50 protein-coding genes, 1 rRNA gene and 2 riboswitches (1 of these 53 running past the window's edge) are annotated in these 57,671 nt (G+C 37.7%); of the genes, 36 read left to right on the forward strand and 15 right to left on the reverse strand.

The features are described from left to right. Positions 1-87: 87 nt before the first annotated feature. The 13 genes from rrf to purD all read left to right on the forward strand — a co-directional run bounded on the left by rrf (position 88) and on the right by purD (position 13,666). Positions 88-203: ribosomal RNA gene (rrf, locus tag PLX19_RS11490) — 5S ribosomal RNA — on the forward strand. Between the two features lie 254 nt (positions 204-457). After that, positions 458-559, forward strand: a riboswitch (purine riboswitch). Positions 560-669: 110 nt separating this feature from the next. Beyond that, entirely contained in the window at positions 670-1,155 is a 486-nt protein-coding gene (purE, locus tag PLX19_RS11495) for a 5-(carboxyamino)imidazole ribonucleotide mutase (protein WP_272188737.1), read from the forward strand. Next, positions 1,152-2,303, forward strand: coding sequence for a 5-(carboxyamino)imidazole ribonucleotide synthase (gene purK / locus PLX19_RS11500; RefSeq protein ID WP_272188738.1), 1,152 nt, complete (start codon positions 1,152-1,154; stop codon positions 2,301-2,303). Before purE ends, purK begins: the two co-directional genes overlap by 4 nt. Continuing rightward, positions 2,300-3,601 (forward strand): adenylosuccinate lyase, encoded by a 1,302-nt coding sequence (purB, locus tag PLX19_RS11505; protein WP_272188740.1) that lies wholly within the window; start codon positions 2,300-2,302, stop codon positions 3,599-3,601. Before purK ends, purB begins: the two co-directional genes overlap by 4 nt. A gap of 89 nt (positions 3,602-3,690) precedes the next feature. Further along, on the forward strand, positions 3,691-4,410 hold the full coding sequence (gene purC / locus PLX19_RS11510) for a phosphoribosylaminoimidazolesuccinocarboxamide synthase (protein ID WP_272188742.1): 720 nt from the start codon (positions 3,691-3,693) through the stop codon (positions 4,408-4,410). Further along, positions 4,403-4,657 carry a phosphoribosylformylglycinamidine synthase subunit PurS gene (gene purS / locus PLX19_RS11515; RefSeq protein WP_098309204.1) on the forward strand — a complete coding sequence of 85 codons (255 nt, stop codon included), beginning with the start codon at positions 4,403-4,405 and terminating at the stop codon, positions 4,655-4,657. Before purC ends, purS begins: the two co-directional genes overlap by 8 nt. Beyond that, positions 4,654-5,337, forward strand: coding sequence for a phosphoribosylformylglycinamidine synthase subunit PurQ (purQ, locus tag PLX19_RS11520; protein WP_272188743.1), 684 nt, complete (start codon positions 4,654-4,656; stop codon positions 5,335-5,337). The genes purS and purQ overlap by 4 nt, the downstream gene beginning before the upstream one ends. Beyond that, entirely contained in the window at positions 5,321-7,540 is a 2,220-nt protein-coding gene (gene purL, locus PLX19_RS11525) for a phosphoribosylformylglycinamidine synthase subunit PurL (RefSeq protein WP_272188744.1), read from the forward strand. Before purQ ends, purL begins: the two co-directional genes overlap by 17 nt. After that, positions 7,525-8,940 carry an amidophosphoribosyltransferase gene (purF, locus tag PLX19_RS11530; RefSeq protein WP_272188745.1) on the forward strand — a complete coding sequence of 472 codons (1,416 nt, stop codon included), beginning with the start codon at positions 7,525-7,527 and terminating at the stop codon, positions 8,938-8,940. The genes purL and purF overlap by 16 nt, the downstream gene beginning before the upstream one ends. A 116-nt stretch (positions 8,941-9,056) precedes the next feature. Beyond that, positions 9,057-10,097, forward strand: coding sequence for a phosphoribosylformylglycinamidine cyclo-ligase (gene purM / locus PLX19_RS11535; RefSeq protein ID WP_272188746.1), 1,041 nt, complete (start codon positions 9,057-9,059; stop codon positions 10,095-10,097). Continuing rightward, on the forward strand, positions 10,094-10,672 hold the full coding sequence (gene purN, locus PLX19_RS11540) for a phosphoribosylglycinamide formyltransferase (RefSeq protein WP_272188747.1): 579 nt from the start codon (positions 10,094-10,096) through the stop codon (positions 10,670-10,672). The genes purM and purN overlap by 4 nt, the downstream gene beginning before the upstream one ends. Before the next feature lie 36 nt (positions 10,673-10,708). Further along, positions 10,709-12,244: a bifunctional phosphoribosylaminoimidazolecarboxamide formyltransferase/IMP cyclohydrolase gene (gene purH, locus PLX19_RS11545; protein WP_272188748.1), complete on the forward strand. Its 1,536-nt coding sequence runs from the start codon at positions 10,709-10,711 to the stop codon at positions 12,242-12,244. Positions 12,245-12,403: 159 nt separating this feature from the next. Continuing rightward, positions 12,404-13,666 (forward strand): phosphoribosylamine--glycine ligase, encoded by a 1,263-nt coding sequence (purD, locus tag PLX19_RS11550; protein WP_272188749.1) that lies wholly within the window; start codon positions 12,404-12,406, stop codon positions 13,664-13,666. A 220-nt stretch (positions 13,667-13,886) separates the two neighbouring features. Here purD and PLX19_RS11555 read toward each other — a convergent pair whose 3' ends face one another. From PLX19_RS11555 to PLX19_RS11565, 3 genes are all read right to left on the reverse strand, one after another. Beyond that, positions 13,887-14,045 (reverse strand): toxin-antitoxin system HicB family antitoxin, encoded by a 159-nt coding sequence (locus PLX19_RS11555; RefSeq protein WP_098916934.1) that lies wholly within the window; start codon positions 14,043-14,045, stop codon positions 13,887-13,889. 15 nt (positions 14,046-14,060) lie between these two features. Then, positions 14,061-14,906: an SPFH domain-containing protein gene (locus PLX19_RS11560; RefSeq protein ID WP_272188750.1), complete on the reverse strand. Its 846-nt coding sequence runs from the start codon at positions 14,904-14,906 to the stop codon at positions 14,061-14,063. 197 nt (positions 14,907-15,103) lie between these two features. Beyond that, on the reverse strand, positions 15,104-15,487 hold the full coding sequence (locus PLX19_RS11565) for a YgaP family membrane protein (RefSeq protein WP_272188751.1): 384 nt from the start codon (positions 15,485-15,487) through the stop codon (positions 15,104-15,106). Positions 15,488-15,682: 195 nt separating this feature from the next. Between PLX19_RS11565 and PLX19_RS11570 the strand changes: the two genes are divergently transcribed. The 6 genes from PLX19_RS11570 to pruA all read left to right on the forward strand — a co-directional run bounded on the left by PLX19_RS11570 (position 15,683) and on the right by pruA (position 24,590). Then, entirely contained in the window at positions 15,683-16,372 is a 690-nt protein-coding gene (locus tag PLX19_RS11570; protein WP_272188752.1) for a heptaprenylglyceryl phosphate synthase, read from the forward strand. Continuing rightward, a complete protein-coding gene (pcrA, locus tag PLX19_RS11575) occupies positions 16,373-18,613 on the forward strand; it encodes a DNA helicase PcrA (protein WP_272188753.1) in 2,241 nt (746 codons plus the stop codon). 15 nt (positions 18,614-18,628) lie between these two features. Further along, complete coding sequence (gene ligA, locus PLX19_RS11580) at positions 18,629-20,638, forward strand: NAD-dependent DNA ligase LigA (protein ID WP_272188754.1); 2,010 nt, start codon at positions 18,629-18,631, stop codon at positions 20,636-20,638. A 16-nt stretch (positions 20,639-20,654) separates the two neighbouring features. Next, a complete protein-coding gene (locus tag PLX19_RS11585) occupies positions 20,655-21,830 on the forward strand; it encodes a CamS family sex pheromone protein (RefSeq protein WP_272188755.1) in 1,176 nt (391 codons plus the stop codon). A 281-nt stretch (positions 21,831-22,111) separates the two neighbouring features. Continuing rightward, positions 22,112-22,882, forward strand: a complete 771-nt coding sequence (locus tag PLX19_RS11590) for a TSUP family transporter (protein ID WP_272188756.1) — start codon at positions 22,112-22,114, stop codon at positions 22,880-22,882. A gap of 160 nt (positions 22,883-23,042) precedes the next feature. Then, complete coding sequence (gene pruA, locus PLX19_RS11595) at positions 23,043-24,590, forward strand: L-glutamate gamma-semialdehyde dehydrogenase (RefSeq protein ID WP_272188757.1); 1,548 nt, start codon at positions 23,043-23,045, stop codon at positions 24,588-24,590. Between the two features lie 40 nt (positions 24,591-24,630). Here the strand turns inward: pruA and PLX19_RS26190 are convergent, their stop codons facing one another. The 6 genes from PLX19_RS26190 to PLX19_RS11620 form a co-directional block, all read right to left on the reverse strand. Then, on the reverse strand, positions 24,631-24,933 hold the full coding sequence (locus PLX19_RS26190) for a PH domain-containing protein (protein ID WP_442869044.1): 303 nt from the start codon (positions 24,931-24,933) through the stop codon (positions 24,631-24,633). Between the two features lie 362 nt (positions 24,934-25,295). After that, positions 25,296-25,859, reverse strand: a complete 564-nt coding sequence (locus tag PLX19_RS11600; protein WP_272188758.1) for a cysteine hydrolase family protein — start codon at positions 25,857-25,859, stop codon at positions 25,296-25,298. Between the two features lie 129 nt (positions 25,860-25,988). Then, entirely contained in the window at positions 25,989-26,474 is a 486-nt protein-coding gene (locus PLX19_RS11605; RefSeq protein ID WP_272188759.1) for an HXXEE domain-containing protein, read from the reverse strand. 178 nt (positions 26,475-26,652) lie between these two features. Continuing rightward, complete coding sequence (locus PLX19_RS11610) at positions 26,653-26,847, reverse strand: DUF3926 domain-containing protein (protein ID WP_272188760.1); 195 nt, start codon at positions 26,845-26,847, stop codon at positions 26,653-26,655. Next, positions 26,840-28,021, reverse strand: coding sequence for an ArsA family ATPase (locus tag PLX19_RS11615; protein ID WP_272188761.1), 1,182 nt, complete (start codon positions 28,019-28,021; stop codon positions 26,840-26,842). Before PLX19_RS11615 ends, PLX19_RS11610 begins: the two co-directional genes overlap by 8 nt. A 76-nt stretch (positions 28,022-28,097) precedes the next feature. Then, the gene (locus tag PLX19_RS11620; protein WP_272188763.1) at positions 28,098-28,580 is read right to left on the reverse strand and encodes a MarR family winged helix-turn-helix transcriptional regulator; all 483 of its coding nucleotides are present in this window, start codon (positions 28,578-28,580) and stop codon (positions 28,098-28,100) included. Positions 28,581-28,812: 232 nt separating this feature from the next. On the opposite strand from PLX19_RS11620, the gene PLX19_RS11625 reads away from it, so the two are divergent. From PLX19_RS11625 to PLX19_RS11660, 8 genes are all read left to right on the forward strand, one after another. After that, positions 28,813-29,064, forward strand: a complete 252-nt coding sequence (locus PLX19_RS11625) for a YiaA/YiaB family inner membrane protein (protein ID WP_272188764.1) — start codon at positions 28,813-28,815, stop codon at positions 29,062-29,064. A 161-nt stretch (positions 29,065-29,225) separates the two neighbouring features. Further along, positions 29,226-29,516, forward strand: a complete 291-nt coding sequence (gene gatC, locus PLX19_RS11630; RefSeq protein ID WP_020062440.1) for an Asp-tRNA(Asn)/Glu-tRNA(Gln) amidotransferase subunit GatC — start codon at positions 29,226-29,228, stop codon at positions 29,514-29,516. Positions 29,517-29,531: 15 nt separating this feature from the next. After that, entirely contained in the window at positions 29,532-30,989 is a 1,458-nt protein-coding gene (gene gatA, locus PLX19_RS11635; protein WP_272188766.1) for an Asp-tRNA(Asn)/Glu-tRNA(Gln) amidotransferase subunit GatA, read from the forward strand. 14 nt (positions 30,990-31,003) lie between these two features. After that, positions 31,004-32,434 carry an Asp-tRNA(Asn)/Glu-tRNA(Gln) amidotransferase subunit GatB gene (gene gatB, locus PLX19_RS11640; RefSeq protein WP_272188767.1) on the forward strand — a complete coding sequence of 477 codons (1,431 nt, stop codon included), beginning with the start codon at positions 31,004-31,006 and terminating at the stop codon, positions 32,432-32,434. Positions 32,435-32,941: 507 nt separating this feature from the next. Then, complete coding sequence (locus PLX19_RS11645) at positions 32,942-33,844, forward strand: diacylglycerol kinase (protein ID WP_272188768.1); 903 nt, start codon at positions 32,942-32,944, stop codon at positions 33,842-33,844. A gap of 340 nt (positions 33,845-34,184) precedes the next feature. Continuing rightward, the gene (gene gabT / locus PLX19_RS11650; RefSeq protein ID WP_272188769.1) at positions 34,185-35,546 is read left to right on the forward strand and encodes a 4-aminobutyrate--2-oxoglutarate transaminase; all 1,362 of its coding nucleotides are present in this window, start codon (positions 34,185-34,187) and stop codon (positions 35,544-35,546) included. Between the two features lie 305 nt (positions 35,547-35,851). Next, positions 35,852-37,228, forward strand: a complete 1,377-nt coding sequence (locus PLX19_RS11655; RefSeq protein ID WP_272188770.1) for a sigma-54 interaction domain-containing protein — start codon at positions 35,852-35,854, stop codon at positions 37,226-37,228. A gap of 156 nt (positions 37,229-37,384) precedes the next feature. Continuing rightward, complete coding sequence (locus PLX19_RS11660; protein ID WP_442869048.1) at positions 37,385-38,788, forward strand: NAD-dependent succinate-semialdehyde dehydrogenase; 1,404 nt, start codon at positions 37,385-37,387, stop codon at positions 38,786-38,788. Positions 38,789-38,833: 45 nt separating this feature from the next. On the opposite strand, the gene PLX19_RS11665 is transcribed toward PLX19_RS11660, so the two are convergent. The 4 genes from PLX19_RS11665 to PLX19_RS11680 form a co-directional block, all read right to left on the reverse strand. Then, complete coding sequence (locus tag PLX19_RS11665; protein ID WP_272188772.1) at positions 38,834-40,063, reverse strand: aminopeptidase; 1,230 nt, start codon at positions 40,061-40,063, stop codon at positions 38,834-38,836. A 95-nt stretch (positions 40,064-40,158) separates the two neighbouring features. Then, positions 40,159-41,250, reverse strand: a complete 1,092-nt coding sequence (locus PLX19_RS11670) for a polysaccharide deacetylase family protein (protein ID WP_272188773.1) — start codon at positions 41,248-41,250, stop codon at positions 40,159-40,161. A gap of 127 nt (positions 41,251-41,377) precedes the next feature. Further along, positions 41,378-42,496: a polysaccharide deacetylase family protein gene (locus tag PLX19_RS11675; protein ID WP_272189012.1), complete on the reverse strand. Its 1,119-nt coding sequence runs from the start codon at positions 42,494-42,496 to the stop codon at positions 41,378-41,380. A 504-nt stretch (positions 42,497-43,000) separates the two neighbouring features. After that, a complete protein-coding gene (locus tag PLX19_RS11680) occupies positions 43,001-44,197 on the reverse strand; it encodes a NupC/NupG family nucleoside CNT transporter (protein ID WP_272188774.1) in 1,197 nt (398 codons plus the stop codon). Positions 44,198-44,372: 175 nt separating this feature from the next. After that, positions 44,373-44,474, reverse strand: a riboswitch (purine riboswitch). A 121-nt stretch (positions 44,475-44,595) separates the two neighbouring features. Here PLX19_RS11680 and rlmD point away from each other — a divergent pair. The 8 genes from rlmD (at position 44,596) to PLX19_RS11720 (ending at position 55,876) form a co-directional block, all read left to right on the forward strand. After that, entirely contained in the window at positions 44,596-45,972 is a 1,377-nt protein-coding gene (rlmD, locus tag PLX19_RS11685) for a 23S rRNA (uracil(1939)-C(5))-methyltransferase RlmD (RefSeq protein WP_272188776.1), read from the forward strand. A 126-nt stretch (positions 45,973-46,098) separates the two neighbouring features. Continuing rightward, entirely contained in the window at positions 46,099-47,061 is a 963-nt protein-coding gene (locus PLX19_RS11690) for a tRNA dihydrouridine synthase (RefSeq protein WP_272189013.1), read from the forward strand. A 403-nt stretch (positions 47,062-47,464) separates the two neighbouring features. Further along, on the forward strand, positions 47,465-47,977 hold the full coding sequence (locus tag PLX19_RS11695; RefSeq protein WP_272188777.1) for a DUF1456 family protein: 513 nt from the start codon (positions 47,465-47,467) through the stop codon (positions 47,975-47,977). Between the two features lie 149 nt (positions 47,978-48,126). Then, the gene (locus PLX19_RS11700) at positions 48,127-48,834 is read left to right on the forward strand and encodes a M48 family metallopeptidase (RefSeq protein WP_272188778.1); all 708 of its coding nucleotides are present in this window, start codon (positions 48,127-48,129) and stop codon (positions 48,832-48,834) included. 414 nt (positions 48,835-49,248) lie between these two features. After that, entirely contained in the window at positions 49,249-50,793 is a 1,545-nt protein-coding gene (locus PLX19_RS11705; RefSeq protein ID WP_272188779.1) for a DHA2 family efflux MFS transporter permease subunit, read from the forward strand. A gap of 134 nt (positions 50,794-50,927) precedes the next feature. After that, positions 50,928-51,797, forward strand: coding sequence for an HD domain-containing protein (locus PLX19_RS11710; protein ID WP_272188780.1), 870 nt, complete (start codon positions 50,928-50,930; stop codon positions 51,795-51,797). Between the two features lie 677 nt (positions 51,798-52,474). After that, entirely contained in the window at positions 52,475-53,581 is a 1,107-nt protein-coding gene (locus PLX19_RS11715; RefSeq protein ID WP_272188781.1) for a M20 peptidase aminoacylase family protein, read from the forward strand. Between the two features lie 1,686 nt (positions 53,582-55,267). Beyond that, positions 55,268-55,876, forward strand: a complete 609-nt coding sequence (locus PLX19_RS11720; RefSeq protein ID WP_272188782.1) for an SAM-dependent methyltransferase — start codon at positions 55,268-55,270, stop codon at positions 55,874-55,876. 270 nt (positions 55,877-56,146) lie between these two features. Here PLX19_RS11720 and PLX19_RS11725 read toward each other — a convergent pair whose 3' ends face one another. Both PLX19_RS11725 and PLX19_RS11730 read right to left on the reverse strand, forming a co-directional pair. Continuing rightward, positions 56,147-56,611 (reverse strand): phage tail protein, encoded by a 465-nt coding sequence (locus tag PLX19_RS11725; protein ID WP_272188783.1) that lies wholly within the window; start codon positions 56,609-56,611, stop codon positions 56,147-56,149. Between the two features lie 22 nt (positions 56,612-56,633). Beyond that, entirely contained in the window at positions 56,634-57,113 is a 480-nt protein-coding gene (locus PLX19_RS11730) for a GyrI-like domain-containing protein (protein ID WP_272188784.1), read from the reverse strand. Between the two features lie 109 nt (positions 57,114-57,222). Here PLX19_RS11730 and PLX19_RS11735 point away from each other — a divergent pair, with 109 nt between their 5' ends. Beyond that, on the forward strand, positions 57,223-57,671 hold the start of the coding sequence (locus PLX19_RS11735) for a helix-turn-helix transcriptional regulator (protein ID WP_272188785.1). The gene runs 514 nt beyond the window's last position; only the first 449 of its 963 coding nucleotides appear in the window; its start codon is at positions 57,223-57,225; the stop codon falls past the right edge of the window.

The raw sequence follows: 57,671 nt of genomic DNA on the forward strand, positions 1-57,671 counted from the left end.
GAGCTGACGAATACTAATAGATCGAGGACTTAACCATATAATATGAAGCAAATGTTATCTAGTTTTGAAGGAATATACCTTCATAAGTCTGGTAATGATGGCAGAGAGGTCACACCCGTTCCCATACCGAACACGGAAGTTAAGCTCTCTAGCGCCGATGGTAGTTGGGACTTTGTCCCTGTGAGAGTAGGACGTTGCCAGGCAAAAACCTAAGTCGTTTTGACTTAGGTTTTTTTGTGTTTCTAAGTTGTTTTTGAATGTAACCCTTCCTATTTATATAGTGAATGGTTATACTGCATATATTCTCGCATTTCCTCTTTAATTCCCGTCCTTTTTTGCATATTTTTTCGGTTCTTCTTTTTATTATAAGTAAAACACGAACGTTATAATGTGATGGGGAAAAAACATTCGATTATTTGTTGACATGTTTTAAGAACACCTGTTAATATAATCTTAGAAACAATATTATATCGTACCTCATATAATCGCGGGGATATGGCCTGCAAGTCTCTACCTAACGACCGTTAATCGTTGGACTATGAGGGAAAGTCACTCGGTATTTTTCTATTCACATGAGATACTTATGCCTGAGTAGAGCACTTTCTCTCATAGTAAAAGGGGAAATGTTCTATATCAGGCTTTTTTTATTTGAATCGGGGGGATTCTAATATGAAACCACTAGTTGGGATCATTATGGGAAGCACGTCAGACTGGGAAACAATGAAGTATGCTTGTGAAATATTAGAAGAATTAAATATTCCGTATGAGAAGAAAGTTGTATCGGCTCATCGGACTCCAGATTATATGTTTGAATATGCAGAAACAGCTCGTGAACGTGGGTTAAAAGTTATTATTGCTGGAGCAGGTGGAGCCGCTCATTTACCAGGAATGGTTGCTGCAAAAACAAATATTCCTGTCATCGGTGTTCCTGTTCAGTCGAAAGCGTTAAACGGTTTAGATTCGTTACTATCTATTGTTCAAATGCCAGGAGGTGTACCAGTTGCGACTGTCGCGATTGGAAAAGCCGGGGCGACTAATGCAGGTTTACTTGCCGCACAAATGTTAGGATCGTCTCATGATGATATATACGATGCATTAGAACTAAGACGAGAAGCAATTGAAAAAAATGTGCGAGAAGGTAGTGAGCTGCAGTGATAAAAACGATCTTACCTGGACAAATGATTGGTATTATTGGCGGAGGACAGCTTGGCAGAATGATGGCGATTGCTGCAAAAGAAATGGGATATAAAATTGCAGTATTAGATCCAGCAAAGTCTTCATCGTGTGCACAAGTTGCCGACATTGAAATTGTGGCACCGTACGATGATTTGAAAGCGATTCATTATTTAGCAGAGATAAGCGATGTTGTAACATATGAATTTGAGAATATTGATTATAACTGCCTACAGTGGCTTGAAAAGCATGCGTATTTACCGCAAGGCAGTCAGTTATTATATACAACGCAAAACCGTTATACAGAAAAAAATGCAATTGTGAAAGCGGGTTTACCAGTAGCGCCTTACAGACTCGTTCAGAAGCAAGAAGACCTTTTAGAGGCAGTTGCTGAATTTTCCTTTCCCTGCGTGTTGAAGACAACAACAGGAGGATATGATGGGAAAGGGCAAGTTGTCCTAAAAAGTGAAGCTGATGTTGCGAAAGCGATGGAACTTGTTAATCAAGCTGAATGCATTTTAGAGAAGTGGGTTTTATTTGAAAAAGAAATTTCCGTCATTGTTACACGTAGTGTAAATGGTGAAACGAAAGTATTCCCAGTAGCCGAAAATATTCATGTGAATAATATTTTACACGAATCAATCGTTCCGGCTCGTATTCCACATGCGTTATCACAACAAGGTATTCAATATGCAGAAAGATTAGCGGATGAGTTAAAACTGGTGGGAACACTAGCGGTAGAGATGTTTGCTACAGCAAATGGTGACATTTATATCAATGAGTTAGCACCAAGACCGCACAATTCTGGGCACTATACAATTGATGCTTGTGAAATCAGTCAATTCGGACAACATATCCGAGCAATCTGTAATTTACCTCTTGGAGAAACAATTTTGCTAAAACCAGTTGTCATGGTAAACATTTTAGGCGAACATATAGAAGGAGTCCTAAAGCAAGTGAATAGATTAACCGGGTGTTACTTGCATTTATATGGAAAAGAAGAAGCAAAAACGCAGCGTAAAATGGGGCATCTAAATATTTTAAACGAAAATATTGAAGACGCTCTAGAAAAAGCGCAAAGTTTGCATATTTGGGACCATCAAGAACAACTGTTGGAGGGAAAAAGATGATTAGTCGTTATACACGCCCTGAGATGGGTGCGATTTGGACGGAAGAAAACAAATTTAAAGCATGGTTAGAAGTTGAAATCTTAGCTTGTGAAGCATGGGCTGAGCTTGGCGATATTCCGAAAGAAGATGTGAAAAAGCTTCGTGAAAATGCATCTTTCGATATTGATCGTATTTATGAAATTGAACAAGAAACGCGTCATGATGTTGTAGCATTTACGCGTGCAGTATCTGAAACACCCACACTCGGTGAAGAACGTAAATGGGTACATTACGGCTTAACATCTACAGACGTAGTAGATACGGCTTTATCTTATATCTTAAAACAAGCAAATGAAATTCTACTAAACGACTTAGAAAATTTCATTATTATTTTAGCTAACAAAGCAAAAGAACATAAATACACAATTATGATGGGAAGAACGCACGGTGTTCATGCAGAACCAACAACATTTGGTTTAAAACTTGGTCTTTGGTATGAAGAAATGAAACGTAACTTAGAACGTTTTAAACAAGCAGCTGATACAGTTCGCGTTGGTAAATTGTCTGGTGCAGTTGGTACATTCGCGAACATTAATCCATTCGTAGAAAAATATGTTTGTGAAAACTTAGGGTTAGAAGCAGCGCCGATTTCAACACAAACATTGCAACGTGATCGTCATGCACATTACATGTCAACACTTGCATTAATCGCAACATCTATTGAGAAAATGGCAGTTGAGATTCGCGGCCTGCAAAAGAGTGAAACACGTGAAGTGGAAGAGTCTTTTGCGAAAGGACAAAAAGGTTCTTCTGCAATGCCACATAAACGAAATCCAATTGGTTCTGAAAATATGACTGGTTTAGCTCGTGTTATCCGTGGTTATATGATGACATCTTACGAGAATGTTCCATTATGGCATGAACGTGATATTTCACATTCATCTGCGGAACGTATTATTTTACCAGATGCAACGATTGCATTAAATTACATGTTAAATCGCTTTGGTAATATCGTGAAAAACTTAACGGTATTCCCAGAAAACATGAAACGCAATATGACACGAACATATGGTTTAATTTATTCTCAGCGCGTAATGCTTACGTTAATCGACAAAGGTATGGTACGTGAAGAAGCTTATGATATCGTACAGCCTAAAGCGATGGAAGCGTGGGAAACACAAGTACAGTTTAAAGAGCTTGTAGAAGCTGACGAGCGTATTACAAGCAAATTAACACAAGAAGAAATCAATGAATGTTTCAACTATGAACATCACCTGCAACATGTTGATACAATTTTTGAACGTCTTGGCTTAAACTGATAATTTTATATGGCACAGAATCATTTCATTCTGTGCCATTCTTTATAAACATACTATTCACATTTTTCAAACTACAGGGGGCTTGCGAAATGCAAAAGCTAGAATTGCTGTATGAAGGTAAAGCAAAAAGAATTTATCGTACAGATTCAGCAGATATGGTTTGGGTAGAGTATAAAGATAGTGCTACTGCTTTCAATGGGGAAAAGAAAGCGACGATTACAGGAAAAGGTCGTCTGAACAATGAGATTACAACTCTTTTATTCAGAAAGTTACAAGAAGTGGGAATTAAAACACACTTTGTTGAGAAAATATCAGAAACAGAGCAAATTGTAAAAAAAGTAAGCATTATTCCATTAGAAGTTGTCACAAGAAATGTGATTGCGGGTAGTCTTTCAAAACGACTAGGTATGGAAGAAGGTACTGTACTTACAACACCAATCGTCGAATTTTACTACAAAGATGATGATTTAGGAGATCCTCTTGTAATAGATGATCATATTCGTGTACTAAACGTTGCAACACCAGAGCAAGTAAGTATATTACGAGAAAAAGCTCTACAAATCAATCAAGTATTGATTGAGTATTTCGCAAGCTGTCGTGTAAGGTTAATAGATTTTAAATTAGAGTTCGGTGTAACAGAAGAGGGAGAAATTTTATTAGCGGACGAGATTTCACCAGATACATGTCGTTTATGGGATGAAACGAGCAATGAAAAATTTGATAAAGATGTATTTCGCCGCGATCTTGGTAATTTAACAGATGCTTATGAAGAGATTTTAAAACGATTAGGGGGAGCTTCACATGTATAAAGTAAAGGTATATGTCACGTTAAGAGAAAGTGTATTAGATCCACAAGGAACAGCAGTAAAAGGAGCACTTCATAGTCTTTCCTTTACAGAAGTACAAGATGTTCGTATTGGTAAATATATGGAACTAACAATTGATAAATCAGTTACAGATATTGATGCAATGGTAAAAGAAATGTGCGAAAAATTATTAACGAATGTAGTGATTGAAGATTATCGCTATGAAGTTGAGGAGGTTGTCGCGCAGTGAAATTTGCCGTAATCGTTTTTCCAGGTTCGAATTGTGACGTAGATATGTTTCATGCAATTAAAGATGAGCTTGGCCAAGATGTAGACTACGTTTGGCATAGTGAAGAAAACTTAGATCAGTACGATGCAATTTTACTACCAGGTGGTTTCTCTTACGGAGATTACCTTCGCTGCGGAGCAATTTCCCGCTTTGCAAATGCAATGAAAGGTGTACAAAAAGCAGCTGAAGCAGGAAAACCAATCTTAGGTGTATGTAACGGATTTCAAATTTTAGTAGAGTCTGGACTGTTACCAGGCGCATTAATTCGCAATAAAAACTTAAAGTTCATGTGCCGTACTGTTCAGCTTCGTGTTGAAAATAATACAACAATGTTTACATCACAATATGAGAAAGATGAAATGATCGATATTCCGATCGCTCATGGTGAAGGAAACTACTACTGTGATGAAACAACATTGAAACAGTTAGAAGAAAATAATCAAATTGTCTTCCGTTATGTAGACAATCCAAACGGAAGCGTTTCAGATATTGCAGGGATTGTAAATGAGCAAGGAAATGTACTTGGTATGATGCCGCATCCAGAGCGTGCTGTTGATGATTTACTTGGAGGAGCGGATGGTCTAAAAGTATTTCAATCTATTTTGAAACATTGGAGGGAAACATATGTCGTTACTGCTTGAACCAAATCCAACTCAAATTAAAGAACAACGCATTTATGCGGAAATGGGATTAACAGACGAAGAGTTTGCCATGGTTGAAAAGATTTTAGGCCGCTTGCCAAACTATACAGAAACAGGATTGTTCTCTGTTATGTGGTCAGAGCATTGTAGCTATAAAAATTCAAAGCCAGTTCTTCGTAAGTTTCCAACGACTGGTGAACGTGTACTGCAAGGTCCTGGTGAAGGCGCTGGAATCGTAGATATCGGTGATAATCAAGCGGTAGTATTTAAGATGGAAAGTCATAACCATCCATCTGCAATTGAACCGTATCAAGGTGCAGCGACAGGGGTTGGCGGTATTATCCGTGATGTGTTTTCTATGGGAGCACGTCCAATTGCTATGTTAAATTCACTTCGCTTCGGTGAGCTACAATCACCGCGCGTAAAATATTTATTTGAAGAAGTTGTAGCGGGTATTGCAGGATACGGTAACTGCATCGGTATTCCAACTGTTGGCGGAGAAGTACAGTTCGACCCATGCTATGAAGGAAATCCGCTTGTAAACGCAATGTGCGTTGGATTAATTAACCATGAAGATATTAAAAAAGGGCAAGCACACGGTGCTGGTAATACAGTCATGTATGTTGGAGCAGCAACAGGTCGCGACGGTATTCACGGTGCAACATTTGCGTCAGAAGAGCTATCTGAGGATTCCGATGCAAAACGCCCAGCGGTGCAAGTAGGCGATCCATTTATGGAGAAGCTTTTAATTGAAGCATGCTTAGAATTAATCAAATCTGATGCACTTGTCGGCATTCAAGATATGGGAGCGGCAGGATTAACATCATCTTCTGCAGAGATGGCAAGTAAAGCAGGTATGGGTATTGAAATGTATTTAGATGATGTACCGCAGCGTGAAACAGGCATGACACCGTACGAGATGATGCTTTCAGAATCACAAGAACGTATGTTAATCGTCGTGAAAAAAGGTAGAGAACAAGAGATTGTAGAGCTATTTGAAAAATATGGCCTTGCAGCAGTAGTAATGGGAAAAGTAACAGAAGATAAAATGCTTCGTTTATTCCATAAAGGGGAAATGGTTGCGGAAGTGCCAGCTGATGCATTAGCAGAGGAAGCACCAGTTTATCATAAGCCTTCAAAAGAGGCTGCGTATTTTGCAGAGTTCCAACAAATGAAGATGGAAACACCAAAAGTGGAAAATTATAAAGAAACATTACTATCTTTATTGCAACAACCAACGATTGCAAGTAAAGAGTGGGTATATGATCAATACGATTACCAAGTACGTACAAGTACAGTTGTTACACCAGGGTCTGACGCAGCGGTTATTCGTGTTCGCGGAACAAATAAAGCATTAGCGATGACAACGGATTGTAACTCTCGCTACATTTATTTAGACCCAGAAGTAGGCGGGAAAATTGCTGTAGCAGAAGCAGCTCGTAATATTGTATGTTCTGGCGGTGAGCCGCTTGCAATTACAGATTGCTTAAACTTTGGTAACCCTGAAAAGCCAGAAATCTTTTGGCAAATTGAGAAGTCAGTAGATGGAATGAGTGAAGCATGCCGTACGTTAAATACTCCTGTTATTGGTGGAAACGTATCAATGTACAATGAACGCAGTGGGGAAGCAGTATACCCAACACCAACTGTTGGTATGGTTGGACTTGTGCATGATGTAAAGCATGTAACAACGCAAGAGTTCAAGCAAGCTGGTGACCTCGTTTATGTAATCGGTGAAACGAAAGCAGAGTTTGGTGGTAGTGAATTGCAAAAGATGGTGCACGGGGAGATTTTCGGTCAGGCACCAAGCATCGATTTAGAAGTAGAAGAAAAACGTCAACAGCAATTATTAGTAGCGATTCAAGAGGGACTTGTACAATCAGCGCATGACGTTGCAGAAGGCGGATTAGCAGTTGCTTTCGCAGAAAGTGCAATGGGGGCAAACGGATTAGGTGCAGACGTGAAGTTGGCTGGAGAAGCGACAGCAATGTTATTTGCAGAATCACAATCTCGCTTTGTTGTTACAGTAACACGCGAGCAAAAAGAAGCGTTTGAAAATATGGTAGACGCACTTTGTGTTGGGGAAGTAACAAATACAAATCAATTAATAATTCGTAATGAAGAAAAAGAAGTGTTGCTTACAGCGGATGTTGATGAAATGAGAACGGCTTGGAAAGGGGCTATTCCATGCTTAATGAAATAAAGGGGCTAAATGAAGAATGCGGCGTTTTCGGAATTTGGGGGCATGAAAATGCAGCACAAGTTGCGTATTATGGGTTGCATAGCTTGCAGCACCGTGGTCAAGAAGGCGCTGGCATTGTTGTAAATAATGGGGAGAAAATCACTGGTCATAGAGGGCTTGGTTTAATATCAGAAGTGTTTTCACGCGGTGAGTTAGATGGTTTAAACGGAAAATCAGCGATTGGGCACGTTCGTTATGCAACAGCAGGCGGCGCAGAAGTTGCGAATGTTCAACCACTGTTATTTCGTTTTTCAGACCATAGTATGGCACTAGCTCATAACGGTAATTTAATTAATGCTAAAATGCTTCGCCGTGAATTAGAGGCAGAGGGAAGTATTTTTCAAACAAGTTCGGATACAGAAGTATTACTTCATCTAATTAAACGCAATACAAAAGGTACATTAATTGAAAGTGTAAAAGATGCATTAAACAAAGTAAAAGGTGCTTTTGCCTATTTATTATTAACAGGAAACGAAATGATTGTTGCATTAGATCCAAATGGATTCCGCCCGCTTTCGATTGGAAAGATGGGAGATGCATACGTTGTAGCATCTGAAACATGTGCCTTTGATGTAGTTGGGGCAACATACATTCGGGATGTAGAGCCTGGAGAATTACTTATCATAAATGATGAAGGAATTCATGCAGATCGTTTTACAAATGATGTAGAACATGCCATTTGCAGCATGGAGTACATTTACTTTGCGCGTCCTGATTCAAACATTGCTGGTGTTAACGTTCATGCAGCACGTAAAAATATGGGGAAATTGTTAGCAAAGGAAGCTCCGGTTGAAGCAGATGTTGTAACTGGTGTACCTGATTCTAGTATTTCAGCGGCAATCGGCTATGCAGAAGCAACGGGAATTCCTTATGAGTTAGGGTTAATTAAAAATCGTTATGTTGGACGTACGTTTATTCAACCTTCTCAAGAACTGCGTGAACAAGGGGTAAAAATGAAACTTTCAGCAGTACGCGGTGTTGTTGAAGGAAAACGTGTCGTTATGATTGATGACTCTATTGTGCGTGGTACAACAAGCAAGCGAATTGTTCGTATGCTGCGCGAGGCTGGGGCAACAGAAGTGCATGTAAGAATTGCTTCGCCGCCTCTTAAGTATCCGTGCTTTTATGGAATTGACATTCAAACAAGAAAAGAATTAATTGCAGCAAATCACTCAATAGAAGAAATCCGTGAAATCATTGGAGCAGACTCTTTAACATTTTTAAGTGAAGAGAGCTTAATTGATGCAATTGGCCGCCCGTATGAAGGGAAATATGGCGGTTTATGTATGGCTTACTTTAATGGGGATTATCCGACGGCTCTTTATGATTATGAGCAAGAGCTTTTAGCAAGTATGAAATAAAGCACAAGATAGCAGCTTCTACTATGTGCTGTGTAGAAGCTCGCTTTTTCTTACAGTTACTGCCCAGTAGGCGGGAGAAATTCTTTCAGTATAAAAAGACGAGGTGTATAGAAACGATGGCGAATGCATATAAGCAAGCAGGAGTAGATATTGAAGCTGGATATGAATCGGTATCTCGCATGAAAAAACACGTGCAAACAACGATGAGAAAAGAAGTGCTAGGCGGGTTAGGTGGTTTTGGAGGAATGTTTGATCTTTCAAAATTTGCATTAGAAGAGCCAGTATTAGTATCTGGAACAGATGGTGTAGGAACAAAATTAATGCTCGCTTTCATGATGGACAAACATGACACAATCGGCATCGATGCAGTTGCAATGTGTGTAAATGACATTGTTGTGCAAGGGGCAGAGCCGCTCTTTTTCCTTGATTATATTGCTTGCGGTAAGGCAGAACCTAGTAAAATTGAAAACATCGTCAAAGGAATTGCAGAAGGATGCCGTCAAGCTGGTTGTTCATTAATCGGCGGGGAAACAGCTGAAATGCCGGGGATGTATTCTGAGGAAGAATACGATTTAGCTGGTTTTACAGTTGGTATTGTTGATAAAAAGAAGATTGTTACAGGACAATCTATTGAAGAGAATCAAGTATTAATCGGACTTGCTTCTAGCGGAATTCATAGTAATGGCTATTCTCTTGTCCGTAAAGTATTACTAGAGGATGGACAGCTTTCACTTGACCGTATTTATGGTCGTTTAGAACTACCACTTGGTGAAGAATTATTAACGCCAACAAAAATTTATGTCAAACCTATTTTAGAACTATTGAAGAAATATAACGTAACTGGTATGGCTCACATTACTGGCGGTGGATTTATTGAAAATATTCCACGTATGTTGCCAGAAGGTATTGGAGCACAAATTGAACTGGGTTCTTGGACAGTTCATCCAATTTTTGAGTTACTGCAAGAAGTTGGTCAATTAAAGAAAGAAGAAATGTTCAATATTTTTAACATGGGTATTGGTATGGTAGTAGCAGTCAAAGAAGAAGATGCAGAAGGTGCTATGAAACTTCTAGAAGAACACGGGGAAACAGCTCGTATCATCGGACGCACTGTGAAAGGTTCAGGTGTTACTTTCGCTGGAGGAGCAGTACTATGAGCCGTTTAGCAATTTTTGCTTCAGGAAGCGGTTCTAATTTCCAGGCGCTTGTGGATGCAGTAGAAGCTGGAGGGTTAGATGCGCAGCTTAGTTTGCTTGTATGCGATCAGCCAGGCGCACGTGTTATAGAGCGCGCAAATCATCATCATGTTTCTTGCTTTTCCTTTTCAGCGAAAGCGTATGAATCAAAGGAAGCATTCGAACAAGAAATAGTAAAGAAATTGCAAGAATACGAGATTGATTGGATTATTTTAGCGGGGTATATGCGCTTAATTGGTCCGACATTGCTAACTGCTTATGAAGGGAGAATCGTTAATATTCATCCTTCACTATTGCCAAGCTTTCCTGGAAAAGATGCAGTTGGACAAGCAATTGAATATGGTGTGAAAGTAACAGGTGTTACAATTCATTACGTTGATGCAGGGATGGACACTGGGCCAATTATCACACAAGAAGCAGTAACAGTTTCTGAACATGATACACGGGAAAGTTTACAAAAGAAAATTCAACTTGTCGAACATAGATTGTACGTGGATACGGTGAAATCTTTATTACATTCTGAAGTAAGGTCATAAGAGCAGCAATTTAATACAACTAGGGGTGGAGAATAAATGAAAAAGCGTGCATTAGTAAGTGTTTCAAATAAAGCTGGAGTTGTAGAATTTGTAAAAGGATTACTTGAGCAAGGTATTGAGGTTATTTCAACAGGTGGAACGAAAAAATTACTGGAGGAAAACGGCTTACAAGTAATTGGTATTTCTGAAGTAACAGGTTTTCCAGAGATTATGGACGGTCGAGTGAAAACATTACATCCAAACATTCATGGTGGACTTCTTGCTGTACGTGATAACGAAACGCATATGGAGCAAATGAATGAGCTTGGCATTCAGCCGATTGACTTTGTTGTTGTAAACTTATATCCATTTAAAGAAACAATTGCAAAGCCAGATGTAACATTTGTTGATGCAATTGAAAATATTGATATAGGTGGACCAACAATGATTCGTTCTGCTGCGAAAAACCACGAGTTTGTAACGGTTATTGTAGATCCAACAGACTACGATGTTGTATTAGGAGAACTAAAAGGAAGCGGAGACGTTTCAAAAGAAACAAAACGTAAATTAGCAGCAAAAGTATTCCGTCATACAGCAGCATATGATGCATTAATCTCAACCTATTTAACAGAACAAACAGGAGAAGAAAGCCCTGAAACGTTAACTGTTACATTTGAGAAAAAACAAGATTTACGTTACGGCGAAAACCCGCATCAAAAAGCAGCGTTTTATAAAGCACCATTTGCAGCAACTTCTTCTGTTGCTTATGCAGAGCAATTACATGGTAAAGAACTATCTTATAATAACATCAATGACGCAGATGCAGCTCTTAGCATCGTGAAAGAATTTACAGAGCCAGCAGTTGTTGCTGTAAAACATATGAATCCGTGCGGTGTTGGCGTTGGGGCTGATATTCATGAAGCATATACACGTGCTTACGAAGCAGATTCAGTATCAATTTTTGGCGGCATTATTGCAGCAAACCGTGAAATTGACAAAGCAACGGCAGAAAAACTGCATGAAATTTTCTTGGAAATCATTATCGCACCTTCTTTCTCAGAAGAAGCTTTAGAAGTGCTACAAAGTAAGAAAAACTTACGTTTGCTAACTGTTGATATTGCTAAAGTTAGGGCAGCTAGTAAGAAGTTAACTTCTATCCAAGGCGGTTTGCTTGTACAAGAAGAGGACACATTAGCGCTAGAAGATGCGACAATCACAATTCCGACAAAACGTGAACCAACAGAGCAAGAATGGAACGATTTGAAATTAGCTTGGAAAGTTGTAAAACACGTAAAATCTAATGCGATTGTTTTAGCGAAAGATAACATGACAATCGGTGTTGGTGCAGGTCAAATGAACCGCGTTGGCTCAGCAAAAATTGCCATTAAACAAGCGGGTGAGAAAGCACAAGGAAGCGCACTTGCATCTGATGCATATTTCCCAATGCCAGATACAGTAGAAGAAGCGGCTAAAGCCGGCATTACAGCAATTATTCAACCAGGCGGATCCATTCGTGATGAAGATTCCATTCAAAAAGCAGACGAGTACGGCATTGCAATGGTATTCACTGGCGTACGTCATTTCAAACATTAATTTAGAGACGAAGGAGATGACCAAAAATCCACTTTTGGGTCATCTTCTTCTACTTTTGAATATGATCCAGCTTGCGTGTCGAAGCGTCGATAAATGCACCATTTTCGCCGATATATCGCGAAGAGGCTGGATTTTAACTTGAATAATGGAGGATGAAATATGAATGTTTTAGTAATTGGCCGTGGTGGACGTGAGCATGCGTTAGCGTGGAAGTTTGCAGGATCAAAGCAAGTAGAGACTGTATATGTGGCACCAGGAAATGAAGGGATGAAAGATGTCGCAACGCCTGTAGCGATTGATGAAAATAATTTTGACGCACTTATTGCTTTCGCAAAAGAAAATAACGTTGATTTAACATTTGTTGGACCGGAAATTCCTCTTATGAACGGGATTGTTGATCGCTTTGAAGAAGCAGGTCTTCGTGTTTTTGGTCCGAACAAAGCAGCAGCTGTTATTGAAGGAAGTAAAGCTTTTACGAAAGAGCTTATGAAAAAATATGATATTCCAACAGCTGCATATGAGACGTTCACAAACTATGAAGAAGCGGTAGCATACATTGAAGACGTTGGCGCACCAATCGTTATTAAAGCAGATGGATTAGCAGCTGGTAAAGGTGTAACAGTTGCTATGACGTTAGAAGAAGCATTGCAAGCTGTAAAAGAAATGCTGCAAGATGTGAAGTTTGGAGAGGCTAGCAAAAAGGTTGTAATTGAAGAGTTTTTAGATGGACAAGAGTTTTCGCTTATGGCATTTGTCAACGGAACAACTGTATACCCAATGGTCATTGCGCAAGATCATAAACGTGCTTTTGACGGTGATAAAGGACCGAATACAGGTGGGATGGGTGCCTATTCTCCGGTACCGCAAATTCCGCAGTCAGCAGTAGAACAAGCAATTGAAACCATCTTATATCCGACAGCTGCGGCAATGATACAAGAAGGACGTTCTTTTACAGGGATTTTATACGCAGGGCTTATTTTAACAAGTGAAGGTCCGAAAGTAATTGAATTCAATGCGCGCTTTGGCGACCCAGAAACAGAAGTAATCTTACCTCGTTTAGAAAGTGATTTAGTGGATGTATGTAACCATGTATTAGATGGGGAAGAGCTTTCTTTAGAGTGGTCTGAAGAAGCAGTAATTGGTGTTGTACTAGCTTCTAAAGGATATCCAGAAAGCTATGAAAAAGGCACGGTAATTAAAGGTATAGAAACATTAGAAGATGTAATTGTATTTCACTCAGGAACAGATATGAAAGACGGGGAATTTGTAACGAACGGTGGCCGTGTGTTGTTTGTTGCTTGTAGAGAAAAAGACTTACAAACAGCGAAAGATAAAGTGTATAAAGAAATAGCAAAAATTGAAAGCGACGGTTTATTTTATCGTAATGATATTGGGTACCGGGCGATTGGCCAGACTCTTTAGATGTTGGCAATGATAGAAGACCTCAAAGTGAAAATACATTTCGCTTTGAGGTCTTATTTTAATTTTGCAAAAAGAAAGACAAGGATGGCAACTATAAAATTGTTTCTGATGAAAAATTACAAGAAGCATTGCTTGCAAACTCAAAATTAATAGATAAAATGTTTGGCAATAAATAATTGTGATACCTCTAAAAGGAAAAAGAGTCCTACTCATTAAAAAGTTAGGACTCTTTTTTTATCTTACCTTTTTGCTTTGCCATCTCGCGAAGTAAATATTCAATGTGAGCATTTACACTTCGAAATTCGTCGTTTGCCCATTTTTCAATAACTGCGTACAATTCGGGATCGATTCGTAATGGGAAGCTTTTCTTTTTTGCCATGATTACCTACAACCTTTAGTAGAGACTTCCTGTATTAATAACTGGTTGCGCCCCTTTATCGGAAACAATAGCAACTAGTAAGTTATTGACCATGTTTGCTTTTCTTTCGTCATCTAACTCAAGTATACCTTCTTCATCTAGCTTTTGAATCGAGTCTTTCGCCATTTGTACGGCACCTTCGACAATTTCTTTTCTTGCAGCTAATACTGCTTTCGCTTGTTGACGTTGGAGCATTGCATGGGCAATTTCAGTTGCGTAAGCTAAGTGTGTTAAACGAGTTTCAATTACTTCCACTCCTGCAATTTCTAAACGTGCTTCTAATTCGCGTTTTAATTCTTCGGAAATTTCTTCTGCGTTTCCGCGCAGTGTAATACTATTTTCATCTTGGAAATTATCATATGCATATTTCGTTGCCACGTGGCGAATTGCTGTTTCACTTTGAATTTCCACAAAAGCATCATAATGCTCAACACCGAAAATTGCTTTTGCTGAGTCGACAACTTTATAAACAACAACAGCTGCAATTTCAATTGGATTCCCCTCGACGTCGTTTACTTTTAATTTTTTACTATTAAAGTTTTCAACACGTAGTGAAACGGTTTGACGAAATGCAAATGGAACTGTTAAAAACAGGCCATTTTCACGAATGGTTCCTAAATAGTTACCGAAAAATGTAATCACTTTTGCTTGGTTTGGCTGTACCATGCCAATGCCACTTGCTAGGATTGCTGCTAATAAAAAAGAGGGAATACCAATAGCGAATAGTTCATTAATAAAACTTAATAAACCAACTCCAATTAAAATTAAAACTGCAAGCAGTCCTAAAAATCCATTTACATGAAATACTTGTTTTTCTTTCATGATCTCGCCTCCTTTTGATATAAAAATGATATCACTTTTATATCAAAGGTGACAATAGGTTTTGTGGTAATTTTTAGAAAAAATAAAAAAATAACAAATAGAACATTAGTTCTTGTTTGTGGTAAAATAAAAAAAACTTAGCCACCCACTGCAGCAGCTAAGTTTCTTTGAGAGCATCTTGCATGTTGACAAATGATTCAAAGCGGTTTGGACAGAAGAGCCTTTTCAAGTTCAGACTCAATTTCTTTATCAGAAGCATCATAACTTCCATGGCTTGTCTTCTCGTCTTTATGAGAAGTAGGATGTGCTTCTTGTTTATTAGACTGTCCATTCTTCATAAAATCCATGCCTGGCATTTTTAAATCGGGAATGTTCATATATTTACTAAATTTGCATGCTTCGACAATAGGACAGAAACGAATGATGCCTTCTGCGATTCTCATTGCCCCGACCCAAAGCATAATTTTTGACCAAGTACACCATGGTTTTCTTACAAGCTTTGCAGTGCTGCAACTAAGCAATACAAGACCAAGTGTAATACGAATAAGGGCATTTATTGTGCCGATGTTTTGCTTGACCAAGACATTCACTCCTTTTCAGCAGCTTTGAAATAGGTTTATCCATTTCAAGAGTTATTGTTCCTTGTGTGCTTTTCCCATATACAATCCAACATTTGACGTAGAAAAAGATGTTGTACGGAACGTGTGTCAGTACCTTATTTTTTGTTATAATGAAAGAATGTGTAAAGATGATTAGAGAAAAGGAAGGGTGTTTTCATGTACGATATTTCACAGTGGAAACATGTATTTAAACTTGATCCCAATAAGGAGTTAAGTGATGAACATTTAGAGCTTATTTGTGAATCAGGAACGGACGCTATTACTGTGGGCGGAAGCGATGGAATTACAATTGATAATGTATTGCACATGCTCGTAAGCATTCGTAGATATGCGGTTCCTTGTGTATTAGAAGTTTCAACGTTGGATTCGATTACACCAGGATTCGATTTTTATTACATCCCGAGTGTATTAAATAGTCAGAAGGTAGAATGGGTAACAGGCCTTCATCATGCGGCATTGAAAGAATATGGAGATATTATGAACTGGGATGAAATTTTCATGCAAGGATATTGTGTGTTAAATCCAGAAGCGAAAGTAGCAAAGTTAACGGAAGCAAATTGTGAATTATCAGAAGACGATGTGATTGCATATGCGCGTATGGCGGATAAACTTCTTCACTTACCAATTTTCTATTTAGAATACAGTGGTACGTATGGGGATGTAGAGCTTGTAAGAAAAGTGAAAGCTGAGCTGCAGAGTGCAACATTATACTACGGCGGCGGAATTGCAAATGCAGATCAAGCGAAGGAAATGGCACAATATGCGGATACAGTTGTCGTTGGAAATTTAGTTTATGAAGATATAAAGAAAGCTTTAGCAACAGTAAAAGCTGTAAAAGGAGAGTAGGTGACCGAATATATGAGTATAACAGAAAAATTATTAACAGGATTAAATCCGCAGCAACAAAAAGCTGTACAAGCAACGTCTGGGCCATTGTTACTTATGGCGGGAGCAGGTAGTGGTAAGACGCGTGTGTTAACGCACCGCATTGCTTATTTACTTGGCGAAAAAGGTGTTGCACCGTGGAATATACTTGCAATTACGTTTACAAATAAAGCGGCACGTGAAATGCGTGAGCGTATTGATAAACTTATTGGTCCTGAAGCGGAGGATATTTGGATTTCAACATTCCACTCTATGTGTGTCCGCATTTTACGACGAGATATTGATCGCATTGGTATTAATCGTAACTTTACGATTTTAGATGCAAGTGATCAATTAACAGTTGTGAAAAAAATTATGAAAGAGCGCAACGTTGATCCGAAGAAGTTTGAACCGCGTTCTATTCTTGCGGGAATTAGCAATGCGAAAAATGAATTGTTATCTCCAGAAAAATATGCGAAAAAAATCTCAATTGCAGATCCATATGAAAAGCTGACGAGCGATGTATATACAGAATACCAAAAGCGTCTTCTTAAAAATAATGCACTTGATTTTGATGATTTAATTATGACGACTATTCAATTATTTGAACGGATACCAGAAGTACTGGAGTTTTATCAGCGTAAATTCCAATATATTCACGTTGATGAGTATCAAGATACGAACCGTGCTCAGTATATTCTTGTTAATCAATTGGCAGCGCGTTTTAAAAACCTTTGTGTAGTTGGTGACTCAGATCAATCGATTTATCGTTGGCGCGGAGCTGATATTTCGAATATCTTGTCATTTGAAAAAGATTATGACAATGCACAGGTTATTTTATTAGAACAAAACTACCGTTCAACAAAAAGTATTTTACATGCGGCGAATGCGGTTATTGAAAATAATACAAATCGTAAACCGAAGAAGTTATGGACGGATAATCAAGTAGGAAGTAAAATTTCGTATTACCGCGCTGCAACTGAAAAAGATGAAGCATATTTTGTTGCGAAAAAGATTCGTGATGAAATTCAAATGGGAAATCGAAAGTATACAGATTTTGCAGTACTATATCGTACGAATGCTCAGTCCCGTATGGTTGAGGAGATTTTCTTAAAATCAAATATTCCATACAAAATTGTTGGCGGTATTAAATTCTATGATCGTAAAGAAATTAAAGATATGTTGGCGTATTTGCGTTTAATTGCAAACCCAGACGATGAAATTAGCTTTGCACGTATTATTAATGTGCCAAAACGTGGTGTCGGAGCAACATCTATTGATAAGATTATTAATTATGGCGTGCAAAATGGTCTTTCATTGACAGCTGTATTAGACGAAATTGAGCATGTCGGTGTAAGTGCAAAAATTGCAAAGACAGTAGCGGATTTTGCAAAGCAGCTTCATAATTGGGTAAACATGCAAGAGTATTTATCGGTAACAGAACTTGTAGAAGAAGTGTTAGAAAAAACAGGTTACCGTGATGCGCTGAAGAATGAACGTACGTTAGAATCAGAGGGACGTTTAGAAAACTTAGACGAATTTTTATCTGTTACACAAACGTTTGAATCACAGAGTGAAGATAAGAGTCTTGTTGCGTTCTTAACTGATTTAGCACTTGTTGCTGATATTGATCGTGTAGATGAAGATCCGACTGCTGGTGAAGAAGTCATTTTAATGACAATGCACTCTGCAAAAGGATTAGAATTCCCGGTTGTCTTCATTTTAGGATTAGAAGAAGGGATTTTCCCGCATACTCGTTCTTTAATGGAAGAAGATGAAATGCAAGAAGAACGCCGCTTAGCATACGTTGGAATTACACGTGCCGAAGAAGAACTGTACGTAACGAATGCCCAAATGCGAACGATATTTGGTAGAACGAGCATGAATAAAGAATCACGTTTCATCTCGGAAATTCCTGAGGATCTTATTGAAGCACTTCATGAAGTAAAACCAAAGCGTGAAACTTTTGGTGCGAAGTCTAAACCTACAACTACAACGACAGTTCGTTCCCGTTCAGCCGTTGTTCGTCCAGCTGTGAAAACAACAGGCGGTGAGCAAATTGGTTGGTCAGTTGGTGATAAAGCATCACATCAAAAATGGGGGATTGGCACGGTTGTGAGTGTGAAAGGCGAAGGAGATGGGAAAGAGTTAGACATCGCGTTCCCAAGTCCAATTGGCATTAAACGATTAATGGCTAAATTTGCGCCAGTGACGAAAGTGTAAGAAAGGAGTGAGGTCATGTCGAAAGAAGCAGCACAAAAGCGTATTGAAGAGCTTCGTGACATTTTAAATAGACTTAATTATGAGTATCACGTGCTAGATCAGCCATCTGTATCAGATGCAGAGTATGATCGTCATATGCAAGAGTTAATCAAATTAGAAACAGAACATCCAGAATTTTTTACAGAAGACTCTCCAACCGTTCGTGTTGGCGGAGAGATTCTTGATATTTTTGAGAAAGTAACACATAAATCCCCGATGTTAAGTTTAGGAAATGCTTTTAATGAAGGTGATTTGCGTGATTTTGATCGCAAGGTACGTCAAGGAATTGACGATCAAAATGTAAGATATGTGTGCGAATTAAAAATTGACGGACTGGCGGTTTCCCTTCATTATGAAAAAGGACGCTTCGTTCAAGGAGCAACTCGTGGTGATGGTATAACGGGTGAGGATATTACGCAAAATTTAAAAACGATTAAAGCGATTCCGCTGCGTTTAACAGAAGAAATGACGCTAGAAGCGCGCGGAGAAGCGTACATGCCGAAACGTTCATTTGTGAAATTAAATGAAGAAAAAGAACAGAATGGAGAAGCGGTCTTTGCGAACCCACGAAATGCAGCTGCGGGTTCATTGCGTCAATTAGATCCAAAAATTGCAGCAAAGCGCAATTTATCTTTATTCGTATATGGGCTTACGAATTTAGAAGGAAAGACGATTGCGTCGCATAGTGAATCGTTAAACCTTTTAGGAGAGCTTGGATTTAAAACGAACCCGAATCGCCGAGTTTGCGAAACAATTGATGAGGTCATTCATTACGTGCAAGAGTGGCAAGAAAAACGTCCGCATCTTGATTATGAAATTGATGGTATCGTTATTAAAGTAGACGATATATCCCTTCAAGAAAGCTTAGGAACAACAGCGAAAAGTCCAAGATGGGCTATTGCATATAAATTCCCAGCTGAAGAAGTTGTTACAAAACTGACGGGTATTGAACTAAGCGTTGGACGTACAGGTGTTGTAACCCCAACTGCTGAGTTAGAGCCAGTACGCGTGGCAGGAACGATTGTTCGCCGTGCTTCCTTACACAACGAAGATTTAATTCGTGAAAAAGATATTCGTATTGGCGACTATGTTGTTGTAAAGAAGGCTGGGGACATCATTCCTGAAGTTGTAAATGTTATTGTAGACCGCCGCACAGGTGAAGAAGAAGAGTTTCGTATGCCAACGCATTGCCCGGCATGTGAGAGTGAACTTGTTCGTTTGGAAGAAGAAGTTGCGCTTCGCTGTATCAATCCAGCATGCCCGGCACAAATTCGAGAAGGATTAATTCACTTTGTATCACGTAATGCGATGAATATTGACGGACTAGGCGAACGGGTCATTACGCAGTTATTTGATGCGGATTATATTCGTACATTTGCAGATCTTTATACATTAACGAAAGAACAGTTATTACAACTAGAACGTTTTGGAGAAAAATCTGCTTCAAATCTAGTACAAGCGATTGAAGCTTCCAAAGATAATTCATTAGAACGATTACTGTTCGGTCTTGGGGTTCGCCATGTTGGAGCAAAAGCCGCTCGTACATTAGCGGAACATTATGAAACGATGGATAACATCGTGAATGCTACAGAAGAAGAGCTGACAACTATTAATGAAATTGGCGAAAAAATGGCGCAATCGATCGTTACGTATTTTGATAATGAAGATGTACAAGAGCTATTACAACAATTTAAGTCATATGGTGTGAATATGACTTATAAAGGGATAAAACGAGCAGAATTAGAAAACATTGAATCTTATTTTGCAGGAAAAACAGTTGTGTTAACAGGAAAACTAGAAGTGATGGGACGAAGTGAAGCGAAAAAGAAAATTGAAGCGCTTGGCGGGAAAGTCACAGGCAGTGTAAGCAAAAGTACAGACTTAGTCGTTGCAGGAGAAGCCGCGGGGTCTAAGTTAGCGCAAGCACAAAAACATAACGTTGAGATTTGGGATGAAGCGAGGTTCTTACAAGAGCTCAATAATTAAGAGGTGCAAAGTTACCATGAAAAAAGTGATATTAGCAGCGTTAAGCCTTGGATTACTTCTTAGTGGATGTAGTATAGGGCCAAAAAAAGAAGAAAAAATCGTAGAAAAAGGGAATTCGAAAGAGAAATCAATTATTTCGAAATACTCGATTTCAGATGATTATTATAAAACGGCACTTCCTTTTGAAAAAGGATCGGCGCGAGGATTAGCTGTGAAAGGATTAAATAGCCGTTTAGATGTTGATGAATTTGAAACAGGATTAATGCGCATTGCGAAAGAATCATACGATACGAAAGATTATATATTTCAAGGTGGAAAGTATTTAGATAAGGATACGATACAAGCATTAATCGAGAGAAAACGTACACCCGAGAAGCAAAGTGAGTTAGAAAAAGCGTTGAAGAAAAAATTGCCGAACGGTTTAAATCCAGAGCTACCACCAGGAGAACCGGAAACACTGGAAGCGAGAAATCAAAAGAGTCCAATGTATTTATCGCAAATTTTAGAACAGGATTACTTAAAAATAAAAGGTGAGAACCAAGCAGAGATAGGCGGAGTTGTTATCGGCCTTGCGATGAATTCAGTTCATTATTATACAGAGCAACACGGTTATCCGCGTGAACAAAAAATTGATGATAAAACATTACTAGAACAAGGGCAAAAAATGGCGCAAGAAATCTTACCACTTCTGCGCCAAAAAGATGACTTGAAAAATGTTCCGATTACGTTTGCGATTTACAGACAGGAAGCAAAATCTTCACTTGTACCAGGCTCCTTTTTATCATATACAACAGTTGATAAAGGCAGCGATAAAGTAGACGATTGGAAAGCCTTAGACGAGAAATATTATTTATTCCCTTCTAATGAAGCAGAAACGAATTATCGTGATGATGCAACAAGTGTAAAGAACTTCAATGCAAAATTAGCGCAGTATTTTACAGGTGATTATACTGCAGTTGTAGGCAGAGGATTCTATAAAGATGGTCAATTAAAAGAATTGAAGCTTGAGATTCCAGTTCAGTTTAATGGAAAGGCAGAGGTCATTGGATTTACACAATATGTAGCCGGGGCTGTTACCGATTTCCCTAATTATATTAAAGTGCAAGTTACAATTAAATCTGTAGACCGTCCAGAAGCAATTATTATTCGTGACGTAAAACAAGATAAGCCGTTTGTTCAAATGTTAGATTAAGAAAAGTCGTTCCTTTTATGAGGAACGACTTTTTTGTATATAAATTCATTTTGATTTTTAAGCATATAAGTCACTGCTATTTTAGAATGAAAAGTGACATGAAATTGCTTTTTCTCTTTGTTTTCGTATTGCCCGTGGCAGGAAAAGGACCTAACTGATTCTATGCATGGCCAGATGCTCTCGCCCCCTAAACTTCGTGTTTTAATTTATATTTATATAGTAGAAATTTTGCTATAATTTTTAATGTTGTTAATAAAGAAGGGGATCGAGGGAAAGTACAGATGGAAGATTTAAGTTTGCAAGTCATTATACTACTTATTGCTTTCGGTTTTTTAGCATCATTTATTGATTCTATTGTTGGAGGAGGAGGTTTAATTTCACTTCCGGCACTTATGTTTGTAGGGTTACCTCCAGCTTCGGCAATCGCAACAAATAAATTGGCGGCAACAATGGGTTCGTTTACGAGTACAATGTATTTTATTCGTTCTAAAAAAGTAGATTTTCGCATTGTAGGGAAACTTATTCCGTTCACAATTGTTGGGGCAGTTGCAGGTGCATTTGTTGTAAAATTCATTCCACCGGATGTGTTGCGTCCTATGGTATTAGTTTTACTTGTATTAATTGCTATTTATATTATTGTAAAAAAAGATTGGGGTAGTGTATCTACTTATAAAAAAATGACGAAGGGAAAAACATTTTTATTTTATCTAGTCATTTTGATTATTGGATTTTATGATGGTTTCTTCGGACCAGGTACAGGCTCCTTTTTAATTTTTGCATTTTTATTAATCGGTTTGGATTTTATCCGCGCGGCTGCTGCTGGTCGAATTTTAAATTTTGTTAGCAATATTGTATCGCTGATTACATTTTTATTTTTAGGAGCGATTCAATTTAAATATGGTTTAATTATGGGTGTATCAATGGTCGCAGGTGCATATTTTGGTTCGAGATTTGCTGTTAAAAAGGGTGTAGGATATGTACGAATTTTATTCTTGGCAGTAACAATTTTATTAATTGGTAAGAATTTTTGGGAATACATTCATATTTCATAACATGGTGCATATGCATCATGTTGTTTTTTTATTTATTATATTTGAAAAATTATTTAATTTTAAAAATATAAGTCTAAGAATATTTGAACAAATCTAAATTATCGTGTAGAATAATATTGTATTTAATGTAAACGTTTTTTTCTAAGGGGAGGCTAAAATAATGGTAGTAGCATACAAACATGAGCCATTTACAGATTTTACAGTAGAGGCAAATAAAGTTGCGTTTGAAGAAGGTTTAAAGAAAGTAGAATCTTATCTTGGACAAGACTATCCATTAATTATTGGGGGAGAAAAGATCACTACAGACGAGAAAATCGTTTCTGTAAATCCTGCAAATAAAGAAGAAGTCGTTGGCCGCGTTTCAAAAGCAAGTCGTGAATTAGCAGAGAAAGCAATGCAAGTAGCGGATGAAACATTCCAAACTTGGAGAAAAACAAAACCAGAAATGCGTGCAGATATTTTATTCCGCGCAGCTGCAATCGTTCGCCGCAGAAAACATGAGTTTTCCGCAATTCTTGTAAAAGAAGCAGGTAAGCCATGGAATGAGGCAGATGCTGATACAGCAGAAGCAATTGACTTCATGGAGTATTATGGTCGTCAAATGTTGAAATTAAAAGATGGCATTCCGGTAGAAAGCCGTCCAATTGAATATAATCGTTTTTCTTACATTCCATTAGGAGTAGGTGTTATCATTTCTCCTTGGAACTTCCCGTTTGCTATTATGGCAGGGATGACAACAGCTGCATTAGTGTCTGGTAACACTGTATTATTAAAACCAGCTAGTACGACACCTGTAGTGGCAGCGAAGTTTATGGAAGTATTAGAAGAAGCTGGCTTACCAGCAGGCGTAGTAAACTTCATTCCTGGTAGCGGTTCTGAAGTTGGTGACTACTTAGTAGATCATCCTCGTACACGCTTCATTAGCTTCACTGGATCACGCGATGTTGGTATTCGTATTTACGAACGCGCAGCAAAGGTAAATCCAGGACAAATTTGGTTAAAACGCGTTATCGCTGAAATGGGCGGTAAAGATACAATCGTTGTTGATAAAGAAGCAGATCTTGAATTAGCAGCAAAATCTATCGTTGCATCTGCATTTGGATTCTCAGGACAAAAATGTTCTGCATGTTCTCGCGCAGTAATCCATGAGGATGTATACGATCACGTATTAAACCGTGCAATTGAATTAACAAATGAATTAACAGTAGGAAACCCAGCTGAAAAAGGCATAAACATGGGACCTGTTAACGACCAAGCTGCATTTGATAAAGTAATGAGCTACGTTGCGATTGGTAAAGAAGAAGGTAAACTTGTAGCAGGTGGCGAAGGTGATGATTCTCAAGGGTGGTTCATCAAACCAACAATCATTGCTGACGTTGCAGAAGATGCTCGTCTTATGAAAGAAGAAATCTTCGGACCGGTTGTAGCATTCTGCAAAGCAAAAGACTTTGATCATGCACTTGCAATTGCGAACAATACAGAATACGGTTTAACAGGAGCTGTTGTTTCTAATAACCGTGAACATATTGAAAAGGCACGTGAAGACTTCCACGTTGGTAACTTATACTTCAACCGTGGATGTACTGGAGCAATCGTAGGTTACCAACCATTTGGTGGCTTTAACATGTCTGGTACAGACTCTAAAGCAGGTGGCCCTGACTATTTAGCACTTCACATGCAAGCAAAAACTACTTCTGAAACTTTATAAGAAGTATAGGAAAGACCTTCTCGTAACCGAGAAGGTCTTTTTATATATTAAACAGAATGAGTTTGATGGAGCATTGGCACTTCTCTTGCATTGTTTTCATAAATAAATCGGGGTCTTTTGGTGACGATATAAGAGCAATATCATAATTGCTATAAGTAATTTCTAAGCGTTTAAACGTCCAGGCAGGTGCGGAAAGTAAGTTGTAGGTGTATCTGATGCTAGTTATTTCATGGAGTGGAATCATAGTTTTGGTGAAACCAAATACAGCAACAAGATGTGTACTTGTAATCTCGTGATAAGAATGAAATAGTGCCCATAGAAGCATACCGATAATAGATACCATGTATTATAATAGCCCTGCATCAACTTGGTCTGTGAAGAACAGGAGAAATAGTATGGGGCATAATGCAATAATGAGTAGAGACAGCAATGGGTTACGTTGAATGGAAAATTTCACGAGTTATACCTTCTTTGTTATCGGTTTACCTTATTTTGGATATTTATACTTAATTTAAGTGGAAAACGCACAAAATGACTAGAAAATTTTACCCGTTCGTCATATTTCTTTGTATAAATTTTATAAATTTCCTGTATAATACAATTGAAGGAAAATCTATGATTAGACAAGAAGACACCGCTTTCAGTTTGCTCGCTGAAGGCGGTGTTTTTTATATACTTTAAGAAAAATAGAAACAATTTCTTTCGTTAAGCTTGAAGTGATTGCTCGCGTTGTAAAAATTCCGCTTCGCTTATTACCTCAGCATATACGCCGTTTAAAGCAGCTAGAATGGTATTGTGAATGTATACAGCCGGAATAGAAACGTTTTTAAAGACTAAATCTTTCGTTGCACACGCATCATGTATCAATGTGCATGTAAAGCCAAGGTCAAAGGCGGCACGTACTGTAGCATCAATACACATATGAGTCATCATGCCGCATATAACGACGTGTTCAATTTGTAAATTTTGTAATTCTTCTAATAGCGGCGTTTCACGAAAACTATTAGGAAAATGCTTCAGTATGACCGTTTCATGCTGAAAAGGACGAACACTTTCATGAATATGTACGCCTTCTGTATTCGGAAGAAAAAACGTTGCATTTTCCTGCATGGAAACATGTTGAATATGAAAAATAGGCTGATTTGTTTTACGGAAATGTTGAAGTATGCGCGTTGCATATTCGCTTGCTTCATCGGCGTTTCGCAGTTCCATCTTTCCATTTGGAAAATAATCATTTTGGATATCAACGAGTAAAAGAGCAGTTTTCATTTCAGTTACAGCCCCCCAGTTTTCAATTTTATATTCATTTAATTATTCCATAACTTTAGAGGGTTTTCCTTTTCACAAAGTGTGAGATAAAGAAATTTACATGAAATTAAAATTGAATTGTTTTAGTTTTTAATAAATCTGTTTAGAAATGGATTTTCCTATTTTGAATAAAATGGGGATTAAACTCGCTAACACTCCTGCTACTATAAGTGTGGACAAAAATAACTCGTTAAAAGTTAGTTCGTTATTTTTAAAAAATTGATAAAGAATAAAGCTATTAATAGGGATATTCAATAACATGCCAGTTAAAAGGCCTGGTGCATATCTTTTTAACACGATACTTGCGAGTAAATGAGGAAAAATAGCGTTAATAATCATTGAACTAATGAAGCCAATAAGAATATATTTAGCCAGACTTGAATTTGGAGAAAATAGATAATAAAAAGTTGAAAGGTAAGCTAAAGAAGTAATAACAATAACTGCAAAATAAAATTCGTTTTTCCCTACAGGTTTGTGGAATTTTGAGGCGTGATTTGACCACTCTGGTAACCATACTGCTTCTTCTAAATTATGTAATGTAATAGCAAATAAAAATAAAATAACCAATTCTCCCAATGAAAACCCCTCCTCTGTCCAATTTAGTTCTATTAAATAATTAGTGTGTATTGCGACGCTAATGCAGTATTTTTTCAAAAATCTACCCTACACATGGAAGTCTTAATTTTGCATGAGATTAAAACTAAGAAATTTAAGTGGAGGAGACCAGGATTTTCCCTGGTCTTTTCCTATATCATTATTCAATTGTCACACGTTTTAAAGAAGTTTCTGCAGGCTGCTTCGGTTCCTTTACATAAGAAGTGAGTTCTTCCTGAAATATATTTAATACCCCTTTTGCGCGCTGCTGAAGCGGGGCAGGTAATTCATTTATCATATATGCTCCAATCTCAATTTTCGTTCGAATCATTTTGCGTAGTAAGTCTTCACGCATGAACAATACCTCCAAATCGAATGTTGAGGACATCACCTTCAAATTTTGCACCTTGAATGGATAAATGCGTCAATGTTTTTGGTAATGTAATGTTTCGTTTTACGGAACCGGCGCGAATAATCAATTCGTCACCTTTTTGATTTAAAGAGAGTTCACTTTTATCAGAGAATGGGATGGATAGCACAAAGATATATTCATCCCCGTTTTTCGTGACATACTGCGTTCGGCCGTTGAATTTTACCGCAGTCGGATCTGGATCATGTTTAAATAAAGCATCGCCGACACGCTCTAACATAGATAAGCCGACTACTTCTTGTTCAAACATAGGTGCTTCGTAAATAGGGAGAGGCTGAAAACTATCTTGAATTAATGCTTTATATTTCTTTTGCGCATCTTTCCATGCTTGAAAATATGAATCTGTTACAGTATCAGGGATGACGCGATTAATCATGATGGCATCAACATTGTAGTCATATAAATTTAAATATGTGAAGCTGCGCTGTGCTTCTTTAATCACCATTTTTTCTGGATTTACAACAACGCGAATACTCGTTACTTCTCGGTTGGATAAAATCTCTCTCATTTCACCGAGTTGTTCGAGAGTATTTGTTAATTCTTCCATGGTATCGTCGGTAGGAAGGGGGAACCCGATAAGTGGCTGTGCAACGGGCCGTACGACTTTTAATACTTTACGTTTAATTGGAAATAGTTTTTCCATCCACCAGCCGAGCATATCAGGAAAGCTTAACATTGCTAATGTTTCGCCAGTTGGAGCACAATCAATAATGATGACATCGTATGTTTTTTGTTTATAGTAATCTAAAACGCGCAGTAAACTAATTAAATCTTCCATACCTGGGAACATCGTAAGTTCCTCTGTAGTAATATCGTCAGCTGCTTTTGATGTAAATAGCAATGTAATATATTTTTGCAGTTTCCCCCAGCCTTTTTCCATTTCATAGATTGTATTAATTTCTTGCGCCCATAGGTTTTCACAAATTTCTTGAGGCTCTGATGAAAGTTTCATACCAAAGGAATCTCCTAAGCTATGTGCAGGGTCTGTGCTCATGACTAACGTTTTTAATCCTTGCTTTGCGCTTTGCATTGCTGTTGCTGCTGAAATACTTGTTTTTCCCACGCCGCCTTTACCAGTGTATAAAATAATTCTCATCATTCATATCCCCTTTGTTTCGATAGTCGAATATTACGAGAGCCGAAATAAATTTTTGAATAAAAACCCGCAGAGGGGTCTATTCAATCGGAATGTTTTTCATCTTAGGTGAAGTAAGCTTTTCTTCTGGTTTTGGTTGTGATGTAGCGATATGATTCATGATTTTTTGGAAGATCTGTAGTAAAAATGCTTTTTCTTCTTCTGATAGCGCCTCTGTTACAAGGTTAAAGTAATAAGCAGCATTTTGTTTTACTTCTTCTACAAGCTCTATACCAGTTTCCGTTAAACGAATCAATACAATGCGACGATCACTTTCATTTCGGTAGCGCTCAATATATCCTTTTTTTACGAGACGATTGACTACACCTGTTGTTGTACTCATTGGAATATCGAGAAGTTCCGCAATTTTACTCATTGTAATGTCTGTATTTCGCTCCATCCAAAGCAAGCAAAATACTTCTGTTTTTGAAAGTGATAAATCAAGGCTTACCCATTCCTCTGGATAGAAAAGCTTCTTGGCGTTATCAAGCAGTAAGTCTAAAAAATGTTCGTATTGCAGCAATTATTTCCACTCCCGTATATTTCGAGGTTCGTAATATATTTCTCATTCTATGTTCAATTGTAATAAATGTCAATTGTTTTTAAATTTTCAGACTAAATTCATTTTATTCTTTATAAAGAATTATATATATGCTAGAGTAATACAAAAGATAGGGTATTTTACATATTATTTCATAATATGGATAATAATGAACTATCTAATGGTGAATTGGGCAATGATAAGGGGGATAATAATGAGAAGGAGAAATACTCAAGCGTTCACATTTTTAGCATGGACATCTTTTGTTTGTGCGCTTTCTGGTATGTTAATTGGTATTTATACATTAGAAGAACCACTTAGTGTAAAAGGCTATTATTTACTTGGTACATTATTTTTAACGATGTCTAGTTTTGTGCTGCAAAAAACAATTCGTGATAATGAAGAAGATAATGCAAACAACATCCATACTGAACCAATTTCTAAAAAAGAAACAATTGAGAAGTAAGATGGAATTTTATATAGCAAATTGATAAGGAAGGCGAAAGCCTTTCTTTTTTTGTCTAAAAATGAGTGAAGTGTGCTGTGTTTACTTGCTTGAACTACTGAAAATTTGGTATCATCAATAGTATTGTAGATTGTACGATATATTATGGAGGTGGCCTAGCCGTGTCAAGAATTTCCGTTGAGAATGTAAAGCACGTTGCCCATTTAGCGCGTCTTGCAATTACAGATCAAGAAGCAGAAAAATTTCAAAAACAACTCGATGCAATTGTTACATTTGCTGAGCAGTTAAATGAATTAGATACAACAAACGTAAAACCAACAACTCACGTACTAGATATGAAGAATATTATGCGTGAAGATGTACCTGAAAAAGGTTTACCAGTTGAAGAAGTATTAAAAAATGCACCGGATCACAAAGAGAATCAAATCCGTGTTCCAGCAGTATTAGAATAGAGGAGGGGAATTTCGATGTCATTATTTGATCATTCTGTATCAGAGTTACACAAAAAATTACATAGCAAAGAAATTTCCGTTACGGATTTAGTAGAGGAATCTTACAAACGTATTGCGGATGTTGAAGATAAAGTACAAGCTTTTCTTACATTAGATGAAGAAAGTGCACGTGCAAAAGCGAAAGAATTAGATGCGAAGTTAGGCGCTGAAGATAACGGTTTACTATTTGGTATGCCAATTGGTGTGAAAGATAACATCGTAACAAAAGGTCTTCGTACAACATGTGCGAGCAAAATATTAGCAAATTTTGACCCGATTTATGATGCAACAGTTGTGCAAAAGCTAAACGCTGCTGACACAATTACAATCGGTAAATTAAACATGGACGAGTTTGCAATGGGTTCTTCTAACGAAAACTCTGGTTTTTATGCAACAAAGAATCCATGGAATTTAGATTATGTTCCAGGCGGATCTAGTGGTGGTTCTGCGGCAGCAGTAGCGGCAGGAGAAGTATTATTCTCTTTAGGTTCTGATACAGGTGGTTCTATCCGTCAACCAGCTGCATATTGCGGCGTTGTTGGTTTAAAACCAACATATGGTCGTGTATCTCGCTTCGGTTTAGTTGCGTTTGCATCTTCTCTTGACCAAATCGGACCGATTACGCGTACAGTAGAAGACAACGCATACTTACTACAAGCTATTTCTGGTGTGGACCGTATGGATACAACTTCTGCAAACATTGAAGTTGGGAATTACTTAGCTGGTTTAACAGGCGACGTAAAAGGCTTACGCATTGCTGTACCAAAAGAATACTTAGGTGAAGGTGTTGGCGAAGAAGCTCGTGAATCCGTACTAGCTGCTTTAAAAGTGTTAGAAGGCATGGGCGCTACTTGGGAAGAAGTTTCGCTTCCACACTCTAAATATGCATTAGCAACATATTACTTAATCTCTTCTTCTGAAGCGTCTGCAAACCTTTCACGATTTGATGGCGTACGTTACGGCGTTCGTTCTGATAATGTGAATAATTTAATAGACCTTTATAAGAATACACGTAGCGAAGGCTTCGGGGATGAAGTAAAACGTCGTATTATGCTTGGTACATTTGCACTTAGCTCTGGTTACTATGATGCATATTACAAAAAAGCACAACAAGTACGTACATTAATTAAAAATGATTTTGAAAATGTATTTGCAAACTATGATGTTATTATTGGACCAACAACGCCAACTCCAGCGTTTAAAGTGGGCGAAAAAGTTGATGATCCAATGACAATGTATGCAAATGATATTTTAACAATTCCAGTAAACTTAGCAGGTGTTCCAGCAATTTCTGTTCCATGTGGATTCGGTGCAAACAACATGCCACTTGGACTACAAATTATCGGTAAACACTTTGATGAAGCAACAATTTATCGCGTTGCACATGCGTTCGAGCAAGCAACAGACTATCATACAAAAAAAGCAAGTCTGTAAGGAGGCGAGCATAGATGAATTTTGAAACAATTATCGGTTTAGAGGTTCACGTTGAGTTAAAAACGAATTCGAAAATTTTCTCTGCGAGTCCAACAGAATTTGGAGCTGATCCAAATACACAAACAAGTGTAATTGACTTAGGATATCCTGGGGTGCTTCCAACTCTAAATAAAGAGGCAGTTAACTTTGCAATGAAAGCTGCAATGGCATTAAACTGTGAAATCGCAACAGAAACAAAGTTTGACCGTAAAAACTATTTCTATCCAGATAACCCGAAAGCATACCAAATTTCTCAATATGATAAACCAATTGGGGAAAATGGTTGGATTGAAATTGAAGTAGGCGGTAAAAAGAAACGTATCGGTATTACACGCCTTCATTTAGAAGAAGATGCAGGTAAATCAACGCATACAAGCGAAGGCTACTCACTAGTAGATTACAACCGTCAAGGTATGCCATTAATCGAGATCGTATCTGAGCCAGATATGCGTACACCAGAAGAAGCGTATGCATACTTAGAAAAGTTAAAATCAATCATTCAATATACAGGCGTATCTGATTGTAAGATGGAAGAGGGTTCCCTTCGTTGTGATGCGAACATTTCCCTTCGTCCAGTTGGACAAGAGAAATTCGGTACAAAAGCGGAATTGAAAAACTTAAACTCTTTCACTTATGTACAAAAAGGTCTTGAGTTTGAACAAGTGCGTCAAGAAAAAGAGCTATTATCGGGTGGTATCATTCAACAAGAAACACGCCGCTATGATGAAGCAACGAAGAAAACAATCTTAATGCGTGTAAAAGAAGGATCTGACGATTACCGTTACTTCCCAGAGCCAGACTTAGTAGAGCTTTACATCGATGATGAGTGGAAAGAGCGCGTTCGTGCTTCTATTCCTGAGCTTCCAGATGCTCGTAAAGTACGTTATGTTGAGGAGCTTGGCTTGCCAGCTTATGATGCACACGTATTAACGTTAACGAAAGAGATGTCTGATTTCTTCGAAGCAACAGTTGCAGATGGTGCAGACGCGAAATTAACATCAAACTGGTTAATGGGTGAAGTATTAGCATACTTAAACAAACAACAAAAAGAATTACAAGACGTAGCACTAACACCAGCTGGTTTATCTAAAATGATTCAATTAATTGAAAAAGGTACAATTTCGTCTAAAATTGCGAAAAAAGTATTTAACGAGTTAATTGAAAACGGTGGAGACCCAGAAGAAATCGTAAAAGCAAAAGGTCTTGTTCAAATTTCTGACGAAGGAGCTCTTCGTAAGGTTGTAACAGAAATTCTTGATAATAATGAACAATCTATTGAAGATTTCAAAAACGGTAAAGACCGTGCAATTGGCTTCTTAGTTGGTCAAATTATGAAAGCGACAAAAGGACAAGCAAACCCGCCGCTTGTTAACAAAATCTTACTTGAAGAGATTAACAAACGATAATAAAAAAAAGCGGAGCCGACTGTTTAGCCCTGACGGATAAGGTTCTTTCGCCCAGAAAGTGTTTTTTACTTTCTCGTGCGGAAGGTTCTTAGACGCAAAGGGCTAGGAGGCAGAGCTGGACATAAAGAAAAGCGGAGCTAGACAGTAACAACAACGATTAATCAGAAAAGCACCCATACATGGGTGTTTTTCTGGGTTAATCAAACGTTTGTTTAAATGGTATTTCGTTTAAACAAACGTTTGATTAACTGACAAATATAAACAAAAAGCTGTCATGTTAAGTATGGTAAGGTAGTTGCAAAAAGCTTGTAATAATGATAAATCTAAATTTAGAGAGAATTTTTTCAGCATATGAAATAAATAGTTCCTTAATGTGAAAAATGAAGTTATAGGGCTTCGTGAGAGTGAAAAATGGAAGGAGGGTATGCATAGGAATGCTAAGTAAGTGCTTAGCGGCTATTCCTTTCCCTTTTTTGATGAATGAGGGTTTTCCTGTGCTAATGTTATATGAAACGAGCAAGAATTATTTATAATCCAACTTCTGGTCGTGAGTTGTTTAAGAAGAACTTACCGGAAGTACTGCAAAAATTAGAACAAGCAGGATATGAGACATCATGTCATGCGACGACAGGTCCTGGAGATGCTACTGTGGCAGCGAGGCAAGCGGCAGAGCGTAAATTTGATGTTGTGATTGCAGCAGGTGGCGACGGTACATTAAATGAAGTTGTGAATGGGTTAGTTGGAAATGAACATCGTCCAAAGTTCGGAATTATTCCAGTTGGCACAACAAATGACTTTGCTAGGGCGATTGGTGTACCTCGTTCAATTGAAGAAGCTGTTGATATCATTTGTGCTGGTCAAACAGTACCTCTCGATCTTGGAAGAGCAAATGATACATATTTTATTAATATTGCAGGCGGTGGCCGCATAACGGAATTAACATATGAAGTACCAAGTAAGTTAAAAACAGTACTTGGACAACTTGCGTATTATTTAAAAGGTATTGAAATGTTACCATCCTTACATCCAACATATGTAGAAATTGAATATGATGGAAAAATATTACGAGAAGAAATTACAATGTTTTTGATTACAAATACACGATCAGTCGGCGGCTTTGAAAAAGTAGCGCCGTATGCTTCTATTAATGATGGTTTGTTTGATTTGTTAATATTAAAAAAAGGATCGATTGCGGACTTAATTAAAGCAGCGACACAAGCGCAGCGCGGTGAGCATATCAATAATCCAAAAGTGTTATATACACAAGCAAACCGAATTAAAGTACATTCAACAGAAAAACTAATGATTAATTTAGATGGTGAATACGGCGGCGATGCACCGATGGAGTTTGAAAATGTGTATCATTGTTTGGAATTATTTATTCCAAAGCAAGAAGAAACTACCTTGTAAGAGGTAGTTTTTTTGTGAAGAAAGGAAAATGAATACAAACTGAAAAACCGATATAAAAAATCTTTCTTTTTTGGGGGAGGCGAGAGCAACTGGCCATGCGTAGAAGCGGTCAGTGCCTTTTTTAAAACAAAGAAAGAAAGCGAGAGCAGATCATGTTGTGTTTTGCATAGCAGCTTATATAGAGAAACCTTTTAGATAAGTCATTATAGACTTGAAATAAGTCTTTGATGACTTATTTTTTGTGTCGAAACGTACGGAAACATAAGAGAATCGTGCATTTATAAGTTGGCACAAATTTTGCATTATAAAAGGAAAATGACTAAAAGAGGTGGAGAATATTATGAAAACAAATTTTGCAAAAGTAAATGAAAATATTCCGGGTTCAAAAGCAGCTTCTTTATTTGAACGCCGTCAAAATATTGTACCAAGAGGAGTAAGCAATGGAATTCAAACATTTGTACAGTCGGCTCAAGGAGCACTTGTGACAGATGTGGATGGAAATCAATTTATCGACTTTGCGGGAGCAATCGGTACAATTAACGTCGGACATTGTCATCCGACCGTTACAGAAGCTCTTCATAAGCAAATCGATCAATATATCCATACAGGTTTTAACGTAATGATGTATGAGTCATATATTGAATTAGCAGAAAAGCTAGCTGCGCTTGCACCAGGTGACTTTGATAAGCAAGTTTTGTTTTTAAATAGCGGAGCTGAAGCGGTTGAGAATGCAGTGAAAATTGCTCGTAAGTATACGAAACGAACAGGGATTATTGCTTTTACAAAAGGGTTTCACGGCCGTACATTAATGACAATGACAATGACAAGTAAAGTAAAGCCATATAAAAACGGATTTGGTCCATTTGCACCAGAAGTATATAAAGCTCCATTTCCTTACGAATACCGTCGTCCAGCGGGCTTAACAGAAGAACAATATGAAGATTTCATTATTGAAGAGTTTAAGAATTTCTTAATCACAGAAGTTGCACCAGAAAGTATTGCTGCTGTTGTGATGGAGCCTGTACAAGGAGAAGGGGGCTTTATTGTTCCGGGTAAAAAGTTTGTGAAAGAAGTACACCGCTTATGTGCTGAACATGGCATTTTGTTCGTTGCTGACGAAATTCAAACAGGATTTGGCCGTACAGGGAAATATTTTGCGATTGACCATTACGATGTCGTACCAGATTTAATTACGGTATCGAAATCGCTAGGAGCAGGCGTGCCAATTAGCGGTGTAATTGGCCGAAAAGAAGTAATGAATGAGGCCACGCCGGGTGAATTAGGCGGAACATATGCAGGAAGTCCATTAGGATGCAGTGCTGCATTAGCTGTTCTTGAAGTAATGGAGAAGGAAAATTTAAATGCAAGAGCTGTGCATATTGGAAAAGTAGTGATGAATCGTTTTGATCAAATGGCTAAAAAATATGAATGCATTGGTGATGTTCGCGGATTAGGAGCGATGTGTGCCTTTGAATTAGTGAAAGACAAAATAACGAAAGAACCGAATAAAGAACTAGCTGCCAAAATTATTGCAGAAACAAATAAGAGAGGCTTGTTACTATTAACGGCAGGTACGTACGGAAATGTCGTTCGCGTGTTAATGCCACTTGTAATTACGGATGAGCAACTTGAAGAAGGGCTTATGATTTTAGAAGAGTCGCTTCAATCTTGTTATGGAAAAGTAGATAAAGCGCACGTGTAAAAACCTCTTTCTTTTAGGTGGGCGAGAGCGACTGGCCGTGCAAGGAGCGTCTGCCACTAAAACAAAAGGAGGAAGCAAGTAGCAGTCTTATTGTGTTCTGCGAGGCCGCGCTTGAAGCTGTATTAAATATATATTTTAAAAACTTGTTTGCCACTGTTCCCATGCTCCCTGTTATATAATGATAAGAAAGCATTATATAAATTGGACGTGTTTGCATATTATGCCTATTAAAAGATAAACTCTGCGGTATTTCAAAACAGGGTTATGAAACTTTTAAAATATTTAAACCTCAGGGAGTGACTGGGATGGTGGCGGAAAAGGAACGAGCGTTTATGGATTTAAAAGATGTATTTGAATACGCTTTTGATGAAATTTTTGTAACAGATGAGAAAGGGATTGTCGTTCGTGTAAACAGCATGTGTGAAAGACATTACCAGTTACCGGCGGAACAATTAATAGGTAAGAGTGTAAAAGAGCTGCAGAAGGAAGGGATTTTTTATCCATCGGCAACTCTTGAAGTGATTGAAAAACAGAAGCCGATTGAACTTGTGCAAACAACAAAATCGGGAGAGTATTTACATGTTCGGACGCGACCAGTTTTTGATGATCAAGGCAATTTACGAAGGGTCATTAGCTACTCACGTGATTTAACAGAGCTCTATCAATTGCGCCAACAGGTAGAGACAATGACTGATCAATTAAAAACGTATAAAAAAGAATTACGAGAAACATATGAACATGAAGGGCTTATTTTCAAAAGTGCAGCGATGGAGAGAATAGTTGGAACAATAAAAAAGGTATCTGTAGTCGATAGTACAGTTCTAGTTTTAGGAGAGACCGGAGTTGGGAAAAGTCGATTAGTACGCCATTTACATGAACTGAGCCACAGGAAAAACGAAATGCTTTATGAAATCAATTGTGCAGCTCTGCCAACAAATTTAATTGAATCTGAACTATTTGGATATGCAGGTGGTTCTTTTACGGGTGCGCATCGTGAAGGGAAAAAAGGGATTTTAGAATTGGCTCATAAAGGAACGCTCTTTTTAGATGAAATTGGAGAAATGCCTCTTGAAATTCAGGCGAAACTTTTACAAGTATTACAGGAAAAAACGTTTCGTTCAGTAGGGGGCAGAGAATTAAAAAAAGTAGATATTCGCATTGTAGCTGCAACGAATAGAAATTTGCAAGAGATGGTGAAGCAGGGAACGTTTCGAAAGGATTTATACTATCGTCTTAACGTTATCCCCATTCATATTCCTCCTTTACGTGAGAGGCAGGAAGACATTTTACCACTCGTTTCTTATTACTTGCAGCATTTTAACGAGAAGTATGGCCGCAATGTGACATTATCCCCGCATGTGTTGCATGCATTTTTAGAATATCCGTGGGAAGGAAACAACCGCGAAATAGAAAATGTAATGGAACGTGTTGTCATTACCGCGGACGAGCTTGTTACAATGGACGATTTACCGTTATCTATGCAAAAGTCGACGATTGAGCAATCGGGAAAAAGTTTGTATGAAATGTTAGAAGAAGTAGAGCGCAGTATTATTTTAAAGACTTATAAAGTGCACGGATCAAGCTATAAAGTGGCGGAAGCACTAAAGATTAGTCAGTCTGCGGCAACGAGGAAAATTAAAAAGTTTATTGAAGAGGAAGGGACTTCAATAAATACAAATTGATAAAGTCGCCTTTTTTAGAAGGGCGAGAGCGGGTTATGTAGTGTTCTGCATGATCGCGAGCATCTCATTTTTTATGTTACATAAAAAGGTATATCATAGTAAATATAAAGGAGGACGAACAAGTTGGATAAAAAAGCAATATTAGATAAGAAAGCGATGTACATAAATGGTGAGTGGATTCATTTGCATGAGCAAATTGAAATTAACAATCCTGCTACGCAAGAAGTGTTTGCTACTGTTCCGAAGGGCGGAGTAACGGAGGCGAAGCAAGCGGTGGATGCGGCACATGATGCATTTAAGACTTGGTCGAAGTTAACAGCAGCAGAGCGTGCGAATAAATTGAAAAAGTGGTTTACATTAATTGATGAGCATAAAGAAGAAATCGCCTCTATTATGACAAAGGAACAAGGAAAACCGTTTGCGGAAGCGCTTGGTGAAGTAAATTATGCAAATAGTTTTGTAGAATGGTATGCGGAAGAAGGAAAGCGTATATATGGCGAAATGATTCCTGCTTCTCACCCGAATAAACGAATCCTTGTATCGAAACAACCTGTTGGTGTCATAGCAGCAATTACGCCGTGGAACTTCCCGGCAGCCATGATTACAAGAAAAGTAGCACCTGCATTAGCAGCTGGTTGTACGGCAGTTGTGAAACCAGCAAGTCAAACGCCATTAACAGCGTTAAAACTAGCTGAGCTGGCGCATGAAGCAGACATTCCAAAAGGTGTTTTAAATATTGTAACAGGCAGCGCGAAAGCAATTGCTGATACATGGATGAATGATGGACGTGTGAGAAAGGTATCCTTTACGGGATCAACGGAAATTGGAAAAGAATTAATGCGGGGTGCGGCAGAAACAATGAAAAAAGTTTCCCTAGAGTTAGGTGGCCATGCACCATTTATTGTGATGAATGATGCAGATTTAGATAAAGCTGTTGAAGCGGTAATCGGTTCGAAATTCCGTAATGCTGGTCAAACGTGCATTTGTACAAATCGTGTGTTTGTGCAAGAAGATGTATATGAAAATTTTGTAGAGAAGTTTCAAAAAGCTGTCGGAGAATTACAGGTAGGTGACGGTTTTGCAGAGGGAACAACTGTTGGGCCGCTTATCGATCAATCAGCTGTTGAAAAAGTACAGGAACATATAGAAGATGCCATTCAAAAGGGTGGAAAGGTACTGAACGGAGGAGTTGCAGAATTAGAAGGTTACTTTGTTCAGCCAACTGTAATCGGCGAAGCAAATGATGAGATGTTATGTATGACAGAAGAAACATTCGGGCCGCTTGCACCTGTTGCGAAATTTAAAACAGCTGAAGAAGTAATTGAGCGTGCGAATAATACGCCGTACGGCCTAGCCGCATATGTCTTTACAACAAATATTAGCCAAGCATTTCAAATTAGTGAAGCATTGGAATACGGAATTATTGGCTTAAATGACGGTCTTCCATCGGTTGCACAAGCGCCATTTGGTGGATTTAAAGAAAGTGGTATCGGCCGTGAAGGTGGTCACTTTGGAATTGAAGAGTATGTAGAAATTAAATATATTTCATTAGGACTATAAAAAGAATCGCATCAACGAAAACGTTGATGCGATTCTTTATTCTTATTAAAGTGCCCAATTGCCCTTACGGAAGATTGGTTCATGAGTACCGTCTGCTGTAATACCATCAATATCTAGTTCGCCGGAGCCAATCATAAAGTCTACGTGTGTAATACTAGAGTTTGCACCGTTTTCTGCAAGTTCTTCTTTTGACATTGTTTTACCGCCGTCTAAGTTAAAAGCATAAGCATTACCGATTGCTAAATGGCAAGATGCATTTTCGTCAAATAATGTATTGTAGAACAAAATATTTGTATTCGAAATAGGTGAATCGTGCGGTACTAATGCAACTTCTCCTAAGAAGTGAGAACCTTCATCTGTTTCAACTAAGTGTTTTAATGTTTCTTCGCCAACTTCAGCTTTGTATTCTACAATGCGTCCGTTTTCAAATGTAAGTGTAAAGTTATCAATTACATTTCCAGCATACACTAATGGCTTTTTACTTGTCACATAGCCGTTTACGCCTGTTTTTAATGGCATTGTAAATACTTCTTCAGTTGGAATGTTTGCCATGAATGGTACATTCTTTTCGTTAACGCTGCCAGCACCAACCCATAAATGTTTTTCAGGAAGTTCGATTGTTAAATCTGTGCCTGGTCCTTTATAAGATAATGCTTTATAGTGTTTGTCGTTTAAATAGTGTACTTTCGTATGTAAGTTATCGTTATGTTCGTTCCACGCTTCAACTGGATTTTCTAAGTTCGCACGAGTAGCTTGGAAAATCGCATCCCATAATTTCGCTACTTGTTCTTCTTTCGGTACATCTGGGAATACTTTTGCTGCCCATTCTACAGTTGGAACAGAAATCACACACCAGCTTACTTTGTCAGCTTGCATATATTCACGAACTGTTTTCATCGCTTCCCCAGCTGCTCGGTTTGCGCTCGCAATACGCTTTGGATCCACACCTTTTAATAAATCTGGATTTTCTGCGTAAATAGACATAAATGCTGCGCCTTCTTTTGCTAGTTCTTCACGTGCACGTGCTTTCCAAGCAGGGAATTCAGAAAAGGCTTCTTCTGGTGCTAAATCAAATTTTAAGCGTGATAATTGCTCATCTACAAAGTCAACGTATACATGTTTTGCTCCAGATTCATAAGCTTTTTTTGTAACAAGACGAACGAACGGAGCAGCTTCAATTGGTGCGCCAATACTTAATGTTTGTCCAGGTTGAATATTTACTCCGATATTTACCGCAAGTGAAGCATATTTTTCTAAAGTTTGCTCAAATGACATATGTATTCTCCTTTGTTTAAATATTTCTTATATACATAATACAGGAAAATTCTGAAATTATAAATAGAACCCGATTGTAAGCGGGTTCTATTTTCTTATTTAATTGCTAACGCAAACTGTTCTACAGTTGTGTTGTTATGAATACGGACACGTTTCATGTGTAATAACTCATCTGCTTCACCTTTTGTAATGAATTGTCCAGGTTTCGTTGTTGTCGCAAATTGATAATATTTTTTCGTTTCTGCAACAACTTGATCATTTACATGGCCAAATGGATAAGCAATCGCAATAACAGGTTTTCCGGTAACTTTTTCAAGTTTCTCCTTCGAACCCCTTAGCTCAGCTTCATAGTTTGTGATTTTTGGTAAATCTGCATGTGTTGCTGTATGAGATTGAACAGAAAAAATGCCGGAGTTCACCATTTCTTTTATATCAGCTGTAGATAGAGAACCGTCTGTATCAATAGAATCAGTAATCATATACTCTGTTGCAGTTGGTTTAAATTTATCATCTTTTAGCTTTTGTAAAATATGAAAAGCGTTTAAATTGTTTTTCATCCCATCATCAAATGTAACGAAAATTGGCTTGTTTACCTTGTTGATGTCGTCCCAACGTTCAAATGTTAAAAGTGTATAGCCATTATCTTTTAAATACCTCATTTGCGCTTCAAAGTTGGCAGGGGAAACAAATAGGTCTTTAATACCGCTTCCTTCTTTATAATCATCAATCGCATGATACATGAGAATCGGTACATGCTGTTGAAAGACAATTGCTGATTTTGTGAGTGGGATTGTTTTTCCATCTTCTTTCACACCATTAGCTTCAATTTGATATTCCCCGCGCTTACCTTCAAATTCTTTCAAATCGAACGGTAAAGAAAAATGATTTTCTTTTTCTTTAGAAGAGAATGTTTTGACATTTTCTTTTCCGTCAGCGGTGCGCCAAATTTTGTATTGCACCTCTGTCAGGGAATCTTTTACATCTTTTATATAGATAACAGTGTTTGTTGACTCGTGTGTAATTGGATTCCACGAAATGGATCCTTGTGGCTGCACTTTCTCTTCTGCCTTCTTAGTGGTTTGCTGCTTGGAAGTTGCTGCTTCTTTTTTCGGTTCTGTTTGCGTTGTATTACTGCAGCCAGCGATGAACAGCGTAGAGAGTAGTATAGTAGAAATATATTTTTTCATAGTATAAGCATCCTTTAATCAAAGTATAAGAAGAGGCTGCTTTGTTAATAAAACAGCCTTACAATATATAAATTCATTTTTCCACATATCGGTCGCTGTTATGCGGCAGGAATTTGCATTTATATTATTAATTGCGCTCTCTTACCAATGCTGTAAATTCACCCATTGTTGTTTTAGGTCCGACAAAATGGCGTTTAATTAAATATTGCTCGTTCGGTGTACCTTTTGTCAGATGATTGCCATGATCTGTTGTTACAGCAAACTCATAATATTTTTTTGTTTCTGCAACAGCTTGATCGTTATAAGAACCTACTGGATACGCAAGAGCAATGATTTTTTTGCCAGTAAGATTTTGAATTTTCTCTTTTGAAACGCGTAATTCTTCATCATAATTGTTTGAAAAAGCCATCATCGCATGAGTAGATGTGTGCGATTGGATAGAGAAAATACCGGAATCTACCATCTGTTTAATCTCATCTTTTGAAAGACGATTTGGTGCATCAATATCATTGGCAACGAGAAACTCTGTCGCTGCTGGCTGGAATTTATCATCTTTTAAACCTTGTAAAATTCTAAGGGCATTCATATTATTTTTTCGTCCATCATCTAAGGTGATAAAGATAGGCTTATTGACACGATTTATATCATTCCAACGTTCAAAAGTCAGCAATGTATACCCATTATCTTTTAAATACTTCATATGTAATTCGAACTGTTCGGGCGGTACATACAACCCTAACTCGCCGTCACCTGGTCCAGAGTATTTTTCAATTGCATGATACATTAGAATTGGTACAGATTGTTGGAATGTAATTGTAGATTTCGCAAGAGGTACTTGTGTGCCATCTTCTTTTAATCCTGTTGTTTCAATTTGATATTCTCCGCGTTTCAAATTGAAAGATTTTAAGTGGAATGGGAAAGCAAAGTTATGATCTTTTTCATGTGATGAAAATGTCTGTTTGCTTTCAGGGCCATCAGCAGTGCGCCAAACGTGGTATTGTACTTCTTTAAACGCATCTTTTAAATTGTTCATATAGAGCACAGTGTTTTTTGCATCAGGTGCAAAAGGCTCCCATGTGATGTTCCCTTGTGTTAAAGGAACATCGACTGTTTTTGCTTCAACTTTTTTCGTTTCCTTTTGCTTCTCGGTAGCTGCATCTTTTTTCTGTGTATCACTAGTTACACTAGTGTTGCAGCCTACAAGAATAGTAGAAGAAAGTAAAGCCAATAGTGCATATTTCTTCATCATATCCATCCTTCTATTGTGTATTATATCCTTGTTAATCATATCACTCTCGAAAGGAGAGGGGAATATACTTTTTTGGATAATTACGACAAAGATACTGAATTTTCGCAACTAACAAGGAAGATATATATAAATATCAAAAAAAAACGATATAAAAACCCTTTTCTTTTTAGGGAAGGGCGAGAGCGTCTGGGCGCGCATAGGAACGCTCAGGGCCTTTTCCTGCCACGTGCAACGTTTAAAACAAAAAGGAGAGACCAAATATTTATCCCGCTATTCGTGGTCAGTTATTCCCCACCTCAAGATTGAGAGAGAATCGAAGAAGATAGGTGGGGGCTGATTAAAGTTTCACTTTATCGGGTCTCTTGCTTATTATTTCTTTGGTTTCATATAAGGGACGATTTGTGCAGTAGCCCCTACAGAAGCACCACGAATGAAACCTTGATTTTCTAAGGAAAATAAAAAAATAGCTTCCTATTTTTAAAATAGGAAGCTATCTGCTAGTTAAATGAATAATCCTGCGATTGTAGCAGATAAAATAGAAGCTAATGTTGAAGCACAAAGGAGTTTCCATCCAAAGCGTGATACAATGCGCCCTTGTTTTTCAGATAGAGCACGAATTGTACCTACGATTGCGCCGATTTGGCTAATGCTTGCAAAGCTAATTAAGAATACTGTAACAATCCCAACTGTCCGCGGAGATAATGTTGTCATGATTTTCTTTAAATCAAGAATCGCAACGAATTCGTTTAATGCGATCTTCGTTCCCATAATACCACCAGCAGAAATAACATCATGTGCTGGAATTCCCATTAAGAAAGCAAATGGTGAAAGAATGTAACCGAAGATTTGTTGTAGTGTAATTTTATAACCAATTGCACCTGAAGCAGAAGAAATTACGAAGTTTACAACTTCCATTACACCGATAAAAGCAATCATTAATGCCGCAACAATTCCGGCTACTTTTAAACCGTCTAAAGCACCGTTAATCATTGCATCGATTAAGCTGTTACCAAACATATTTTTATCGAACTTTTGGAGCTTTTCATCCTCTTGTGCTGTATCAACTGGTGTTAATAATGAACAAACGATAAGACTAGAGAATAAGTTTAGCGGTAAGGCTATTAATACGTATTTTGTATCTAACATCATTACATAAGATGCTGTGACAGAAGCTGATACAGAGCTCATTGCCGAACAGCAAATGATAAACATACGGTTTGCATTAAAATGCTGCAAATCATTTTTAATAACAAGTAACGCTTCACTTGATCCAAAGAAGACCGAGTTCACAGCGTGGAACGATTCCACACGCGGCAAACCTGTAATTTTTGAAATCGCACCGCCAACAACACGAACGATAAAAGGTAAAATGCCAAGATAACTAAAAATAGAAAGTAGTGCAGAGAAAAAGACGATAATTAATAATACATTGAAGAAAAAGACAAAATCTTTATGAATACCGTTAAATAAAAAGTCCACGCCTGTCGTACCAAGTTTAATTAATTTATTGAAGACTTGACCGATAAAAACGATGATTTGCTGACCAACCTTTGTTCCAAATACAAACCAACCAATTAAAATTTGGAAAACAAGCATAATAATAATAGCGCGAAAATTCACTTTTGCTCTGTTGTTAGAGAAAGCAAAACAAATTCCTAATACGGCAAGAATGCCGATAATACTCATTACATAGTGCACAAAATTTTCTCCTTTCAGATGTGTAAATAAATAGAAGAGTAAACCTTAAAGATTTTAAGTCATACGTATGATGTCTGACCTTTAAAATAGAAATAAAAAAAGACCCATACAGATCGACTTTCTTCTATGCGAGAAAGCTAATCAATATGAGTCTTTATATATAATAAAAAAGTTAATATTCATTAGTTTCCCCCATAGTCCAGCAATTTCCGGTTGCCAGGTAGAGACTCTCGATCCATATCATCAAGTATATATGAGGTAACACCATCCGTATGCAATTAGTAGTAGCGTAACATTAATAAAGAATTATCGTCAATAGATTTTTTCTTCCAATGGCTAAAGAGCGAGGGAATATGGTAAAATGTAACGCAGTGTTATGAAAAAAGAGAGGTCGGAAAATGAGTAATAAAATGACGCCACCAGTTGAAAAAAACGAGTTTATAGATGTAGTGTTTGAAGATTTAACACATGACGGCGCCGGTGTTGCGAAAGTGGAGGGCTATCCTATTTTCGTCAAAAACGGATTACCAGGTGAAGAAGCGCAAATTAAAATTATTAAAGTAAAAAAGAACTTTGCTTTTGGTCGTTTAATGAAGCTTCATAAAGAAAGTCCATATCGCAAAGACGCAGAATGCCCAGTATACAATCAGTGCGGCGGTTGTCAGCTTCAGCACCTAACATATGAAGGACAACTACAAGCAAAAGAAAAACAAGTACGTGACGTGATGCAGCGCATTGGCGGACTACATGATGTACCCGTTCACCCTGTACTTGGTATGGAAAACCCGTGGGTATATCGAAATAAAGCACAAGTACCAATTGGCGAACGTGAAGGCGGACTTGTCGCTGGCTTTTACCGCCAAGGAACGCATGACATCATTAATATGGAAACATGCTTAATCCAAGCAGAAGAAAACGATACATTAATTCAAGAAGTAAAACGCATTTGTGAAAAGCACGGCATAACAGCGTACAACGAAGAGCGCCACAAAGGAACACTTCGTCACGTTATGGCTCGCTACGGACAAGTAACAGGGGAAATTATGCTTGTCTTTATTACACGCACCGCAGAACTTCAAAACAAACAGGCAATCATCGACGAAATCACAGCGAAGTTCCCAAGTGTAAAATCGATCGTCCAAAACGTAAACAACAAACGGACAAACGTCATTTTCGGCAGCGCGACAACAGTCCTATACGGATCAGAATATATTTATGATTTTATCGGTGACATTAAATTTGCGATTTCAGCACGTTCTTTCTATCAAGTAAACCCAACACAAACGAAAGTGCTATATGACAAAGCACTCGAGTACGCAAAACTAGATGGAAACGAAACAGTCATCGACGCCTATTGCGGCATAGGAACAATCTCCTTATTCCTAGCGCAAAAAGCAAAAAAAGTATACGGTGTTGAAATCGTTCCAGAAGCAATCGAAGACGCAAACCGAAACGCAGAATTAAACAACATGACAAACGTTGAATTTGGCGTAGGAGAAGCAGAAGTAGTTATCCCAAACTGGTACAAACAAGGCATCATCGCCGACACAATCGTCGTCGATCCCCCTCGTAAAGGCTGCGATGAAGCACTATTAAACACAATCATCGACATGAAGCCAAAGCGTGTTGTATATGTATCATGTAGCCCAGCGACACTTGCTCGTGATTTGAAAGTGCTTGAAGAAGGCGGGTATAAGACGCAGGAGGTTCAGCCTGTGGATATGTTCCCGCATACTACGCATGTTGAGTGTGTGGCCTGGCTTAAGTTGGTATAATAAAAAAGCAGTTGATATAGAAAAAATCTATACCATCTGCTTTTTTGTTTATAAAATACCATTCAGGGCCAATTTTAGTTAAAATAAACATTGCTGATTTTTACAACGAGAGGATTTGAGTTTGAAATGATAGATAATTTTTGGCGTGATTTACCACGACCATTTTTTGTACTTGCACCAATGGAAGATGTGACAGATGTTGTTTTTCGTCACGTAGTAAGTGAAGCCGGTCGACCGGATGTATTTTTCACAGAGTTTACAAACTCGGATAGTTATTGTCATCCAGAGGGTATGAAAAGTGTGCGTGGCCGTTTGATTTTTACAGAAGATGAACAGCCGATAGTGGCACATATTTGGGGGGATAATCCCGAATATTTCCGTCAAATGAGTATTGGTATGGCAGATCTGGGATTTAAAGGAATCGATATTAATATGGGCTGCCCTGTACCGAATGTGGCATCGAGAGGAAAAGGTAGTGGCCTTATTCTGCGGCCAGACGTTGCGGCAGAACTAATTCAAGCAGCAAAAGCGGGCGGACTGCCTGTCAGCGTGAAAACACGACTTGGCTATAAGGATATAAATGAATGGGAGGAGTGGCTAACGCATATTTTAAAACAGGATATTGCGAACCTCTCTATTCATTTACGAACAAGAGAAGAAATGAGCCAAGTAGATGCGCATTGGGAGCTAATTCCGGAAATCAAAAAATTACGTGACCGTATCGCACCAAATACGCTACTAACAATTAATGGAGACATTCCTGACCGTCAAACTGGGCTGGAGCTTGCTGAAAAATATGGTATTGATGGCGTTATGATCGGGCGAGGTATTTTTAAAAATCCTTTTGCTTTTGAAAAAGAGCCAAAAGAGCATAGCAGTAAAGAATACCTTGATCTTTTAAGACTGCAGCTTGATCTTCAAGATCAATATGCGGAAGTACTGCCACGTTCAATCACAGGGCTTCATCGCTTTTTCAAGATTTATGTAAAAGGATTCCATGGAGCTGCTGAATTAAGAAATCAATTGATGAACACGAAATCAACAGATGAAGTGCGTGCATTGCTTGATGCCTTTGAGGAAGAATGTTAATGGTACGGGAAAGCCGTCTTTCGTAAAATAAGTTTGGAGCAAGAAACAGGCAGTGTTTTTGAGAAATCAAAGCACTGCTTTTTCTTTTAGTCAATGCTGCAGCAGAAAGATTTTTATGAGCGTACTTCCGGGTTTAACAAATATGGACCAGATCTACAGGTGCAATGCAAGAGATAAAAATGAATCAAAAATCATTTTAATCTTTCCTAAGGCTCAAGGTCTTCTTGGTATAACCTTCACAAGTATTAATTCGGATAAGACTATAAAACATGTCTTTAAAATGTTAAAGTATTAATTTAGCGGAAATTAGCTTGAAAGTTATATTAAACCAGATAATTTAAAACATATTAGAGGATACGCTTTGAATACTGGATAAATAATCAATATTTTAGGAGGACTAACAATGGCTATGAGCAATAATGATATATTAAAGAGGGTAAGATATGCTCTAGATATAAAAGATACAGATATGGTGGAAATATTTAATCTTGGGGGTATTGAAGTAAAGAAAGAAGAAGTAGTTGATATGCTTACAAAAGTAAAGAAAACTCCCCAACATGAAGCTGAAAATGATTATGTACTAACATGCGATAATGTGATGTTAGAATCATTTTTGAATGGCTTTATTATTTTTAAAAGAGGAAAACAAGATCCGAAACCAGGGCAACCGGCGGGACAAGCGGTACCTTTACAGAATAATGAGAGTGCCAATAACCTTCTTTTAAAAAAAATGAAAATAGCACTATCATTAACGAGTGAGGAAGTGCTTGATATATTAGATGGAGTGGGAGTTAAGGTAACAAAAGGAGAGTTAGGCGCTCTATTAAGAAAAAAAAGCCATAAGAATTACAAGGAGTGTGGTGATAGATACGCAAGGAATTTCTTAAAGGGATTAGCTGTTAAATATAGAGGATAAGGAATAAACATTGTAACTTCTTAACATTGCATGTGTATCCATGTTAAGAAAGTAGATGATGCAATGGATAGAGTAGGAAGTTTGTATCCTACTCTTATTTTTTAATACATCGTGCAAAAATAACATGAACGAATATTCTAGGTGATGAAATGATACATACATATTTAGGTGAGACAATTCATTTTCATATAACTTACAAGAAGAAAAAATCTGTACGTATTTATATAGATTCTTACGGAAATGTTGAAGTACAAGCGCCTAAAGGGACGCCTGTTGAATACATAGTCCAATTGCTAGAGGAGAAGTGGGGTTGGATTCTGAAAATACGCAAAGAAATGGATGAGAGAATGCTTGGACCACAGGAGAAGGCTTATGATCAAGGAGAGAGCTTTCTATATTTAGGGAACACATATCCGATACAAATCTCTCAAGATGCAAGTATCGGGCAAGACCATGCAGTGTTTGAAGGAGATAAGCTACATATATATGTGAAACAGCTTGAGGATGAGAAAATAAAAAAGGCCTTAAAACGATTTTATTATCAGCAGTGTAAAGCGTTAATAGAGAAGAGTATTAAATCTTATCAAAGCAACTTTAAAACAAAGCCGCGTTCAATCCGTATTTCAGATAGTAAGCGTACATGGGGAACCTGTGATTCAAAGTTGCAGTTAACATTTAATTGGAAGCTGGCAATGGCACCACCGAGGGTAATCGACTATGTAGTCGTTCATGAAATGTGCCATATGGTCCATCTAAATCATGATCGATCTTTTTGGCGCCTTGTTGGGAAGATAATGCCTGATTATGAGGAAATGGAAGACTGGTTAGCGTTATCAAGCTGGAAAATGACTGTTTAGTATTGATATCGTTGGAGCGATTACTATTGCACTACAGTTTTAGTTTATAATTGTTTCTTCTTTTATAACTGAACTCACAAACACTCCATGTATTGCCGCATACACTGTGGACATGTGGAGTTTGTAGCAACATTAGTACTCCAATAAGAAGAAGCCCACTTACCACAAGGAAGTGGGTTTCTTCTTAACATCTATATAAATTATAAATTAAATCCAATTAAAATAACCCTAGAAACAGTTCACTCACATAAAGTAAATTTCAAAACATACTTATAGTAAGTATCTGCATGCCAGTGCAAACGAAGTAGATTTTTGTCAGAAAAACACTTCCAAATTTTGTTGTTATTCAATGTGAAAGTGTTATTCTATTTGAGTGGATAGGATTGAAAAAATGGGGAATGAAGGGAGAGCATAATGGAAAATAACAAAAGAATGCCCTTTGTGATTGTAGCCATGGCATTAGGACTGTTTATGTCATCTCTGGATAACACCATTGTTTCAGCAAGCATTAGTCAAGTGATTAAAGATATTGGTGGGTTTGATAAAATGAGCTGGGTTTTCACGGCTTATATGCTTGCGGCAACAAGTACGATGCTCGTGTTTGGGAAAATGAGCGATTTATTTGGAAGGAAATTATTTTATTTAATTGGGATTAGTTTATTTTTAGTTGGGTCAGCATTATGTGGAACTGCTCAAAATATAGACCAGTTAATTGCGTATCGTGTTATTCAGGGGATAGGTTCAGGAGCTATTTTTCCGATTTCATTCACAATCATTTATTCAATTTCTACAGATCCTAAGCAAGCTGCGAAAATGTCTGGTGTGTTTGCTGGGATATTTGGTATATCCTCAGTTCTTGGACCGCAGATCGGTACTTGGATTTCCGAAGCATCCTGGTTAGGATGGAGATGGTGCTTTTACGTAAATGTACCTTTTGGCATTTTATCGATTATTACTTTGTTGTTTTCTTTACAGGAATCTAAGTCAGAACATAAACCAAAAGTGGATTATCTTGGAACGATTTTATTAATTGCTTCAACTGTTTTACTTCTTCTCGGTTTAGAGTGGGGTGGGAAGGATTATGCCTGGGACTCCGTTCAAATCATTGGAATGTTTAGTGCAGCTGCTATATCGATTGTGTTGTTTATATTAGTGGAAAGAAAGGCCAGTGAACCGATTTTACCTCTTTCCATTTTTAAAAATAAAATGGTGATTGGCACAAGTATTATTGTATTTTGTCAGGGAGCAATTATGTTCTCTGCGATTACGTATCTTCCTATTCTTTCAGTAGCTATTATTGGGAATGAAAATTCAAATAGTGTGTTAACACCAATGATGTTTCCAATTATGATTGGTGCGATTTTAGGTGGTTTCCTTTGTACGAAAGTCTCTTTCCGTACTATTATGGTCATTTCTATGGCATTTGGAATATTTGAAGCTTACATGCTCAGTACCATCACACATGATACATCAAAATTAACAGTAACACTTGTTATGATTACAATGGGGCTGATTGTTCTTGGCCCACTTATGAGTGTCGCGCAAAATGCTGTCGCTCAATCCGTCGATATGAAATATATGGGGATTGCATCATCGGTTGTGGGATTTTGGAGAAGTATTGGTGGTGTGATGGGAGCTGCCATTACAGCAACTATTGTGAACAATGATTTAAAAGAAAAGATGGTGGATTTTGCAGCATCTTCTAGAATACCGGCTGATCAAATTGAAAAATTAGCAAAACCAGAAATCTTGATGCAAAATCATGCGCAGCTCCCTCCTCAGCTAGTAGAATTCCTGAGAGGGGCGTTAGAAGCAGCATTGCACCGCGGCTTTATATTGGCAATAATAGCTGGTATCATCGGGCTTCTTGTTTCCTTATTTGTAGGTGGAGATCGTTATAAGGTTGAGCCAAAGGACAGTAAGGAAAAAGCTGGAGCAGGTGGATTTGTTAGAGGTTAATAAATAAATGAAAGATGCCCCTTTACGAAGGGGCACTTTTGTAAGTGGTTAGAGAAGCAAACACCGCTCGGAAGATTTTATTCTGAGCGGTGTTTATGTTATGAATAGAAATGAAGGAAAAGGAGATGAGGTACATGAGCAGGTTAGTTGAGAAAGCAATGCAGTTTGCTGCTATTAAGCACGAAGGCCAAATGCGTAAAGGTACTAACATTCCGTACATTATACATCCATTTGGAGTAGCACTTATCTTACAGAAAGCAAAACAGCGTGATGAAGTGATTGCTGCAGGGTTATTGCATGATACTTTAGAAGATACCAATACAACTGAGGCTGAGTTGTGTGAGAATTTTGGCGAAGAAGTTCTGAAGCTGGTTCAGGCGGCTTCAGAACCAGATAAATCATTGTCATGGGAAGAGCGAAAAAACCATACTATTCTATCTCTCCCACACCGTTCGAATGAAGAGATTACGTTAATCATCGCAGATAAATTACATAACTTACGCTCCATTCAAGAGGATGTAGAAAGAGAAGACGATCAAATATGGTCGCGTTTTAAGCGAGGGAAGCGTGACCAATCATGGTATTACATGAGTATTTTGCATGCTTTGGAAGAAAAAAAACGGGACATTTCAATTATTCAGATGTTCGAAAAAGAAACACAAAACTTATTTATTGGAAAAGAAACACTTATATTGAAGGACATCGATGTATTATTCAGCTGTGCATATGGCATTTATGAGTCACAAAAAGCGAAATTGCATGAAAGAGGCCTATTAAAATTTGCGAAGGAAGTTTCTATTGCTGGTGAGGAAATTTATCGTAGTGGAAATATGGAAATGATCAGTCCATTGGCAAATGATCTGCAAGAAAGAGGGGTTTCTTTTCAGTCCAATTCAGATGGGCTCATAATTATATTGGCCTATTTAACTGAACTAAAGCATCGAATGGGTTGGTCCGATGGATTAGTTTATCAGTATTATTTAAGAAACTGCTCGAAGTTATAGAGAGGGCGAGCATACAATGAAGAGTGGAGGGAGAAAATTATCAAGTTATCTCTACCTTTTTCTAAGAAGGGCGTCTCATTGAAAAAGGTGATACACTACAGACAGTAGCATCTCACCTTTTTTTCTATAATAAAGAATATAAGAAAATGCGCTATTGTTATTTTACTTCCCAAACCAAACCAAATACTCCCATCCAAAAAACTCCATATCATACCCACGATAACCCTCCGCCAGCAACCTTTGCTGCCCAGCAATATCACTCATAAGAAACTTTTCTACATTCACTCATTCCTTTTGTTTCTCACCCTGCAATTCTTTCACAAACACATATCGCAATCGATCGTTATACTGCTCCTTCAGCGCATTCTTATAGATCCGAATTGAAAATATGCTTTTTTCATTGGACACACTCCTTTCTTGTTTTGTATAAACAAAGTGCACCCCAATTGATAGACTGTGTCTAACAATTGGGGTGCACTTCTCTGCTTGAGATGGGGGTCTTCTCGCCAGATATAATAAATGCGTGAATAATTATGAATTATCAGTGTTTGTTTCTTGACATTTACAAGAATATTGAATATGTTTTTGGAAAACATGATTGTTATGAATAATAAGGTCGTTTAGCATTTTATACATCTTAAGAGAGTGACTGCGATGTGAGAAGGGAGAGCACAACAGTGAAAAAAGTAGATTTCCAGGATCGGTTAAGCGGAATTTTTCAACATTTACATGAGAATCCTGAAGTGAGCTGGAAAGAGTATAATACGACTGCCTATATTGCGAAATTCTTAGAGGGAGAAGGCATTTCCTATAAAACGTTTGATGATTGTCCTGGTGTAATCGCAGAAATGGGAAGCGGGGAACCCGTTGTCGCGGTTCGAGGTGATATGGACGCGTTATGGCAAGAAGTAGATGGAGAGTTTAAAGCAAATCATTCATGCGGTCATGATGCTCATATGACGATTGTGATGGGGCTCATTTTACAGTTAAAACAGGCGAATTGGCAGACAGGAACAGTTCGATTCATTTTCCAGCCGGCAGAAGAAAAGGGAAGCGGAGCCCTGAAAATGGTGGAGAAAGGCGTTGTGGATGACGTTGATTTCCTATTTGGCATTCACTTACGACCAATAGAGGAATTATCATTAAAGCAGGCAGCACCATCTATCCGTCACGGTGCAGCTGACTTTTTAGAAGCTCATATAGTTGGAACGGACGCTCACGGTGCACGACCACATCAAGGTACGAATGCAATTGATGTCGTTACGATGATTAATATGGGATTGAAAAATATATGGTTTTCGCCGCAATATTCTTATTCTGTTAAAATGACGCGATGCCAAGCAGGTGGTGAAAGTTTAAATATCATTCCTGGGAACGCTCATTTCGCTTTAGATGTAAGGGCAGAAAACAATGGATTGTTGGAAGATCTAAAGAAAAAGATAGAACAAGTGATTCAATCAGCTGAATCAATGGGTGTAAAGATTTCTTATGACTGGGTTGACTATGTACCTGGAGCAGTCGTATCAGAAGAAGCGGAACAGTTTCTTCGTAAGGGAATTCTGCAAACATATGGAGTAGAGGGCTGCACTCCACCGCTTCGTACAGCGGGAAGTGATGATTTTCATTATTATACGGTGAAAAAGCCTCATTTAAAAGCAGTTATGTTAGGATTAGGAGCGAATTTAAAGCCAGGATTACACCATCCTCACATGACATTTGAGCGATCTTGTATATTAGATGGCGTAGAAATCTTGAAGCAAACGGTATTGGAAGTTTTGAAATAGTATTGTTTTTATTTTTTACCTTTATGGTTTTAAGCGTGAGTGTGAATGAAAGCTGATTCTTCCTTAACTTGGGGGAAATCGGCTTTTTTCGGGTGAAGAGACTTAATTGTTAAGTATCTTGAGTGTAGCAGCTGATTTATATTTATCCAAAACGTAAATTTGCTTTTTATCCATACAAGTTCATCATTGTTTCTCTAGTTATAACAATACTAGTACTGGCCCTTAGCGTGTTTTTTTAAAAATAATGATAATACCTCTCTATGACCAAATAAACAAGGAAGAGAATTTAAATACATTTCAATATGTATTATTGCATATTAAAATGTGTTGATAAAAATGTAAGCGCTTACTATAATAAGAGTATAAAGATGAACAACATCTTAACAACAAAAAAGAGGAGGAAATAAAATGGCAATCGCAATGGCAGTTTTAAAATTCTTAGGTGGAATCCTTCCATTCGTACAAGAACTTTTAAAAGCAGTACTGTAGGTTCTTTATTAAGAACAGTCATTTATACAAATGATCTGTATAACAAAGATGAATTAAAGTGTAGATTAGAGGAGGAAATAAAATGGCAATCGCAATGGCAGTTTTAAAATTTATCGGCGGAATTATTCCATTCGTAGAAGAACTTTTAAAAGCAGTAATGTAAGTTCATTATTCAGCAACTATTTATACAAATGATCTGTATAGCAAAGATGAATTAAAGTGTAGATTAGAGGAGGAAATAAAATGGCAATCGCAATGGCAGTTTTAAAATTTATCGGCGGAATTATTCCATTCGTAGAAGAACTTTTAAAAGCAGTAATGTAAGTTCATTATTCAGCAACTATTTATACAAATGATCTGTATAGCAAAGATGAATTAAAGTGTAGATTAGAGGAGGAAATAAAATGGCAATCGCAATGGCAGTTTTAAAATTTATCGGCGGAATTATTCCATTCGTAGAAGAACTTTTAAAAGCAGTAATGTAAGTTCATTATTCAGCAACTATTTATACAAATGATCTGTATGGCAAAGATGAATTGAAGTACAGATTAGAGGAGGAAATAAAATGGCAATCGCAATGGCAGTTTTAAAATTTATCAGTGGGATCTTTCCATTCGTACAAGAGCTTTTAAAAGCAGTAATGTAAGTTCGTTATTAAGAACAAACATTTATACAAATGATCTGTATAGCAAAGATGAATTAAAGTGTAGATTAGAGGAGGAAATAAAATGGCAATCGCAATGGCAGTTTTAAAATTTATCGGTGGAATTATTCCATTCGTACAAGAACTATTAAAAGCAGTAATGTAATTCATTATTCCGCAATTATTTATAAAAATTATCATACAAATGATGTATAGCAAAAGTGAATTGATATATATAGTAGAGGAGGAAATCATATGGCAATCGCAATGGCAGTGTTATCATTCTTAGGTGGAGTAATTCCATTAGTAGCAGAACTATTAAAAGCAGTACTGTAAATTCATTATTCCGCAATTATTTATAAAAACTATCATACAAATGATCTGTATAGTAAAGAGGAATTGCTGTGCAGATCATTTGTGTGAGCGAAGTCCCTTTCGTATTATGAAGGGACTTTTTTTCATATGGCATAGGTTTGGAACTCGTATATATATGATAAAATCGAAAGGGATCTGGAGTGTATCAAGATTCTTTTCGTAGAGAGTAGGGTGAACACATGAATGAACAATATTACGATGCAGTGTTAAATATAAAAACAGTAGGAGAGCAAAAAGAGTTTTACAAGTCTTTGCATTATCATCGTTATGAACCAACACCATATCGCGCACTCGAAACATTATTTACGCAATATGATTTAAAAAGCAGTGACCGAGTTGTTGATTTTGGATGTGGGAAAGGACGATTAAATTTCTATATTCATCATTTCTATCATGCGTCCGTTGTAGGGGTAGAAATGAACGAGACGTTCTATCAAGAAGCGATGGAAAATCGAGATCGCTATGTAAAGAAGGAGAAGAGAATTAAAAATAAAATTCATTTCCAATGTTGCTTAGCGCAAGAATACGAAATTGATCCGCTTGATAATAAATTTTACTTCTTTAATCCGTTTTCGGTGCAAGTGTTTATGAATGTGATCAATAATATATTGTTTTCAGTGGAACAAGTAGAACGAGAAGTAGAGTTGATTTTGTATTATCCATCAGAAGACTATATTTACTTTTTAGATAATCAAACCTCGTTTGAATTGAAAGAGGAGGTTATATTGCCGGGATTGTATGAGCGGAATTTAAATGAGAGGTTTTTGGTGTATCGGTTGGGGTATTAGTTAGTTTGGCGTTTTTGGAATTAATTTCGCAGAACCGTATTATAAGTAAACAAGTTTTTTGCAAAAAAGTAACAGCACCCTCTAATTTGATGGAGAGGTGCTGCTTTGTTATTTGAATGCCTAGATGAACATGTGTTGCATGAATGGTTGTTTTTGCTCTTGCAATGAATTTAATTTTTTGTTCAATCAGGATTTTCTTATCAAAATGAAGAAAAAGGATGACCATATACAAAAAATGGTTAAATTTCTCCATATACGCTTTTGCTTACTTTAATATTCTCCTTTAATTACAAAAAACGAGCCCCGAATTGTTCCAGCTAGTTTAGACTTCTGCCTAGCAAACTTAAATTTCCCTTCTAACTCCTTCGGTACCTCCATCCCATCAGAAAGCTTAAAACCAACGGCACGCTTCTTAGGGTCATCAACCGTATACATGACGTTAATCCCAAGACCATCCTCATAAAAGACGTAGGCGAATTTGATATTTTCCACTTGAAAACGCGACGTTTCTAAAGGTTTGGCCGCAAACTCAATATCACGTTCTTCTTTTAAAATTCGGTTCACATAACCAAGGGTCTCCTGGCTTTCGCTAGCTGGTACAACCGTAAATTCATGCTTGTATTTATTCATAAAGTAACGGGCTTCATTGGCACGTAAACCAGCAAGCGCTTCAGCTACAGGTGAAGACTCTAAACCAACTGTAGACATATTTTTAAAATCAACGATATAGGACATTTCCATCTCTCCTTTTATTTCTTTATTTCCTAACAACAGGAATCCACATTTCACCAAATACTAAGCCGTTTCGTTGCCCCATCTCAACCATCGCATTTGGCCCACCAACATAGGAAAAATTCTTTGCTTCTGGCAAGACTTGACCAAAGGCAATGCCGGTAAGCTTATTACTCAACTCATCAGCCGTATTCCCTTCCCCTTTAACAACTAGGTATTCCCCTTTAGGGAATTGGATAATTCTAGATTCTTCTGGTACCGATACCTCTGTCATGACGCCAGCATAATGCATCATCTTGTTATTCACCGCTTCGTTCACGGTAAAAATGTAATTATTTGCGGCTATGGCTTTTAAAGTGTCAAGCCTTCCATCTTGTTTGACGGCCCGCCAAAAGTCTGATTTTTCCTTGTTTATGCCAGCATAGTCTGTGTAATCACTCTTAAGCTCAGTTCCAATACCTAAAACGGTAAAGCGGTCTTTTTCTTCTAGGGTATAATCAGTCATATTCAAAACCCACCTCTTTTTTTATTAATCAAATGATTTGTCTTTTCACTTGATGAGTTTATAATAGCCTTAAATCATGTCAAAAAGTGATACTGTTTAGGAGGCTCAGATGAAAAAAGTTGAACGGATTAATATCATTATGCGGTATATCAACAACCGCGCCCACTTTACAATTTCTGAAATCATGCGAGAATTTAACATCTCTCGTTCGACAGCTATTAGAGATATCAGAGAAATTGAAGCTATGGGGATGCCACTTGTCGCTGAAGTTGGAAGGGATGGGGGGTATTTTGTCATGAACAACTCTGTCCTGCCCACTGTTCGCTTTACCGATAATGAGATCAAAGCTCTTTTTATTGCCTTTATGGCTACAAGAAATCAACAACTCCCCTATCTAAAGAGTCGTCATTCTTTAGCTGAAAAATTACTAGGCCTCATCTCAGAAAACCAGCAAGAGGATCTTGTTCTTTTAAATCAAATCTTGCTTTTTGAAGGGACCAACCCCAATAATCCCGATCTGCTTGATCTATCAGACCTCCCCCATCCTATGTTAGAAGA

This window comes from Bacillus sp. BP-3, from assembly GCF_028401955.1.
Lineage (GTDB): Bacteria > Bacillota > Bacilli > Bacillales > Bacillaceae_G > Bacillus_A.

Coding starts and splice junctions, on each gene's coding strand:
- PLX19_RS11645 (WP_272188768.1), top strand. CDS start 32,942: ATGAAACGAGCAAGAATTATTTATAATCCAACTTCTGGTCGTGAGTTG.
- PLX19_RS11570 (WP_272188752.1), top strand. CDS start 15,683: ATGTACGATATTTCACAGTGGAAACATGTATTTAAACTTGATCCCAAT.
- purH (WP_272188748.1), top strand. CDS start 10,709: ATGAAAAAGCGTGCATTAGTAAGTGTTTCAAATAAAGCTGGAGTTGTA.
- PLX19_RS11555 (WP_098916934.1), bottom strand. CDS start 14,045: ATGGCAAAAAAGAAAAGCTTCCCATTACGAATCGATCCCGAATTGTAC.
- purB (WP_272188740.1), top strand. CDS start 2,300: ATGATTAGTCGTTATACACGCCCTGAGATGGGTGCGATTTGGACGGAA.
- purE (WP_272188737.1), top strand. CDS start 670: ATGAAACCACTAGTTGGGATCATTATGGGAAGCACGTCAGACTGGGAA.
- PLX19_RS11710 (WP_272188780.1), top strand. CDS start 50,928: ATGAGCAGGTTAGTTGAGAAAGCAATGCAGTTTGCTGCTATTAAGCAC.
- PLX19_RS11690 (WP_272189013.1), top strand. CDS start 46,099: ATGATAGATAATTTTTGGCGTGATTTACCACGACCATTTTTTGTACTT.
- PLX19_RS11730 (WP_272188784.1), bottom strand. CDS start 57,113: ATGACTGATTATACCCTAGAAGAAAAAGACCGCTTTACCGTTTTAGGT.
- ligA (WP_272188754.1), top strand. CDS start 18,629: ATGTCGAAAGAAGCAGCACAAAAGCGTATTGAAGAGCTTCGTGACATT.
- pruA (WP_272188757.1), top strand. CDS start 23,043: ATGGTAGTAGCATACAAACATGAGCCATTTACAGATTTTACAGTAGAG.
- PLX19_RS11625 (WP_272188764.1), top strand. CDS start 28,813: ATGAGAAGGAGAAATACTCAAGCGTTCACATTTTTAGCATGGACATCT.
- purM (WP_272188746.1), top strand. CDS start 9,057: ATGGCGAATGCATATAAGCAAGCAGGAGTAGATATTGAAGCTGGATAT.
- purC (WP_272188742.1), top strand. CDS start 3,691: ATGCAAAAGCTAGAATTGCTGTATGAAGGTAAAGCAAAAAGAATTTAT.
- purF (WP_272188745.1), top strand. CDS start 7,525: ATGCTTAATGAAATAAAGGGGCTAAATGAAGAATGCGGCGTTTTCGGA.
- gatA (WP_272188766.1), top strand. CDS start 29,532: ATGTCATTATTTGATCATTCTGTATCAGAGTTACACAAAAAATTACAT.
- PLX19_RS11675 (WP_272189012.1), bottom strand. CDS start 42,496: ATGAAGAAATATGCACTATTGGCTTTACTTTCTTCTACTATTCTTGTA.
- PLX19_RS11560 (WP_272188750.1), bottom strand. CDS start 14,906: ATGAAAGAAAAACAAGTATTTCATGTAAATGGATTTTTAGGACTGCTT.
- PLX19_RS11590 (WP_272188756.1), top strand. CDS start 22,112: ATGGAAGATTTAAGTTTGCAAGTCATTATACTACTTATTGCTTTCGGT.
- purL (WP_272188744.1), top strand. CDS start 5,321: ATGTCGTTACTGCTTGAACCAAATCCAACTCAAATTAAAGAACAACGC.
- PLX19_RS11610 (WP_272188760.1), bottom strand. CDS start 26,847: ATGCGTGAAGACTTACTACGCAAAATGATTCGAACGAAAATTGAGATT.
- purD (WP_272188749.1), top strand. CDS start 12,404: ATGAATGTTTTAGTAATTGGCCGTGGTGGACGTGAGCATGCGTTAGCG.
- PLX19_RS11655 (WP_272188770.1), top strand. CDS start 35,852: ATGGTGGCGGAAAAGGAACGAGCGTTTATGGATTTAAAAGATGTATTT.
- PLX19_RS11660 (WP_442869048.1), top strand. CDS start 37,385: ATGTACATAAATGGTGAGTGGATTCATTTGCATGAGCAAATTGAAATT.
- rlmD (WP_272188776.1), top strand. CDS start 44,596: ATGAGTAATAAAATGACGCCACCAGTTGAAAAAAACGAGTTTATAGAT.
- PLX19_RS11695 (WP_272188777.1), top strand. CDS start 47,465: ATGGCTATGAGCAATAATGATATATTAAAGAGGGTAAGATATGCTCTA.
- PLX19_RS11670 (WP_272188773.1), bottom strand. CDS start 41,250: ATGAAAAAATATATTTCTACTATACTACTCTCTACGCTGTTCATCGCT.
- gatB (WP_272188767.1), top strand. CDS start 31,004: ATGAATTTTGAAACAATTATCGGTTTAGAGGTTCACGTTGAGTTAAAA.
- purS (WP_098309204.1), top strand. CDS start 4,403: ATGTATAAAGTAAAGGTATATGTCACGTTAAGAGAAAGTGTATTAGAT.
- PLX19_RS11615 (WP_272188761.1), bottom strand. CDS start 28,021: ATGATGAGAATTATTTTATACACTGGTAAAGGCGGCGTGGGAAAAACA.
- PLX19_RS11725 (WP_272188783.1), bottom strand. CDS start 56,611: ATGTCCTATATCGTTGATTTTAAAAATATGTCTACAGTTGGTTTAGAG.
- PLX19_RS11665 (WP_272188772.1), bottom strand. CDS start 40,063: ATGTCATTTGAGCAAACTTTAGAAAAATATGCTTCACTTGCGGTAAAT.
- PLX19_RS11720 (WP_272188782.1), top strand. CDS start 55,268: ATGAATGAACAATATTACGATGCAGTGTTAAATATAAAAACAGTAGGA.
- PLX19_RS26190 (WP_442869044.1), bottom strand. CDS start 24,933: ATGGTATCTATTATCGGTATGCTTCTATGGGCACTATTTCATTCTTAT.
- purN (WP_272188747.1), top strand. CDS start 10,094: ATGAGCCGTTTAGCAATTTTTGCTTCAGGAAGCGGTTCTAATTTCCAG.
- PLX19_RS11600 (WP_272188758.1), bottom strand. CDS start 25,859: ATGAAAACTGCTCTTTTACTCGTTGATATCCAAAATGATTATTTTCCA.
- PLX19_RS11585 (WP_272188755.1), top strand. CDS start 20,655: ATGAAAAAAGTGATATTAGCAGCGTTAAGCCTTGGATTACTTCTTAGT.
- PLX19_RS11705 (WP_272188779.1), top strand. CDS start 49,249: ATGGAAAATAACAAAAGAATGCCCTTTGTGATTGTAGCCATGGCATTA.
- gabT (WP_272188769.1), top strand. CDS start 34,185: ATGAAAACAAATTTTGCAAAAGTAAATGAAAATATTCCGGGTTCAAAA.
- PLX19_RS11700 (WP_272188778.1), top strand. CDS start 48,127: ATGATACATACATATTTAGGTGAGACAATTCATTTTCATATAACTTAC.